Here is a 57,192-nt window from a genome sequence, read left to right as displayed (position 1 = left end):
GGGCAGGCGCTGTCCTTTGACGTCTGGGGGCTGTTCGTCCTGGGGGTCGCTACCGGGGTACTGGCGGTGGCCGGTATCCAGCTCGGGCTGCAGGGTTTTGCCCGCGACAGGCAGCGACTGAGGGCGCAGCGCGAGCAGGCCAGGGATCTCGCCGCCATGACCCGCCCCGTTCCTGGGCCGCACCCGTCGCCGTCGCAGCCCCGTGCCGCCGCGACGGCCACAGCCACCGCTTTCGCGCCTCGTAGGTCGGTTCCTGGCGGGCCGGTTCCTGGTGGCGTGGTGACGACGGCCGGTGGTTCGGCGCCGGCGCCAGCACCCGCCGCGCCGGCGCCTGCCGCGGCACCGTCGAGCCAGGCCCTGGCACCGTCGAGCCAGGCCCTGGCACCGTCGAGCCAGCACCCGTCGAGCCAGCGCTCTTCGAACCAGCGCCCGTCAGGCCAGGTGCCGATCGGCCGGCCGGCTGGGACCGCGACCGCTCCCACAACACCGCTGGTCGTGCGTGGCCATGGCGCGGGTGGGCGTGGCTCGACGGCGCGGACCGGTGACGCGAGGACCACAGGCGCGGGTCCGCGGTCCGCCCCGCCGGTCGCCGCGGCCGACGCGCCTGTGCCGGCCGGCCGCACGGTCGCTCCCGCCGAACGGCCGTCGACGCCCTCGGTACGCCATGGCAGGCCCTCGGTTGTGCCCCGAACTGATCGGGTGGTTGCGAGAGTGGCTGACCTACGGCGCCGGAACAGCGATGGAGCCCAGGACCCGACCGGGAACGGCACTCCCCACGCCCAGGACGCCCCTGTCGGGAAATCCCAGCACCCTGGGGACCCCAGCGCGCCCACGGGTGCCCGCCCGAGCTGAATTCCCACAGGCCCACCGGTACCGGCCATCGCCGCGGCGACAGCCTGATACGCGCCGGGTGCGCCTTCCCAGGGCCCGGCGCGTGCGCGCGCCCGAGCCGGGCCGAACAGCCGTAGCGGAGTCGGTAGGTCGGCCTCGACCGTGACGCTCACGCCATCGCCCTCCACCTGACAGATCGCCAGCCGCGCGGAGTTGGCCCTGGCCGACTCCGCGGCGCGCTGGCAGGCGAGAGCAGGCTGGGCGGAGTGCTCCGCGGCGGCGGCGAGCGCCGCGAGGTCGGCGGCCGTGGCAGCCCGCTGCCGACTCGCGTCGACCTGCGTGAGGCTCAGCGCCGTCGATCCGGTGGCAACGATGACCATCATGGCGCCGAGCAGCCAGACGGTGGCGGAGCCGCGTTCGCCCGTATTCGACGAACCATGCGGCCGGGTTGTTCTCATGGCCCGGTACCCGCCGGCCCGGCACCCGCAGCCGTGTCCTCGACGGCGGCGACCGCGACGGCCGAGACGGTGACTGTGGGCACGAGGCGACCAGCACCTCCCGCGCCGACAACCGCGGCGACACGGACACGTACCGTCCCCGCGCTACCGCCGATCTCGATTTCGGCGCCCGGCGGCGCTGCCCGCAGTGCCCAGGCCCGGGCAGCCGCCGCCGACTCACCACGAGCAGCGGCGCGAGCCCCGAGGCGGGCGGCTTCGGCACATCGCGTCTGTGCGGAGACCGCGCTGAGCATCCAGAGAATCATGAACATCACCGCCAGAAGACTGGGCAGACCCATCGCGAGCTCGGCGGTGACCTGGCCACGATCCCTGCCGCCGCGCGCGCGTCTCGGCCTGGTCGCAGTTCTCAAGGCGCGCTCAGAAGTCGATCTTCAGTGCGCGCTCGACCACCGAGGAGATCAGCGAGCGGGTGGCTGAGCTGGACACCACTGCGTAGAGCACGCTGGCGAACGCGACGGCGGCCAGGGTGCCGACGGCGTACTCGGCGGTGGACATCCCTGCGTCCACCGCAGTGGCTGGCGCCGCGCGGCGGCGCCGGGGCAGCGATCTCACCAGCGTCGACGCCAGATGGATGAACAGGACGAGAAGCCACATCATTGCCTCCGGGTCAGGTGGGGCACGGTCTGGTCAGAGCTGGTCAGGACGGGGCTCGGCAGGCCGGATCTGGTCGGGGTCGGTACCTCGTGGCGCCGGCTGTCTCGATGATCGGGCGGTGTCGGCCGGTGAGGGACGGGCCCGCACTCCCTGTGGATGACGAGATCTCATCCACAACCCGGCACCCGATCTGCCCGCGTCGGGCGCGGTCGCGGGCCGCCGTTCAGGGCTGTGGCAGGAGGCCCGAGCCGAGATCCGGGGCGGTGCCGATGATGATGGGCACCACGCCGAGCAGCAGGAAGGCCGGCAGGAAGCACAGTCCGAGTGGGGCGACGGCCAGGACGCCGGCTCGCCGGGCGGCGCCGATGGCCGCGGCGTGGGTCTCCTGCCGTGCACGGGTGCTGATTCGGGTGAGCGTCGTGGCGAGTCTCGCCCCGGAGGATTCGGTCCTGCCGATGGCGGCCACTGCGGCGAGCACCGTCTGTGCCTCCCGCTGCCGGGCTGACCCGGCTCGCCCGGGCAGCGCGCCGATCCCCAGCGCGCGAGAGCCGGGCCGTACCACCGCGCCGTCGGGACCGCCGGCTGCCGGCGCGCCGCCCACGGTGGGGTGCGGAGTCCGCGCTGAGCACACCGACCGCGCCCAGAAGCCGGCGGCACGCCTCGTCGGCGGGTGCTCCGTGGCGCATCGAACGCCCGGTGGCCCGCAGCTCGACACCGGCCGGGCCTCCGGTCGCGGACCCGACGACCTCCAGCGCGTGCTGCGTGGTGGCACCCGCTCTCAGGCAGGCCGATACGAGGTCGAGCGCGAGGGGAAGATCGGCAAGCATTCGGCGGCGGTACTCCCCGGAGGCCGCGGCGTCGCCTGGCCGTCCGGGTGGGATCGGCCCCGCGCAGACGGGTGGCACCCGGGCCTGGACCCCGTCCGAGATCCGCCGCAGCCAGCGCAGCCCGGCCAGGTCGAGCAACACCCCCGCGGCCAGACAGAGCGTCCCGACCGGGGATGTCGTCAGGACGTCCACCGGGGACGCGCCGAGCAGGATTCCCATTGCGACGCCGAGCAGCGGCAGGCCGGCCACGAGGCGACCTGACGACCGCGGCCCGGCGAGGGCGGCGGCCAGCTCGTCGGCACGTGCCGCATCCGATCGGGCCGCGTCGGCGAGCATGACCGCGACCGGTGCCAGCCGGACCCCGGTCAACCGACACACCCGGAACGCGGTGGCGAGCTGGCGCAGCGCGCCGGCATCGCATCGGGACAGCAGCCTCGGTGCGTCGTCGGCGTCGGCGTCGGCGAGCAGCTCGCGCAGACGTGGCAGGTCGAGAGAACCCGCCGCCCGCCCCGAGCGGCCGCCACCCCGACGGCTGTCACTCCGACGGCTGTCACTCCGACGGCTCTGACGGCCGCCACCCAGACGGTCGGCGCCACTGTGGGCTTCGCCGCTGTGCGGGTGGGCCGGCAGGCTGGTGACCGAGGCCAGCGCGGTTCGCAGCGCGCCGTCGGGAGACGCGCCGGCGTCCAGTTCGGTCGCCACCGCGGCCAGCACGTCCTCAGCCGCCCCACGCAGCTCGGCCTCGTAGCGGTGGACGACCCAGCGACGCAGTGCCCCGTGCCCGCAGCAGAGCACGACGACCGCGATCCCGGCGGCCGGGCCACCCAGCACCGTCGCGGCGACGCTCCCGCCTGCCCAGGCCGCACCGCGCGCCAGCCGGGCCGTCATCGCGCACCTGGCCGGGGCGCCGAAGGCCCTGGTTGCCGGGGATGCGGCGGTCGCATCCGAAGCACTGGTTGTGCTGGTGGTGCCGATCGTGGCGGTGGTGCTGGTTCTGCGGGGGGTGCTGCCTGCTTCGCCCCGGGCGCTGCGGTTCTGGGTGCTGCGGTTCTGGGCATCGCGGTTCTGGGCGCCGTGGCCGGCCAGAGGCGCACCCCACGTTCCCGCAGGAGCGCGGCCAGTAGGGCGAGTCCCTCCGGATCCGGTCGGGCGACGCCTCGCGCGGGTCGTTCGCCCGCGCGCCGGGGCAGCTCCCGGGCGTCGTCGCCAACAAGCGCCGGGACGATCTGGACCAGGCCGTCGTCGCCCCGGCGCAGTACCCCGATGCCGGCGATCCGACGGGCACCCGCCGCATTCCGCCGGAGATGGATGGTCACCTGCACGGCCGCCGCCAGGTGGCTGTGCAGGGCGTCGCGCGGCAGTCCCGCGAGAGCGCCCAGGGCCTCCATCCGGGCGGGCAGGCTCTCGGCAGCGTTGGCGTGCACTGTTCCAAGGCCGCCCTCGTGGCCCGTGTTCATCGCCATCAGGAGATCGAGGACTTCCGCTCCGCGGACCTCGCCCACGACGAGGCGGTCCGGCCGCATGCGCAGTGCCTGGCGGACCAGTTCTCGCTGGGTGATCTCGCCGGCGCCCTCGACGTTCGCCGCCCGAGCCTCCAGCCGGACCAGGTTGATTCGGGAGAGGACGAGCTCCGCGGTGTCCTCGACCAGCACGATCCGTTCTGCCGCGGGTGCGGCGTCCAGCAGGGCGGCGAGCAGGGTGCTCTTCCCCGTCCCGGTTCCGCCGCTGATGAGCGCGGTGAGCCGGGCGGCGAGGACGGCACGCAGGGCGGCCGCGGTGTCGGGCCCCAGGGTGCCGGCGGCGGCGAGGTCGTCCAGGGTGAACGGCACGGGGCGCGGCCTGCGCAGTGACAGGCAGGTTCCGCCCAGGGCGGGTGGGGAGAGCATGGCGTGCAGGCGGATTCCGTCTGGCAGCCGGATGTCGGCGAACGGCATCGCGGTGTCGAGCCGTCGGCCGCCGCTGGCGGCGAGCCGGACGGCGAGCGCCCGGACGGCTCCGTCGTCGGCGAAGCGCACGCCGGTGAGACGAAGCCGGCCGGCTCGTTCGATCCAGACCTTGTCCGGGCCGTTGACCAGGATGTCGGTGATCTCCGGGTCGCGCAGCAGGACCGCGAGCGGCCCCAGTCGCTGGGCATGCCCCTGGGATGGCGTCGAGCTCGCCCCGCTCGAAGCGAAGGCGGCCGCCTCGTCCAGGCCGGCCTTGGACGGGCCTGCGTCGGACGGGCCTGCGTCGGACGGACCTGCGTCGGACGGACCTGGCTCGGAAGGGCTCGTCTCGAACGGAGCCGGCGGCAGCACCACCCTGGGTGGGGCCGCCCCGGAAAGCGGGGGCCCGGGCACCGGTGCGGCGGACGGCGCCGCGGTGACGGCCTCGGCTGAGGCCGACCAGGCGCGGGACCGGCCGGCTCTCACAGGTGCGCTCCGCCGGTGAGGCCGACTTCCGCGAGAAACCGATCGCTGAACCGGATGAGCGACGCTCCGGCAATCGAGCCTTCCGTAGCGGCGGTCGAGCCTTCCGCCGCCGCTTCGGCTTCGACGGGCGGTCGCTTTGTGATCCTCACTGTGGATTCCGAGCGCGGCGCGCCCGAAGTTCTGGCCGTAGCCGGACGGTTTCCCTCGGGGCCGGGCGTCCCCCCGTGGTCATGGCCGGCCATGACCACGGGGTTCGCGGCCGGTTCGTGGTGGATCACGCCGGCCAGCGGAAGTCCCACGGTGGCGACGATGCGGGCCACCGCCGGGTGCAGGGACTCGTCCGGCTCGTTCCGCTCGGCGGGTGAGCCGCTGCCGGGCGAACCGCCGCGACCCGGGCCGGGTGGCTGCGCGCCTGGCGGTGGCAGCATGCCCGGCGGTGGGAGGCGGACGACCAGCCGTACGTCCGAGCAGGTACGCGCCACGTACCTGGCGACCCGAGCCGCCGCCGCGGCTGTCGCGGGCTCGGCTGTCACGACGAGCAGCACCATCTCGCAGAGGAAGAGCCCGACGTCCGCCCCGGCATCGGCGGAGCGAGGCAGGTCGGCGACGATCAGGTCAGCTCCACCGCGAGCGGTGGCGAACATGGCGCTGATGGCCGGCGGCGACAGTACGGGGATCTCGTCGCGGTCCCAGGAGAGCACCGGCAGATCGCCGCCCCACATGGGCGGCCCGGCAAGGAAGTGTTCGAGGTAGTCCTCGTCGTCCTCGTCGTCGGCTGGCCGCGGGCGCGGTGGCTCCGCACGCGCGGCGTCCCCGATGACAGCCCCTGCCGATGTGAGGGGACGGCGCCGGGCCCCTGGGCGTGCCCAGGGGTGGGGGCCCCGGGCCTGCGGCGGGCGTGCCTGCGCCGCGGACAGATCGTCGCCGGCAGCGTGGCGCACCGCTGAGCCGGCGCCCGCCGGATGGAACCGAGGGATGCCGGCCGAGGGCCCGTCGCCCTGGCTGGCCTCCGATCCGAGACCGGAGCCCCAGGATGTGTCCGGGCCCACCGTGAGTCCGCCGAACGGGTCGATCTCCAGCAGCGCCGAGCGGACCTGGCGCCGTAGTCCGGCGCGGGCCAGCGTCACGGCCAGGGTGGTGGAGCCGGCCCCGCCGTGCCCGCCGAGCACACCGAGGGTCAGTGACCGGCGGCTGGCGGTGTCCGCCGCACGGGAGAGGACGTTCACGAGCCAGGTCTCGGCCGCGGGAAGGAAGATCACGTGCTCGGCATTGATCAGAAGCGCCAGACTCCAGGTCCGGCGGTCGTCGACGTCGGTTCCAACGAGCACGATGTCCGAGCGTGGCGGCAGATTCGCGGCGACACAGGCCGCGGCGCGGTCGGCGCCGACCACGACCAGCGGTGCGTTCGCCCAGTACCGGCTGGCGGCCCTGGCCGTCGGCGCGACCGTCACGGTCGTGCCCGCCGCGGCCGCCAGCCGCAGCAGGTCGTCGAGAAGCTCGTGCGAATCGGTGACGACCAGCGGACGTCCGCGGGGAGTGTCGTCGGCTGGCGTGATCGGCTTCGCGGGGGTCATGGCGGGCCGTCCCTTCGGCGCGGGTGGCTGTGTGCGGCCACCATGCGCCGGCCGGGCCGGGCAATGTGGATCTTCGGTGGGGGCCGTGCCGTGCTATAAGGGCCGGCCCGCGTCTGTACCGGAGTGGGACCAGACGGCGACGGAGATCATCGGCGTTCGAGCCGCGGCTCCGGGTCGCCCGCCGAGGGTCTCGTACCGCCATCCAGTACTAGTAATTCACCGCAAAAGGGATAAAAAGGGCGTGGAGTCGACTGCCGACCCGCAAGAAAGAAGGATTTTGGTCGTCGGGACGACCAAAATCGTTCACTCTTGCGGCTCGCCAAACAGGGCTACCGGGTGCTCGGAGGTCCGGCCGTGTTCATGGAGTGTGGCCCTCCCCGCCCGCCGACCAGCGATCTTGATCGGCGTCAATCCGCGACCGCGGAAGCTCGAAACCTCGGCCCAGACGATCCGAGGATCTTCGTTGCCGTGGCGACCTCGTCCTGGCGACCACAGTCCTCAGGTCCTGCCCTGCAGCGGCTGTTCGAGGGGCTGAGGTTCTCAGGCGCGGGAGAGCGCCTCGCACACCGCGAGCGATTCCCGGGCCGCGAGCCCGACCGCGCGGGCACAGTGCCGCACCCAGGAACCCACCCCGTCCGCCCCGCCCGCGACGTACGCGGCAAGCGCGGCGCTGTAGGTCTCCTCGGGATCAACGGTGCCGACACCGGTGCCGGTGCTGGTGCCGACACCAGTGTCGGTGCCCGCGCTGGCAGCGGACGGCGCGGACGGGGCTCCGGCTCCGCCCAGGGCCGCGGCCGCGCTGCCGTGGGCCAGCTCGAGGTGGCCGACGTCCGTCGCGACCAGGGCCTTCGGGTCGAGGCCTCGGCTGATCAGGACGAGCCGGGCGGCGGCGCGGGCGATGATGCCGTCGAGCACGCCGAACGGCCGGATCGCCAGCAGCTCCCCGTGGATGATCGCGGCGACCACGATCGCGGGAGCGCGGGTCGGGGCGGTCAGCACGGCGGTGAGCCCGTCGAGCCGCACCGACATCTCCATGGCGGACACCCTCGGCTCACCCCAGGGGCCAGCCAGCTCCGCGGTGCCGACAGCGGCTCCYGGCCCCCGAACGTCGACCCGTGGCCGGCCCAGCACCTCGTCCGGGAGCAGGCCTCGACCGGCGAGAACGTGCATGCGTGCCAGGGCCTGGCGCGGTGCGCGCTCCCACGCGGATGACAGCGTGCCCAGCTCCGCGTAGAGCCGGACGGCCCCCAGCGTCACGGCCAGCGACCGGCTGTCGGTGCCGTCGGCCGGTCCGCTGACGCGCCCGTCGGCGAGCCCGACCGGAGCGGCGGCACCGGCACCGGCATCGAGGGCGAGCTCATGGTCGCCGAGGTGGGCTCTGAGCACGTCGAGTGGGACGTCGTGCCCTTCCAGCGCGGCGGACGCCCGGGCGGCGCGCAGCGAGGCCTCGGCGGTCACCTCGGCGCTGCGGCGGCGCAGGATGCGGTGCCGCAGCAGGGCGTCCACGCCCGCGCGCGCGGCCGTGGCGGCCTCGTCGACACCGGGGATCGCCGCAACACTGGCGAGCGGGTCGCTACCGACGACTGATGCCGACGAAGGTGCTGTCACCCGGCAGACGCTACCTCGCCCGGGTGTGCCGAGGACGGCTCCCGACTTCGTCATGACCGCTGAAAGGGCGAATCGTCCCTCGGATCACACCGTCCGATCGGGCCCGTCGCCCCACGTGTTCCGCCGCCGCGGGCCACACTGCTCACAGGGGATCCGGACGGGGCGGCCACGCAGCGCCGCCGCGTGCCCCCGCAAGCGCGCCGGCACCGGACCCGATCGGCGGTGTCACGGGCCGGCTTTGAGAGGGAGGAGCCGGCGTGCCGACAAGGACCGACAGCTCACGAGCGGGGCGGGAGCCGACGCTGGGGGAGCTGGTCGCACTCGCGACCCGGGACATGTCGCTGCTGATCCGCCAGGAGATCGAGCTCGCGAAGGCCGAGCTCGCCAGGCAGGCGGTGTCCGCGGGTCTGGGTGCCGGGTTCCTGGTGGTGGCGGCCGGCCTGGGGTTCGGCGCACTGATCGCCGGGACGATCTTCCTCGGTGAGCTGTTCACCTGGGCGGGGATGGAGCGGTTCTGGGCCTACCTGCTGACGGCCGTGCTTTATCTGGCCCTGGCCGGGCTGCTGGTGGTCTTCGCGCTCACCCGCTTCAAGAAGCTTTCACCCCCCGAACGGACCATCCAGACGGTGCGCGATGACATCGCCTGGCTGCGCCGGCCAACCGGCGGGTCGGGGGCCGCCCGAACGGGCCATGGCACGGCCGAGGTGGGAAGCGCCCCGGCCGGGCCAGGCAGCGCGGTGGCGGGACCGGCCGTGACGGGACCGGCTGTGGCGGGACCGGCGGCAGCGGAGTAGCCGGGCGCGGCGATTGTCGGGCCTGGCTTCAGCCGAACAGGCTGGGCGCGGCGGCGGCGGAAGCCGGGCGGGCGCGGCGCACCGACCACCCGTCGGCAGAAGCAGCGGGTCTGCCATCCTTGGAGATGATGGAGGATGCCATCTCTGAGCCGGCGGCCGTGCTCGTTGACGGGCCGTGGCGCCACCGGGACGTCTCGACCAACGGAACCCGGCTGCATGTGGCCGAGGCGGGCGAGGGTCCACTGGTCCTCCTTCTCCACGGTTTCCCGCAGTTCTGGTGGACGTGGCGTAGTCAGCTGCGGGATCTGCCCGGCGCCGGCTACCGGGTGGTCGCCGCCGATCTTCGCGGGTACGGAGCGAGTGACAAACCGCCGCGGGGCTATGACGCGTTCACGCTGGCCGATGATGTCGCCGGGCTGGTGCGGGCACTCGGTGAGCGAAACGCGGTGATCGTCGGCCACGACTGGGGCGGCCTGCTCGGCTGGGTGACGGCGGTTCGTCGGCCACGGGTGGTACGGGGGCTGGCGGTGATCGGCATGCCGCATCCGCTGCGGGTCCGGCGCCGGATCGTCGCCGACGTGCGGGGCCAGGGGCTGGCCAGCCGGTACCTGGCCGCCTTCCAGCTGCCGTGGGTGCCGGAACGCCGCCTGGTCGCGGAGGGAGCGGCCTACGTCGCCGAGCTCCTACGTGGCTGGGGAGGTCCGGGCTACCCGACGCCGGAGGCCGAGGCACGCTATCGCGGCGCCATGCGGATCCCCGGCGTGGCCCACAGTTCGCTGGAGTACCACCGGTGGGTGGTGCGGTCCCAGCTGCGACCGGACGGAGCGCGCTTCGTCGAGCTGCTGCGGACGCCGGTGCGAGTGCCCACCCTGCAGCTGCACGGCAGCCTCGACCGGTGCTTCCTGCCGTCGACCGCGGCCGGGTCGGAACGGCACGTGGCCGCGCCGTACACCTGGCGCCTGTATGACGGCCTCGGGCACTTCCCGCACGAGGAGGACCCGGACACCATCACCCGTGACCTGGTCGCCTGGCTCGCGGAGACCCACAGCGGGACCGGCGGGATCAGTCGCAGCCCTGAGTGCTGACCGGGGCGGTGGCCTGGGCGCCGCGCTGGGCCGGGACGCTCACCTCCTGCGCGGTGAGCACGTAACCGGTGTCGTCGTCGTCCGTCGCGGCGGCGAAGACCACGCCGAGGACAGCGCCGTTGTCGGAGAGCAGCGGCCCGCCGGAGTTGCCCGGCAGCACCTGGCCGCGGATCGCGAAGATCTCGCGTCGGACCGTGCCACGTGAGTAGATGTCCGGCGCGCTGGCCGTCTGCTCGTTGCGGATGCGCGCGGGCTCGGTGGTGTACGGACCGTCCTGGGGATAACCGGCGACGACCACCGGGTCGCCGGCCTCACCTGGTGGCGAGGTCTGGAACCGCAGGGGCGCACGACGCAGGTTCGGCACGTACAGCACGGCGACGTCCCGATCGGGGTCGAACTCCACCACCTCGGCCGGCAGCGCCTGGGCGCCGACCTCGACGACGACCTCGCTCACACCCGCCACGACGTGTGCGTTCGTCATGACGTGCTGGGGCGTGAAGACGAATCCGGTGCCTTCGACCTGCTTCCCGCAGGACGGCGCCTGGCCGCGGACCTTCAGGATGCTCGACGCCGCGTTCTGGACCTCGGTGGCGTTCACGACCGCCGCGTCCGGCGGGTCGGTCGCGACGATGCGTTCTCCGTTCAGACCGGCGAAGACCTCGGGGAAGCCCTGGTCGTCCATGAGCTGGCGCAGGTCGGAGAAGGTGTGGCGGACGTCGTCGGGCATCTGGTCGTCGACGGCGCCGAGGATCTCCGAGCCGCGCGCGGCCCGGGCGAGGGTCTGGAACGGCGAGCGGTCCACCGTGGTCGCGAGCAGCCAGCCGACGAGCAGGACGGACACGCCGGACAGGGCGGCACCGGCGACGGCGTCGACCCGCTGACCGGCCCGCCAGGTCAGCCGGCCGCGCACGACCGTCCCGAGCGCCGTCCCGATGATCTGCCCGGTGAGGGCCAGCCCCACCACCACGATGAGACCGACCAGCGCGCCGTCGTCCGCACGGCCGATGAGCTCGGCGAACGGGCTGGCGATCTTGGCGCCGAGAAAGCCGCCGCCGAGGAAGCCGATGAACGACAGCGCGCCGACCGCGAATCCCTGGCGATATCCGGAGATCGCGAACATCACGGTCAGCGCGATCAGAACGAGGTCGAGAAGGTTCACCAGGGGCCCGCGTCGAGGTTCAGAAGATCACCATCGCGTTCGGAGGATCGCAGTTCAGAGGATCACAAGAGTGGCCGTCATTCCCTTATGCAGGGTACAGACCACCGGATATCGACCGGACTTGGACGCGGTGAAGGTGATCGACTGGGATTGGCCGGCCGCGACGATCCTGGTGGTCGCGCCGGGGAGCGTGTCGATGACGAAGTTGTGCGGAGCCGAACCCTTCGGCACCGAGAAGTTGACCCGGATCGTTCCCGGATGGGCGATGAGCTCACCGGCGGAGAAGGTCTGGTTCACCTGGCCGACGACATCGAAGACCTGAACGCCGTCGCTGACCGTGGCCGTCAGGGTCGCGGTGGCGGACGGCCCGCCGTGCGCCATGTCGTCGCCTCCACCGCCGCCGCAGCCGGTCAGGGCAGTGAACAGCGTCACGGCCGCAACCAGTGCGACCAGCCCGTTCCGGGCGGATCTTGAGGTCATCCTCCGACCGTACCGCCCGCTTCGTCAGGGGAGATGCGGGGCTCTACCACCGCTCGGGGGAGTGCCATCGCCTTCGAGATCGCCGCGGTGATCTCCGGTACGTCGATGGGGGTCGCGGTGTCCCAGGGGCGTTCCCACCCGCCGGCCCGCAGCAGTGCGTCGAGAATGCCGGCGGTGAATCCCCAGACCGTCATGCCGCGGACCCGGAACGCCGGACTGCCGAAACCGGCCGGATGGCGCAGCAGGATCCGGTTGCCCGGGTCGGCGAGCTCGGCGACGGGGACGCGGGCGACTGAAGAGGTCTCCCCCGGGTCCACGGCGACCACCGCGCTCGGGGTGTGCCACCAGGCCAGCACGGGCGTCACATGGAAGTGGCTCGCGGCCAGGTAGAGCGGGCTGACCGTGGCGAGGATCTCGACACCGGACGGGTCGAGCCCGACCTCCTCCTCCGCCTCGCGCAGCGCCGTCGCGGCCCGCGACGCATCCGTCTCGTCGGCGCTGCCGCCGGGGAAGGCGGGCTGCCCGGCATGGTTGCGCAGGTCGGCGGCCCGCTTCAGCAGCAGGACGTCCGGCCCGTCCGGGCCCTCTCCGAACAGGATCAGGACGGCGGCCTGCCGCCCGCCCGGCCGGTTCGCACCAGGCTGGCGCACCTGCACCGGGATGCCCTCGCCGACCGCGCCGACCAGCCCCGCCAGCCACCCGGGGACCGGCGTGCCACCGCCGGCGGACACGTCCGCCGGCGCGCGGCGCGGCGCGGGGCCCGGCGTGAGGCCGGTCTGATCCGGGGTGCTCACCGGGCGGCCTCCGCGTCGCCGCGCACCAGCCGCGCGGCCTGCAGGGGCTCGGTCGGGCCGGTGCCGAAGGACGGGCACATCCGGGCGATCGCGCAGGCCCCGCACGCGGGCCGCCGGGCATGGCAGATCCGCCGGCCGTGAAAGATCATCCGATCCGAGGCGATCGTCCAGTCCCGCCGCTCGATCAGTGCCGCGAGGTCGGACTCGACCCGGACCGGGTCCGTCTCGGAGGTGAGCGCGAAACGCCGGGACAGCCGGCCGACGTGGGTGTCGACCGTGATCCCGGGGACGCCGAAAGCGTGCCCGAGGACGACGTTCGCGGTCTTGCGGCCCACGCCTGGCAGCGTCACCAGATCCTCCAGCCGGCCCGGCACCTCGCCGGCGAACCGCTCGGTGAGAGCGGCGCCGATGCCGATCAGCGAGTTGGCCTTCGCCCGGAAGAAGCCGGTGGGGCGCAGCAGGCCCTCAAGCTCGTCGCGGTCCGCCGCGGCGTAGGCGGCGGCGCCGCGGTAACGGGCGAAGACGGTGGGAGTGACCTCGTTGACCTTCTTGTCCGTGCACTGGGCCGACAGAACCGTCGCCACCAGCAGCTCCAGCGGACTGCCGAAGTGCAGCGCGATGCGCGCGTCCGGGTGGAGCTCACCGAGGGCGCGCACGATGCGTCGCGCTCGTCGGGTGCGGGCCAGGGCCGTCTCTGCAGTCGCGTCGACGGTGATACCCATGCCTCGCAGAGTATCTGCCGGGCCGCCCGCGCCGGTCGGTGTCTGATCGTGGCCCATGCGGGCGCGTCGACCCCCCGCACGCGTGGCGGGCGGCGTCATCGGGGACCATGGGATGGCCATGATTGCATTTGCCGCGGTTACGGTCCCCCTGTTGCTGCTCGGGCTGCTGCTCGCGATGGAGCGGGTCGAGCGTCCCCTCAACGCCGCCGACGTCGGCAAGGGCATCGAGGGCTTCTTCGACAGCGCCCGCCCGGACGAGGTCGAGACCTTCGTCCAGCAGGGCATGCCCGCGGCTCTGGAGCGTTACCGGCGCCGGCTGCGCCGCACGCCGCCTGGCAAGCACCGGGCCGCCTGAACCCGCCACCCCGGCGAACCCGCCACTCTGCCGAGCCCTCGGCCTGCCCGGCCCCTCGGTCCGCCCGGCCCCTCGGTCCGCCCGGCCCCTCGGTCCGCCCGAACCCTCGGTCCGCCCGAACCCACCGTTGGTGGGGCTGGTGTCGGTTGCCGGCGGAGTCAAGGGGGTTCAGGCCGCTCTCGGACCTGTCGATCATGGATGTCCAGCAGTTGTTCCGGACTATGCCGATGTGACCTGTGCCGCGTCTGGCCTGATCGCGCCGCCTGGCGCGGGTGCGGGGTCCCGAAATCGACCGTGCTAGGCGGATTGTGACTCTCGCCACTTTGGTGGTGCGTCCACGGTCACTTTGCGTATCAGAAACGGAGTATTCGGGTACATCTGCGTGACCTGACCAGGCCGATGGGGGTCCCTGGCCGTGCCCAACGCCCCGCACCCTGGCATGCTCAGCTCGTGGACGATCTGCTAGCCCGCGTTCCGCTGTTCGCCGGGTTGTCCGAGCCCGACCGCCAGGCGCTTTCCGATCACCTGGACCGGCAGGACGTGACCCGTGGCGATGTGCTGTTTCGCGAAGGGGATGTCGGTGACCGCGTTTTCGTGGTTCTTTCCGGCAAGGTCAAGATAGGACGCCAGTCCGCCGACGGGCGGGAGAACCTGCTGTACGTGATGGGGCCGGGAGACCTCTTCGGTGAGCTCTCCCTGTTCGATCCCGGACCGCGCACCGCTACAGCGACCGCCGTGACCGACGCGTCGCTCGTCGCGCTGGATCACACCGCGCTGCGGCCGTGGCTGCGCTCCCGGCCCGAAGCCGGGGCGCTGCTGCTGCGTGTGCTGGCCCGTCGCCTGCGGCGGACCAACGACACGATGGCGGACATGGTCTTCACCGATGTGCCAGGTCGCGTTGCGAAGGCGCTGCTCGATCTGGCCGATCGTTTCGGTGAGCCGGCCCAGCCTGGCAACGAGGCCGCTGGGGTCCGCGTCGAACACGGCCTCACGCAGGAGGAACTGGCACAGCTGGTCGGTGCCTCGCGGGAGACGGTGAACAAAGCTCTGGCCGATTTCGCCACTCGTGGGTGGCTTCGGCTGGACTCACGCGCCGTCGTGCTGCTCGACCGTGAGCGGCTCGCCCGCCGAGCCCGCTGAACTCACCGCCGGTAGTGGAGCCGGCATGTTCGTCGCTCGCCCGTCTCCCGGATCCGCCGAGGTCGTCGGATCCGGGAGCGGCGCACTCCCAGCCGTGACGGCGACGACGTCGGACTCGTCGTCGCCGGGCTTGTCGTCGCCAGGTCCGCCATCGCCAGGTCCGCGATCAGGTCCGTCATCGCTGTGCCCGGTTTCGCCGGGTCCGACGCCGCCCGATTCGACGCCGCCCGATTCGACGTCGCCGGATGCCGGTGGTGGCAGCGTGGCGAGCAGCCGCCGGGTCTGCGGGGCCTCACTGACCGCGCCGGTGGCGGTCGCCGCGGCGAGCGCCTGCTGGTAGGCCTCACGGCTGCCCTCGACGTCGCCATGCGCGGCGAGCACGGTGCCGAGCGCCCGATAGGCCAGCACCTGCGCGCGGACGTCCTCCGCGTCCACGCTGACCGCGCGCCGGGCCACCCGCAGGGCCTCGTCCGGCTCGCCCGCGTCCAGCAGTGTGCCCGCGAGGTGGGCGTAGGCCTGCCGGCGCGGGAACATCAGGGTCGCCGGCTCGCTGACGGCGAGCGCGTCACGCAGCCCGGTGATCGCCTCGTCCAGCCGCCCGCGTGCGCGGGCGATCTGGGCCACCAGCACCTTCGCTCCGAGGTGGGCGTGCGGGCGCAGCTCCAGCCGGTCCAGGTCGGCCAGCGCGCTCTTGGCGGCCTCCTCCGCCGCGTCCACCTCGCCGGCGTCCAGCCTGGTCAGACCCAGCAGGACCTGGGCGAACGCGCCGATGAGCACATGGCCGGTGGCGGCTGCGTCCGCGCAGACCTCGGTCAGCAGCTCCGCCCCGCGCTGCGGCTCGCCGGCACCGCGGGCGGCCAGGCCGCGGGCGATGAGGGTGAGCGTGTGCCCCCACGTGTCGCCCGTCTCGGCGAACAGCTCCGCGGCGCGGGCCGCCTCGCTCTCCGCCGTCTCGATGTCGCCGAGCTCGGCCGCGGCGACCGCGTCGATCGTCAGGCAGATGGCCTGGCCCCAGCGCTCCCGCATCGACTCCGCGAGGTTGATGAGGACCCGGGAGACCTTGCGGGTGCGCGTGAGCTGGCCGGACAGCAGCAGGACGAGCGCTTCGGTGCCCGAGCACCAGCCGAGGCCCCCGGCGTCCTCCAGCCGCTCGAAGAGCGCGGAGGCCTCGCGAAGGGTGCGTTCGGCCCGGCTGTAGTCCCCTCGGGTGGTGGCGCTCCAGGCGAGGTGCTGCAGGGCCCAGCCGACTCCGCGCGGATCGTCGACCCGGYGGGCGAGGGTCAGCGCCTCGCGATAGCGGTCCTCGGCGGCCAGGATGCGGCCGGCGGAGTACTCCAGCAGCCCCAGCCGGCGCAGCGACGCGGCCACGGCCCGGTCGTCGCCGGCCCGGTGCGCCGCGTCCAGCGCCGTGATGAGGGACTGCCGTGCCTCCTCGCCGCGCCCCTGCTTCTGCCGCAGCTCACCGAGCACGGCGTAGGCCGACGCCCGCAGGCTGGGGGTGTTGAGACGCAGTGCCGGACGCAGCGCGCGCTCCGCCTCGTCAAGGCGACGCAGCCAGACGAGCGCCTCGGCGTGCAGGATCCGCACCTTGATGTCTTCATCGCCGTCGATGACGCCGCGCCCGAGGCGGCGCGCGTTGGCGAGCAGATCGGCGGCGGCACGGTGGTCGTCGCGGGCGAGCGCCGAACGCGCGAGCCGGACATGGGCGTGGAAGCCGGCCTCGCGTGCCGACCACGCCGGGTCGTCCGCCGGCAGCGCCATCGACGCGGCGAGGTCGTAGGCCCGCAGCGCGTGCGCGGCGACGAAGGTCGACACCTCGCGGGAGGGGCCGATCATCGATGTGACACCCCACCGGGCGGCGGTGGCATGGCGGCGGGCACGTTCGACCTTCGGCAGCCCCGAGTACGCCGCGTCCCTGGCCATCGGATGGACGAATCGCCACAGCGTCTCGCCCTGGCGCGGCGGCCGGACGAGCTGGCGTTCGGTGAGGACCGACAGCGCCCGTTCCATCTCGGCCGCGGGCCGTTCACCGACCGCCGGCAGTGCCTCGGCGGGGAAACGGGGGCCGAGCACGGCCGCCGCCCGCAGCGCGGCCTTGGCGGAGGGGTCGAGGTCGTCGATCCGCGCGGCGAGCACCGACTGGACTCCGGCCGGCAGCACGGTTTCGACCAGCGAGCCCTCGAGCACCCACCGCAGACCGTCCCCGTCCGGGTCGGGCACCTGGTGCAGCAGACCGCGGTCGACCAGCAGGTTGAGCAGCTCGGTGAGGAAGAACGGGTTGCCGTGCACCCGGGCCAGCAGACCGGCCTGGTTCGCCCGGGACAGGCCCGGCTCGCCCAGGTATTCCTTGAGCAGCGTGCGGGCGGCGTCCTCCGGCAGTGGGCTCAGCGCGAGCCGGTGGGCGGTCGCCAGGTCGGCGAACCGGGGATTCTCCCGGTCGAGCAGCAGGAGCATGACTGGGCCGGTGAGCGCGCTGGTGAGCCGGCGCAGCGCGGTCGTCAGCCGGCTGGTCGCCCATTCCAGGTCATCGATGATCACCACGACCGGCCCCTGGACCGCCACCGCGCTCAGGAGCAGGCCAACCGTCTCCACCGCGTCGTCGACGGACCGCTGCAGCACCTCGCCCTGCGACGCCCGCCCGGCCGGATCGCCTGGCGGCGTCACCCCGCCGGTGCCGGGCCGGCGGTCCGGTGGCACACCGAGCATGCCGAGCAGCCGGTCACCGATGCCGGACGGAAGCTTCGTCCCGAAGATCGGATGGGTGAGGCTGGCGACCTTGCGGCGGACCCGGTCGGCCACCCGGTCCAGGCTGTCGCCGTCGGTGATGCCGCAGAGGCCGCGGATGAGATCGATCAGCGGAGCGAGGTCACGGACATCGCCGTGACGGACGGTGCGGCCCCACAGCACCGCCGCGCCGTGGCTCGTGGCGGCGCCGTCGGCGAGCTCGCGAGCGAGCCGGGTCTTGCCGATCCCGGCCTCACCCGTGATCACGACGATATCCGGGCGGCCGCTGTCGACCACTCCGGTGAAGTACCCGCGCAGCTCCGCGAGCTCCCGCTCGCGCCCGATGAAGGTCGCGTCGTCGGCGAGCCCCGGCCGGGCGATGTTGGACGGACGCAGGCTGACGAGCTCGTAGGCGGGCACCGGCTCGCGCTTGCCCTTGAGGACCAGCGGCGGCAGGTCGCGCCAGGTCGCCACCAGCCGGGTGGCGGCGACCGTGTCCCGACCCGCGTAGACGGTGCCCACGGCCGCGGCGCCGGAAAGCCGCGCGGCGGTGTTCACCGTGTCCCCGATGACCGTGTACGACAGGGCGGCCTGGACACCGGCGAGCACCTCGCCGGTGTTGATGCCGACCCGCAGCGCGAGCGAGCCGCTGTCGCCGCTCTCGTCCATGATCAGGCGACGGACGGTCTCCTGCATCGCGGCGGCTGCCCGCACCGCGCGCTCGGGATCGTCCTCGTGCGCGGTCGGGGCCCCGAAGACGGCCATGATCCCGTCTCCGCTGAGGTTGTCGACCCGCCCGCCGACCTCGTCCACGTCTCGGGCGAGTGCGGCGAGCACACGGTCGGTCACCTCGCCGACCCGTTCGGGATCGCGGTCCTCGGCCCAGGCGGTGAAGTCGGAGAGGTCACCGAACAGCACCGTGACCACCCGCCGCTCCGCCGACTCGGCGCGCGGCGTGTCCGCCGGAGTGAACTGCAGGCCGCAGTTGAAGCAGAACCGCCCGCCGGGAACTGTCGGTGTGCCGCATCTGGGGCAGACCAGGGGGCCGGGCATGGGGGAGCTGATCACCATTCTGGGCCGGTTCCTCTCCGCCGGGTGAAGGCCGGGCCGCTGGAGCCGCTGGAGCCGCACGGGCCGCTGGAGCGGGAAGCAGGGCAGCGACGGTAGCCGGAACGTGTGCGAAGAGTGACGGGTCGCGAGTACGCGGATMCGTCGGCGTTACCAGTGGGCCAGATGGTTACAAAGCGCACGAGCGGTCTCCTCCGCCGGAAAGTTTAGTGGCCTTCGTCTCCCTTTCTGGATCAAGCTGTGTCGGATGGCTGACCTGGGCGGTTTTGCCAGAGTCGGGACAGTGCCGCCGCCGACCCCCATTGTGGCGCAGGTCACTCCGTTGCCCCCGATCCGGGGGTTCCCGGAATCCGTTCACGGGTCGCCGACGGCACCGAGCACCCGGCCAGGCTGCCGCGGCGAGGCACGCGGACCGTTGCGGCCGTGGTGGACGTCACGCCCGGCCGGGCGGCCGGATGAACGGGCGGCCGGATGAACGGGTGACCTGGTGGTGCGCCTACCGCGAGCGCAGGTACTCGAGCTGCGCGCGGACGGACAGCTCGGCCGCGGGCCAGAGCGCCCGGTCGACGTCGGCGTAGACGAGACGCACGACGTCCGACGGCGTGACCTCGCCGGCCGGCCGGCCCAGCTCGGACAGCGCCGCGCTGACCTGGTCGAGGCGGGCGGCCCGGTGATCGAGGTAGGCCTGCGCGGCCCGGCCGGCGGCCGGCAGCTCCGGACCATGGCCAGGCAGCACCGTCATGTCACCGAGCTCGCGCAGCGACCGCAGGCTTTCGAGGTAGTCGCCGAGGCGGCCGTCGGGATGTGCCACCACCGTGCTGCCACGCCCGAGGATGGTGTCCCCGGTGAGCACCGCGGGGTGCTGGTCGTCCCCGGTGAGGACGAACGACAGCGAGTCGGCCGTGTGCCCGGGTGTTGCCAGCACCCGCAGCTCCACCCCGGCAGCGGCGACGACGTCCCCGGCACCCAGACCTTCCGAGCCGAGGCGGTGCGCCGGGTCGAGGGCCCGGACCCACGCGCCGGTCAGGGCGTGCAGCGCCGCCGCTCCCGCACTGTGGTCGTGGTGGCCGTGCGTCAGCAGGATGGCGTGCACCGGGCCGGCGGCGGCGACCCGCGCGAGGTGCTCGTCGTGGTCGGGGCCCGGGTCGACCACGACGCAGCCCGGTTCGCCGGGAGCGCGCAGGATCCAGGTGTTCGTGCCCTCCAGCGTCATCGGCCCCGGGTTCGGCGCGAGCTGGACGGATGCCAGCCGGGTGACCTCGCGGGGAGCGCTCATCGCTCGACGGCTTCGCGGTCGAGGTGAGGGAACAGCAGGCGCCAGAGCCCGTCGGCGACGGAGATCCGCGGCATGACCGGGGCGAGGTCCCGGGCCGCCGCGGCCGCGAGAACGCCCGCGACGTCGTCGAACTCGGCGAGCTCGGCCAGGGTGAAGACGGTCGGCGGCAGCATCGCCAGGGCACCTTCGTAGAACTGGTCGAGTGCCTGCGCGGGGCGGATCCAGAGCGCTCCGTCCGCCTCGGAGGAGGCGACGCCGGGCTGCTGCCCGGGCGGCAGCGCCGCGACGAAGAAACGGGTGTCGTAGCGGCGCGGCTCGAGCTCCGGGGCGACCCAGCGGGTCCAGGCGCCCAGCAGATCCGCGCGCAGTGCCAGCGATCGGCGGGTGAGCAGGTCGGCGAGGGTGAGCCGGCGGTCCTCCATCGCCTGCCGATCGGCGGCGAACGTCGTCCCGGTCTCGATCTCGGTCCCGACCCCGGCCGGTGAGGCGGGGGCCGCCTCGTCGGGCGCCGGCCCGTCGGACGCCGCCTGCGGTGGGGCGGCGAGCAGCACCCCGCACTCCTCGAAGGTCTCTCGGACCGCGGCGCACACCACCGCCCGGGCACGGGCGGGATCCCGGTCGAGGCCCGGCATGACCACATCGACCGGTGGCCCGACCCAGGCGAGCATCTCGTCGCTGTCGGCGGGGTCGACGCGACCGCCGGGGAACGCGTACATCCCGCCGGCGAACGACATCGCGACGGTACGGCGGATCATGTAGGCCTCGACTCCGCCGCCGGCCGGCGCGTCACGCAGCAGGATGACCGTCGCGGCGTCCCGCGGGACCGTGGGTGCGGCGGCGAGCCGCGCCAACGAGGCGGCCTCCTCGGAGCTCACCCGGCGAGGGGTGCCGAACCGGGCGATCAGGGCCGACCGATGATCAACCATTCCCTGATGGTAGACACGCCGGGCGTGTTGATGTCGGGCTCAGCCGCTGACGCGGGCGACCAGCTCGATCTCGACCGGGGCCCACAGCGGGAGTGCCGCGACACCGACGGCCGACCGGGCGTGCCGCCCGGCGTCGCCGAAGACCGCCCCCAGCAGCTCGCTGGCGCCGTTCACAACGGTCGGCTGGTCGGCGAAACCCGGCGCGCTCGCCACGAACCCGACCACCTTCACGATCCGGACCAGTGAGTCCAGGCCGCCCGCCACGGCCGCCGCGGCGGCCAGCGCGTTCAGCGCGCACACCCGGGCCAGCTCGGCGGCCCGCTCGGTGCTGATCTCGTCACCCACCAGGCCGGTCGCCGCAAGCTTGCCGCCCACCAGGGGGAGCTGGCCGGCGGTCCAGACCAGGTCACCGTCGCGGACGGCCGGGACGTACGCCCCGGCCGGGCTGGGCACGGCCGGCAGGAGCAGCCCGAGCTCCGCGAGCCGCTCGGACGGCTTCACGGCGCCAGCGGCGTCAGTGGCATCTGCCGGGTCTGGGGGGAGAGCCGAGGAACTCACTGCCGGGTGCCCTACTGGGCCTTGGGCCGCTTGAAGTACGCGACCAGGCTCTCGGGGTTGGGCCCGGGCACGACCTGGACGAGCTCCCAGCCGTCCGTGCCGAAGTTGTCGAGGATCTGCTTGGTGGCGTGGATCAGGAGCGGGGCGGTCATGTACTCCCACTTGGTCTGCATGACCATGGACCCTAGAGCATCACCGGGCCGGCACCCGGGTGGGTGCACCGGATCAGCTGGGCATGCCGTCCGGGAGCATGCGCGGCCGGTGCGGCGGTCAGGATCTGTCGGCCCCGGGTACGGTCGAGCACGTGACCGGTGACGACAAGCCGCGGGAGACGGCCGTTGCTCTCTGGGACCGCCGGCTGCACATAGTCACCGGCAAGGGTGGCACCGGCAAGACCACGATCGCGGGCGCGCTCGCGGTGGCACTGGCCACCGGCGGCCGGCGGGTGCTGCTCACCGAGGTCGAAGGCCGCCAGCAGATCGCGCAGCTGTTCGATACCCCGCCGCTGCCGTACCGGGAGCGGAAGGTGGCGAGCGCGCCCGGCGGCGGCGAGGTGTTCGCCCTCGCCATCGACGCGGACGAGGCACTCCTCGAATATCTGGAGATGTTCTACAACCTGCGCAGGGCCGGCCGGGCGCTCGGCCGGGTCGGCGCGGTGGACTTCGCCACGACGATCGCCCCCGGGGTCCGCGACGTGCTGCTCACGGGCAAGGTGAAGGAGGCCGTGAACCGGCCGGACGGAACCCGCCCCAGCGGGCTCGCCTACGACGCGGTCGTGCTCGACGCACCCCCGACCGGCCGGATCGCGCGGTTCCTCAACGTGTCCGCCGAGGTCGTCGGGCTTGCCAAGATGGGTCCGATCCGGGCCCAGGCGGAGGCCGTGATGAAGGTGCTGGCACCGGAGCGGGCGGCGGTCCACCTGGTCACGCTGCTGGAGGAGATGCCCGTCCAGGAGACGGTCGACGGGATCCACGAGCTGGGTGAGGTGGGTCTCCCGGTCGGGGCCGTCGTGGTGAACATGGTGCGTACCCCGCTGCTCGCGCCCGCCGAGCTGGAGCTGGCCAGGCGTGGCCAGCTCGACTACGAGGCGCTCGCGACCGGGGTCAAGGAGGCCGGCATCGATCCGACCGAGGAACTGCTCGCGAACCTGGCCTGGGAGGCCGCCCAGCATGCCGAGCGGGTCGCTCTGGAGTCGGCCCAGCGGGCCCAGATCGCGCAGCTGCGTCGGCCGGTGTGCGAGGTGCCGCTGGTCGCGGACGGTGTGGATGTCGGCACGGTCCACCGCATCGCCGAGATCCTGCGGGCGCACCGGATGAGCCCGTGAGCCCCACCCACGACGAACCCGCAGGCGCGRCCAAGCCAGCCGGTGGTGCGAAGCCCACTGGAGCGGCGAAGCCGTCAGGTGCCGCGAAACCAGCAGGTACCGCGAAATCGGCTGGTGCAGCGGAGCCTGCCGGTGCAGCGAAGCCGGCGGGTAGGGCGAAGCCCGCTGCTGGCACTGCGAAGCCTGCTGGTGCGGCGAGGTCGGCTGGCACTGCGAAGCCTGCTGGTGCGGCGAGGTCGGCTGGCACTGCGAAGCCTGCTGGTGCGGCGAGGTCGGCTGGCACTGCGAAGCCCGCTGGTGCGGCGAGGTCGGCTGGTACCGCGAAGTCGGCGGCCGCGCGGCGGTCGCGCCGGGCGGCTGCGGGCCGGCCACGCCCGCGGCCGCATCCCGTGGGTGTGCCACGCCTGGATGTCGACGCGATGCTCGACTCCGAGCGGATTATCGTGTGCTGCGGGTCAGGTGGCGTGGGCAAGACGACGACAGCCGCGGCACTCGCGCTGCGCGCCGCCGAGCGTGGCCGGCAGGTGGTGGTGCTGACCATCGATCCGGCGCGGCGCCTGGCCCAGTCGCTCGGCCTCACGGCGCTGGACAACACCCCGCGCGAGGTCGCCGGAGTGGACGGTACGGCGGGCGGCCGGCTGGACGCGATGATGCTCGACATGAAGAGGACGTTCGACGAGATCGTCCTCGCCCACAGCACACCCGAGCGCGCCGAGGCGCTGTTGGCGAACCCCTTCTACCAGTCGCTGTCGTCCTCCTTCGCCGGCACCCAGGAATACATGGCGATGGAGAAGCTGGGCCAGCTCGACGCCAGCGGAACCTGGGATCTGATCGTCGTCGACACCCCGCCGACGCGTTCCGCGCTGGATTTCCTCGACGCACCGGGGCACCTGGGCGATTTCCTCGACGGCCGGCTGCTGCGGGTGCTGCTGGCGCCCGCGAAGGCGGGTGGCCGGGCGTAYGCGAAGGTCATCGGTGCTGGCCTGGGCATGTTCACCAAGGTCATCACCAAGGTGATCGGTGCCCAGCTCCTCGCGGACGTGAGCCAGTTCGTGGCCGCGCTGGAAACGATGTTCGGGGGCTTCCGCGCCCGTGCGGACGAGACGTTCCGCCTGCTGGCCGCGCCCGGGACCTCGTTCGTGGTGGTGGCCGCACCGGAGGCGGCGGCGCTGCGGGAGGCGTCCTACTTCGTGGATCGGCTCGACGCGGACGGGATGCCACTCGCCGGCTGCATCGTCAACCGGATGCACTTCTGTGACACGGCCGGTCTGACGGTGGAGCGGGGGCTGGCCGGCGCCGAGACGTTGACGGACCACGGCGAGCATCCGTTGGCGGCGGCGGTGCTGCGCATCCATGCCGATCGGGCCCGGCTCTCGGAGCGGGAGATCCGGTTGCGCGAACGCTTCACCAACGTGCATCCCGACACCGCGCTCGTCGAGGTCGAGGCACTCTCCGAGGACATCCACGATCTTGCCGGGCTGCGGGAGATAGGTCGTGCGCTGGCAGGTGATGGTCGCGACGCCGCGGGCACCTGAGCGGACTCACGGCATCCCTGAGTGCGGACCGTGAGATAGGAAAAGATCATTGGATCTGATTACGGCCCCGGGAATCGCGCCGGTGCGATGTGAACCCGGGTCCAAAAGGGCCCTCCGCCCATTCGGGCTACTCACGGAAGCGTGAGGTCCGAGATCCTGGAGGGGACCAGCGCCACTGGTGGAGATTTCACCGCCCATCCGGGCTATACACGACTCGGATGGAAACAACTGTGAGTTACCGTCGTTGCTCAGTGTGGTGGTGTCCGTTCGACCCCGCTGTCGTCGGACACCCCCGGGTGGGGCCCTGAACTAGCCCGCGGACGCGGACCGGTGGTCCGCCTGGGCATCCGCGAGGAGCTTCCGCCAGGAGGTGACGTCCGGGCGGCGGCGCAGCAGAGCGCGGCGCTCCCGTTCGGTCATCCCGCCCCAGACGCCGAACTCGACCTGGTTGTCGAGAGCGTCCGCGAGGCACTCGGTGCGAACCACGCACCCGAAGCACCTGGTCTTCACCCGGTTCTGGGCTGCCCCCTGGACGAACAGCTCGTCCGGATCGAGGTCGCGACAGGCGGCGTGAGCCGTCCAGTCGCCGTCGGCGGTGGAGCCGACGAGCCGGGTCGTACTGGTAAGGCGTGACAGGCTGACGGTCGGGGTCAGGCTTCTGGTCATGCCACCTGCCTTTCTTCTCGAGTCCGGGTCAGGGGCCCGTGCGGGTGGTGACGTGGCGTTGAACCGAAACCGTACGGAGTGGCGTGGCCACGGCACAGACCCCACAYGGGTGGTTGTCCAAATGACTAGTCCGGGCCATTGATCCCGATCGCCGCGGTAGTGCGGTCTGTGACAGCTGTGTGTCACTTCTGTGACGCCGCCGTGACTCTGCTGTGGCGTCGTAGTCTTAGTTCGATGAGGTGGCGCTTGAGCCGGCTCAGGTATTGGATCAACGCAGTGCTGGCGCAGCGCAGTACTGGATCAGCGCCTCGGTCGCGGCCGGCGCGAAAACCTGCCGAAAGCAGGCATCGTCAACGGCAGCGGCGGGACTCGAGCGGAGGATTCCGGCTCAGTGTTCATACCAGGCCGAACAGCCCGTGAGGGGCAGTTGCCGGGTGTTTTGGCAACAGTCGAGCCCGCGCTGATGTCGGAGTGGGCTGCGCCGTCACGTCCCACTCGGGTCGATCGGGCGACCCGCGCCGTTCACGGGGCCTGCCCGTGAAGCGCCCAGGTGCGGCGAGCACGCTGCGAAGGCGCGTCGCGGGCGGCCGGAGCCAGGGAATCGCCCCTATGCCCGGGCGTATCGGGCCACCTTCGGCGAGTCGGCGCCGGGTGACGCCGACCCGGCTTCTCGGGCTGGTCGCCGCCAGTGCCTGCGCCGGTGTTGTGGTCGGCCTGTTGGCATTGCCTGTCGTCGGCCTGGCCGGGGTGACCGCCAAGAGCGGAGCCGACCATTTCCTCTCGCTGCCGGCGAATCTCACGGTGCCCCCGCTGGCCCAGCCGTCGCGGATCCTGGACGCCGCCGGAAACGAGATCGCGGTGCTCCGAGGAGAACAGGACCGTGAGCTGGTCAATCTCGACCAGGTGCCGCAGTTCATGCGCCAGTCGATCATCGACATCGAGGACGCGCGCTTCTACGAGCACTCGGGCGTCGACTACCGAGGAATGATCCGCGCCTATCTGAAGAACCAGGAGTCGGGTGAGGTCACCCAGGGCGGCTCGACCTTGACCCAGCAGTACGTCAAGAACGTCCTGCTGGCGTCCGCCACCACCGCGGAGGAAAAGGAGCAGGCCACCGAGCAGACGGTGGACCGGAAGCTCCGCGAGGCCCGCTACGCGCTCTACCTGGAAGACCACCTGACCAAGGACGAGATCCTCGAGCGGTATCTCAACATCGCCTACTTCGGTGATGGCGCGTACGGAGTCCAGGCGGCCGCACACCATTACTTCAACGTCGACGTCAGCAAGCTCACGCTCACCCAGTCGGCGATGCTCGCGGGGCTGGTCAAGAACCCCACGGCCTACAATCCGGTGCTGCATCCGCAGGCGGCGAAGGAGCGCCGGAACACGGTCCTCGCCCGAATGCACGAGCTCGGCCACATCGACACCGCGGTCTGGCAGTCGGCCCGTGGGGAGGATGTCGTGCTGAACCGGCCCGCCCGCTCGGTCGACGCCTGCCAGGACTCGTCCGCGCCGTTCTTCTGCGCCTACGTGCGCGAGGTACTGCTTGCCGACCGGAAGTTCGCCGCGACCCCCGAGGACGCCAGGCGCCTGCTGTTCGAGGGTGGGCTCACCATCCGGACCACCCTCGACCCGGTCGCGCAGGGCGCCGCGCAGACGTCTGCGGCAGAGGTGATCCCGGCCGGGAACAGGGTCGCCGCCAGCGTCGTCATGATGCAGCCCGGCACCGGGAACGTGCTCGCGTTCGCCGTGAACCGGCAGTACGGGGAGCCGGCCGACAACCTCCCGCCGGCGCGCACCAGCGACTTCGTGCACACCAAGGAGATCTACCCGGTCGACGAGGACCTCTTCTCGCCCGGCTCGACCTTCAAGGTGTTCACGCTGGCCGCCGCGCTGGAGAACCACTTCCCGCTGTCGACGACCTTCCACTCACCCGTGTGCTACCGGTCGGACAAGCTGCCGAACCCGGACCCGGAGGGGAAGAACTGCTACAGCAACGCCGACCCGAGTGAGGACGGTTACTACTCGCTCAGCACGGCGACCTGGAACTCGGTCAACACCTACTACATCCAGCTGGCGGAGCAGCTCGGCGTGCTGAAAACGGCCGAGATGGCACGCCGGCTGGGGGTCTCCTCGTGCCGCATCCGGCCGGTGACCGAGAACGCCCCCGAATGCAAGAACGTGAACGGCATCAGCTCCGCGGACGGGTCGTCGATTCTCGGCTCCAACGAGATCAGCACACTTGACCTGGCCACCGCCTATGCGACGCTGGCCGCTCGCGGAAACCGCTGCGATCCCCATGTGGTGCTGTCGGTCTCGCAGCGGGTCGGCAGCGCGGACCGGCCGTTGGCGTTCGACACCGGAAGGCCGTGCGAGCAGGTGCTCGACCCCGGTGTCGCGGACACCGTGGCCTCGGTTCTGCAAGGCGTCATCAATCATGGAACGGCTTCGGGCAATGCGAGGCTCGGTCGCCCGGCTGCCGGCAAGACCGGTACCGCGGAAGGCTTCAGCACCGCGTCGTTCGCGGGCTTCATCCCGCAGCTCGCCGTCGCTGTCAACCTGGCCGACCCGCGAAGCCCCACAAACAATCCGCTGGTAGACGTGCTGGGCAGCCGGCACGTTTTCGGCGGCGGCTTTCCCGCCCAGATCTGGGCACGCACGATGAACCGGACGATCGACGGCCTGGGCCTGCCCGTCGTCGCGCTTCCGCCGCCGGACAACACCCAGCCGGCGGTACCGAAGAAGCCCCTGCCGGACGTGCGCGGGCAGGCCCAGCAGGTCGCCGAGGCCGCGTTGCGCGCGCAGGGATTCCGGGTCCGGTCCCAGACCGTGCCGAACCTGGCCGCTCCCGGAATCGTCGTCGGTATGTCGCCGGCGCCCGGCGGAGAGGTCTCGATTGACACCGAGATCGTGCTTGAGGTGTCAGGTGGTCTCACCGGGGCGACGCAGCTGCCGAACGGGATAAACCCACGCCCCGGCGAGGTCAGGCCGCCGACGGTGACCCTTCCGGACATGCGCGACCGGCTGACCGGCTGACCGGCTGACCGTCCCCCGGTGGTCGGGTGACCGGCCGCAAGCCCGACCGGCCGCGCGGCCGGTCACGGACCGGTCGCGCGGCCGGTGATTCAGTTGCCTGGATTCTGCGTCTACTGACTAGTCGGCGCCTGGCCCGGGTGGGTCAGGAAGCGCTCAGTCGGGCTCGGACGAGCTCGGAAACCCGCTTTCCGTCGGCTCGACCAGCCACTCGGGCCTGTGTGGCCTTCATCACCTGGCCCATGGCCTTCAGGTCGGTGACCCCGAGTTCCGCCAGCACACTGTCGACGATGTCGCGCAGCTCCTCGTCACCCAGCTGGCTTGGCAGGTAGGCGGCGAGCACCTCACCCTCGGCCTGCTCGCGGCTGGACTGCTCGGCCCGCCCCGCCGCGGCGAACGCCTCGGCGGCCTCCCGGCGCTTGCGAACCTCCCGGGCCAGGATCTTCTCGACCTCGGCGTCCCCGAGCTCCCGGGCGGCGTCCCCGGCCACCTCCGCGTCCTTCACCGCGGCAAGGGCAAGGCGCAGCGTCGAAAGCCGCAGCTCGTCCCGAGCGCGCATCGCGCCGGTGAGATCGTCGCGCAGCCGCTCCTTGAGTGTGCTCATGGTCATGAAGCCTATGGCCCGCCCGGGTCGGCAGCCACGCGGTTTTCCGGCGCGGGTCGTGGACGTCGCGAGGCAGTGCGCCGGGACGTCCCGTCACTGGGCGAGACTGGAGCGATGCGAGCGAGACGTGAGGGGAGCGCGGTGCGCCAGGCGTCCGCGGGGCGTCAGGTGCCAGGGCGAGCCCGCGCGGCACGCGGGCCGGGCCGGGCACTGCGGAGGGCCGCCGCCGTCGGCGCCGGAGCCGCGCTGTACGCCGGGGTATACGAGCGCACCGCGTACACGCTGCGCCGACGGGAGGTGCCCGTGCTGGCACCGGGGCGCCCGGACCTGCGTGTGCTGCACCTGTCGGATCTGCATGTGACCCCGAACCAGCGGGGCAAGTTCGCCTGGTTGTCGGATCTGGCCCGGCTGGTACCGGATCTGGTGGTGCTGACCGGTGACGTGCTCTCGTACCCGCAGGCGCAGGCGCCGCTGATCGCCGCGCTCGAACCGCTGTTCGCCTTCCCCGGGCTGTTCGTCCCGGGGAACAACGACTACTACACGCCGACGCTCAGGAGCCCGCACCATTACCTCAGGCGCGACAGCGCGCCGACGCGCCGGGGCGTGTCGCTCGACTGGGACGGTTTCGCGCTTGCTCTCACCACGGCCAGCGGCTGGCAGGAGCTGACGAACCGCCGGGCCTCGATGAAGATCGCGGGCCGGGTGCTGGACCTGCGCGGGGTCGACGACGCCAGGCTGCGCCGCGACCGGACCGCCCTGGTCGCGGGCCCGCCGGAACCCGGTGCCGAGGTGGCCCTCGGGCTCACCCACACCCCGGAGCCACATGTGCTGGACGCCTTCACCGCCGACGGGGTGGGCCTGATCCTCTCCGGGCACACGCACGGCGGGCAGATCCGGCTGCCGTACTACGGCGCGATCGTCACGAACTGCGGCATCGACCGGGCCCGCGCCTGGGGCCTGTCCCGGCACGAGACGGGGGGACGGAGCTCCTGGCTGCACGTCTCCGCCGGGCTCGGGACGTCCCCGTTCGCCCCGTTGCGGTTCAACTGCCGGCCGGAGGCGACGCTGCTGACCCTCACCGGCCGGCGCTGACTCTCCGCACCTGCTGGACGACAGAAGATTGCGCCCCCCGCCGCCACACCTACTTCGCCAGGTCTAGTACACTGAGCCACGGTCACGGGGTGTGGCGCAGCTTGGTAGCGCGCTTCGTTCGGGACGAAGAGGTCGTGGGTTCGAATCCCGCCACCCCGACCAGGTCAGGCCCGGTACTGAGAGATCAGTACCGGGCCTGATGTGCGTTTGGGAGCCAAATCGGCGAGATGGTTCCCAGCCCAGGTGCAGCCAGACCTCAGATACCCGTGCCTCGAAGTGGTCGTATGGGCCGAGCCCCGACGGAGAATGCAGTACGTTCGCGCCCACACGGGCAAGTAGAGGTGAGGAGGGTTCATGTCGTACGAGCCGAAGCTCGCAGCAGCGCTGTCCGGCGCGACGATGGCCCAGCTCTCTCGCTGGCGTCACGCCTCCGGCGCGGGAGGCGCCGTCCTCGTGCCGGAAATCTCCGCCACCCGCCCCATCCTGTATTCATTCAGGGATGTCGTCGCGCTCCGCACCTGCGTGCGCCTGCGTCAGGAGACCTCACTGCAACGGATCCGCCGCGCAGTGGACTCCCTCAGGGACGATCTCGGTGAGCGAGAGCACCTCTCGACCTACCAGCTCGTCACCGACGGTGGCACCGTATATCTGGCCGATCCAGACCATGCCGTCGATCTGATCGGCCGCAGGGGTGGCAAGGGCAACCTCGTCATCCATCAACTCGTCGATGTCCTGGCCCCGTTCTATCGGGACGGCCGGCACATTCCCGATCTGCTCTCCCCCCGCCCCGACGTCGCGGTGGATCCAGCCGTACGTGGCGGTGAGCCGGTGATCCGTGGCACCCGCGTCCCCGCCTCCGAGGTCGCAGCCCTGATCCGTGATGGAGTCGCACCAGCGCAGATCGCCGACTTCTTCCCAGGGGTGAGCGCCGAAGCTGCCCTCGAGGCAACCGATTTCACCGACTACGTCGACAGCTACATCGGAACGCCAGCCGGTGCGGGCCGAGGCGCCGCTTGAAGCTGCTGCTCGACGAGAACGTGCCGCGCCCCATGGCTGACATCGTCCGCATCCTGCTCCGGACTCACCAGGTCATACATGTCCACGACCTGCCCGGATGGGCTGGCACCAAAGACATCGAGCTGTACGAGAAAGCGCGCGTCGAAGGCTTTGAGGCAGTACTCACCAACGACACCAAAGCGTCTGGTCTCAGCGCTGCTTCTCGGCGTCGGAGAAGAGGAGCGTCGGCTCGGTGCGGATGTCGCGGCCGGTCTCGCTCTGGTAGATCCCGTTGACGCTGCCGAACCGGGCTTCGGCGTAGTCGAGGGTGAGGAGCTTGGCGGCCTGGCGGACCGACGCCTCGTCGGGGCCCTCGATCTCGAGGAAGGTCGGGAGGCCGGGCCAGGTGTCGAAGTCGAAGACGACCTCGCCGAGGCGCCACTCCTCGCGGTAGTTCTCCTGGTAGCCGACCTCTCGCACGCCGAGGCGGCGGAGGATCTCGGCGGTGGCCGCCAGGTCGGTCACCTCGGTCTCGATCTCGGTGGTGCCGTCGATCGTCGTGGCGTCGGTGACCTGCTTGAGGGTCAGGGTGATGCGGCTGCCCTCGTCGCGCAGGCGGATCCACGCGCTGTCGTCGAGGGTGCCGCCCTCGAAGATCTTCCGGGTCAGGAGGGTGCGCCCGAACGCCTGGACGGCGCCCAGGCCTGCCAGCTTCGCCTGGAGGTCCGCGACGTCGACGTCCAGGAACTTGGCTTCGTACTCGTGTTTCATGATTCCCATTCTCGGCCGTGGCCCGAGCGCGAGGGCCCTCGGCAGGTGTGGTGGTGGTCGGCCGGGGACCGCGTTGACATCGATGACCGCCCGCCCGCGGAGCGGCAGAGCGCGCGGTCCCTGTCTGGAGAAGATGCTTCTGGGGTGGCAGAATCAGGTTCCCGAAGGTGCGGGGCGAGGGTTCGCGCCCTCGTGCGTGAGATAGCGCGTCAATCGCGAGGGAGTCCTCATGAAAGCTGTCCGGGCCCGGGACGGTGCCGTGGCGGTCGTCGACCTGGATGAGCCGCCGGGGTCGGGTGAGTTGTTGACCATCGCATCCGCGAGCATCTGCAGTTCGGATCTCATGTACATCCGCTTTGGATTACAGCAGGTGATCGGTCATGAGCTGGCCGGTGTGCGCGAGGATGGCACCGGCGTGATCGTAGAGGCGATCATGAGCTGCATGGAGTGCGAGCTGTGCCGGACCGGGCGGTACAACCTCTGTGACACGCACCGCCAGCGGGCACTCGGAGCCACCGCCGACGGCGGGATGGCCGAGCAGTTCCGGGCACCGGCCGAGCGGCTCGTCCCGATCCCGGCCGGGCTCGACCTGCGCGACGCCTCCCTGGTCGAGCCGGCCTCGGTCGCCTGGCACGCGGTGCGGCTCGCCGGAACCGGGCCGGCCACCAGGGTCGCCGTCGTCGGCGCGGGCGCGCTGGGCCTGATGGCTGTCGCGGGAGCACGGGCGCAGGGTGCGCCGGAGGTGGCAGTGGAGGCCCGGCACCCGCACCAGGCGGAGGCCGCCGAGCGTCTCGGCGCGACCCTCGGCCCCGTCGGGCTGTACGAGGTGGTCGTGGAGGCGGCCGGGACACCGAGCGGCCTGGCACGCGCGATCGAGCTGGTGGCGCCGGGTGGCATCGTGGTGTGCATCGGCGTCCAGCTGGGCAAGGTCGAGGTCGACTGGGGAACTCTGTTCCACCGGGAGGCGAGGCTCCTGCCCTCGATGGGCTACTGCGCGCATGAGACCGGCCGGGAGATGGCCGACGCCGCCGCGATGCTCGCCGCCGACCCCGAGATCGCCCGGACCCTCATCACCCATCGCTTCCCGCTCGAAGACGCCGCGGAGGCGTTCCGCGTCGCGGCCGACCGCGAGGCCGGGGCACTGCGGGTGGTGGTGCAGCCGTGACGACGGTCGGCATCGCGACGGGGGCGGGGCGTGGCATGGGCCTCGCCTGCGCCCGGCGGCTCGCCTCGGCGGTCGACATCCTGCTGCTCGTGGATCGGGACCCGTCGATCGCCGCGGTGGCGGCGGAACTGGCCGCGACGAGCCCCGCCGCCGTGGAGGGATTCGTCCTGGACGTCACCGACACCGCGGGACTGGCCCGGCTGGCCGCGCGGGTCGGTGAGCTGGGCACGTTGCGCGCGGTCGCGCACGCCGCCGGGATCTCCCCGACGATGGCCGACTGGCGCCGGATCTTCACCGTGGACCTGGTTGCCACCGCGGCGCTGGCGCGTGCTCTGCGCCCGCTCACCACCGCCGGCACGGCCTCGGTCTACTTCGCCTCGATGGCGCCGCTGCTGGGGATCGCAGCCGGGCACCATGCCGCCGACGACGTCCTGGACGACCCGCTGGCCGAGGACTTCCTCGACCGGATCCACGCCGTGCTCGGCGAGCAGGTCGAGGACCCGGGCTGGGCCTACTCCTGGGCGAAGCGGGGCGTGCATCGTTTCGCCCAGCAGGAGGCGGTGCGGGTCGGCCCGCTCGGCGGCCGAGTCTGCTCGGTCTCCCCGGGCGTCATCGACACCCCGCAGGGCCGCCAGGAAGCCGAGCAGCACGGCAGCATGCAGCTGCTGGTCGACCGGACGCCGCTGGGCCGGCGCGGGCAGTCCGAGGACGTCGCCGACGTGGTCGCCTTCCTTCTCTCCTCGCAGGCCCGGTTCGTCAGTGGTATCGACGTACTGGTCGACGGCGGCGTCGTCGCGGCGGTTCGCGGGCCGGCCGTGGCGCAGGCCGGGTCACCAACCTGATCTGATCGGGGAGAGTTCAGATGCCAGCTGCAAACGAGCCCGTCGTGCGGGTCGAGACCCAGAACCGGGTCACGACGGTGACGCTCAACCGGCCGGCGGCGCGCAACGCGCTGAGCCGGGAGCTGTTACACCTGCTGTGGGACGCCGWCCTCGCGGCCGGGGCGGATCCCGAGGTGGACGCGGTGGTCCTCACCGGAGCGGACCCGGCCTTCTCGGCGGGGGTCGACCTCAAGGAGCTGTCGGGCGAGGCTCCGTCCACCACGCCGCCCAGGGAACCCGGCCAGGGGCAGGGGCGCTACGACAACGGGCTCTACCGGTTCCTGCCCGTCATCGACAAGCCGATCATCGGGGCGATCAACGGGGTCGCCGCGACCGGCGGCCTGGAGCTGGCCCTGCAGTGCACCTTCCTGGTCGCCTCCGAGCGGGCCCGGTTCGCCGACACCCACGCCCGCGTCGGCATCATGCCCGGGGGCGGCATCACCGTTCTGCTCGCGCAGTCGATCGGGCTTCGGCGAGCCATCGAGATGTCGCTGACCGGCAACTACGTGGCGGCACCGGAGGCGCTGCGCCTCGGCCTGGTGAACCACGTCGTGCCGCACGAGGAGCTGCTGCCGTTCGCGCAGCGGCTCGCCGGCGACATCGTCAGCAACGACGCGCGGGGTGTGCGCCGCCTGGTGGCGCACTACCGGCAGGTGGCGAACGCGGCGACGCTCGACGACGCGCACCGCGCGGAGGGGCTGCTGGCGGAGACCTGGCGCCCGGACACCAGCGACGTCGCCGCCCGCCGCGCGGCTGTCACCGAACGCGGCCGCAGCCAGACCCAGCCCGGAACATCACCGGCCTGACAGCGCCTCCCGGCCATCGCGGGAAGTGCCGTGGCGGCCGAAAGGCTGTGGCGGCTGGCGGTGCTCCGCGGAGCACCGCCAGCCGCCACCAGGCCCGACTCAGGCGGGAAGGGCGATCGTCTTGATCTCCAGGAACTCCTCGAGCCCGGCGATGCCGCTCTCACGGCCGATGCCGGACTGCTTGTAGCCGCCGAACGGCGCGTCCGGAGCGAAGTACATGCCGCCGTTCACGCTCAGCGTGCCGGTGCGGATCCTGCGCGCGACGGCCAGCGCCCGGTCGTCGCTCGCGCTGATGACCGCACCCGAGAGGCCGAAGATCGAGTTGTTGGCGATCTTCACCGCGTCGTCGTCGCCGTCGTGGGGGATCACGACGAGCACCGGGCCGAAGATCTCCTCCTGCGCGATCTCGCTGTCCTGGTCGACGTTCGCGAGCAGGGTGGGCTCGTAGAAGAAGCCCGGGTCGATCTTCTTGCCGCCGGCGACCAGCGTGGCACCGTCCGCGATCGCGCGCTGGACGATCGCGTCCACCTTGTCGCGCTGCTTCTCGCTGATCAGCGGACCCATGTAGGTCTCCGGATCGGACGGGTCGCCGACCTTCACGGCGGCCAGCATGCCGGTGACCTTCTCGACGACGGCGTCGTGCAGCTCGCGCGGGACGACGAGGCGAGAGGTGATCGCGCAGCCCTGACCGGAGTGGGAGCAGATCGTGAAGGCGGCCATCATCGCGGCCAGGTCGAGGTCCGCGTCGTCCAGGACGACCAGCGCGGACTTGCCGCCCAGCTCCAGGAAGGTCTTCTTCAGCGTGCGGCTCGCGACTTCCATGATCCGCCGGCCGACCGCGGTCGAGCCGGTGAAGGTGATCATGTCGACGTCCGGGTGCGTGGTCAGCACCTCGGAGGCCTCGACGTCCACGGCGGTGATGACGTTCACGACGCCGGCCGGGATGTCGGTCTCGTTGAGGATCAGCTCACCGAGCGCGAGCGCGAGCAGGGGAGTGTCCGGCGCGCCCTTGAGGATCACGGTGCAGCCCGCGGYCAGCGCCGGGGCCAGCTTCGCGAGGGCGAGCTGGGTGGGGTAGTTGTAGGCGACGATCGCGGAGACGACGCCGGCCGGCTCCCGCTCGATCCAGCGCTTGTTCGGCCGGCCGAACGCCTCGGCGACGCCCAGGTCCTGGGTGAAGGAGTACTCCCCGAGGAGATCCGCGTAGTACTTGACCAGGCCGATCGGTGAGCCCAGCGCCGGGCCGTCGGTGATCTGCCGCGGGTGGCCCACCTCGGCGATCGTCAGCTCACGGAACTCTTCCATGTGCTTGACGAGGGCCTCGTGGAGCTGGTTCAGACAACGGACGCGGAACTCGACGTTGGTCGACCAGTCCGTCTCGTCGAACGCGCGCCGGGCGGCCTTGACCGCCGCCGTGACCTGCTCAGGTGTCGCGTCCGCGGCCGTGCCGACGACCGCACCGGTGGCCGGGTTGATCGAGTCGACCGTCCGCTCGGTCTCGACCAGCTGCCCGTCGATCAGTAACCGCTTCACAGCCGCGCTCCTCGTTGATGTCAGTGATCACTACTGGCTCGCCCGGAGCCAGGGTGAGGTTCGTGATGTTCCGCGAGGTGCGCGTGGCGACCTCGGCGAACACCCGCGGTGTTCGCCGCATCGCGCCTGAAGATCCGCACCCCGACCTCTTTTCGTGAACGCGGGCCCAGAGGTGGACTGATCGGGATCACGGCACGGGAAAGCCGCGCTTGACCCGTTTGCGTCCCGACCGCTCTCGTCGCATTCGTGTCTTAATCCTACTTGCGCCGAATTCGGAGTCAACTGATTGGCCCGGCGGGGCCGGGACGGGCTGCCGGGCCGGAATTGATCAGTCGGCGGATCTTCTGCGGGGCGTCGTCAGGTCCCGCCTGGAGAGCGCCTGGAGAGCGGTGAGCTGCGCTCCACAGCCTGCGCTCCATGAGCGTTCCGCCAGGTCCGGTGGCCCGGCGGTCACCGCCAGGCCCGCTGGCCCGGCGGTGAGCGCGGCGGCGCCGGGGGACCGCCGCTGGGAAATCACCCTGATGTCCGCGGGAATCTCGCTGGCGGGTCCCGGTGTTAGGCGGATCCGGTGGAATACGCCGGCGGCACCCGGGCGGCTGAGCCGTGCGTCAACTTTTCGCGAAAATATTCCCGTATCGCATGTGGGGGCGTGCCGCAAGCGATCAGGCCGCGCGGAAGATATCGCGCCGATTGTCATGACCGGCGCACATCGCCGCGGCTGCCGCGGCCGGAGTTGCTTCTGGCAAGGCTTGCGGATTTTGGTCGCCGGAACGACCAAACTCCTCAACACTTCGAGCGGCGGCTTCGAGCGGCGGCGGACGGGGTCCGGCCGGGACCGCCACGTGAGCGGTCCCGGCCGGCGCGGTCGCCGGCGCCGGTCAGTAGGCGCGGGCGACGATGCAGACGAGATCGGCGTCGTCCGTGTCCGCGGACGGCAGCTCGCCGTCGGGGGTCTGCAGACACCGGACGGTCACGGACTCCTCGGCAAGCCGTGCCTCACCGTCCTCACCGACCAGCCGCCAGGGCAGCCGCGCGAAGCCGGTCCCGGCCGCCTCGACCGCCTCGGCGAGCGAGGTGACGTCCGCGGTGCGGGCCTCCCGAAGCTCCAGCGCCTGCGCGTAGATGGCTGCCTGCACGTCGTCGAGCAGTGCCGGCACCCGGCTGGCGACCTCGGTGAGCGGCACGGGGTGCTTCTCCCCGGTGTCGCGGCGGGCCAGCGTCACGTTGCCGGCGGCGAGGTCGCGCGGGCCGATCTCGACCCGGACGGGGATGCCCTTGAGCTCGGCGTCGGTGACCCGGCGGCCGAACGACAGCCCCGGCCGGGCATCCAGGCTGACCCGCACGCCGGCCGCGGTGAGCGCTTCGGTGATCTCACGGGCCTTCGCGACCACGGCCTCGTCGTCACGAACCGGCAGCACGATGACCTGGGTCGGCGCCAGTGCGGGCGGGATCCGCAGCCCGTTGTCGTCGCCGTGAGCCATGATCAGCCCACCGATCATCCGGGTCGAACTGCCCCAGGACGTCGTCCAGGCCAGGTGGCGGCCGCCGTCGGCGCCGAGGAAGTCGATGTCGAAGGCGCGGGCGAAGTTCTGGCCGAGCTCGTGGCTTGTGGCCATCTGCAGCGCCTTGCCGTCGCCCATCATCCCTTCGCAGGTCATCGTGTTCGTGGCGCCCGCGAAGCGCTCCTTGCGGGTCTTGGCGCCGACGAACACCGGCAGCGCGAGCTTCGAGACCATGAAGTCGCGGTACACCTCGAGGGCGATCCGGCGGGCGTAGGCGGCCGCGTCGGCCTCGTCCACGTGCGCGGTGTGGCCCTCCTGCCAGAGGAACTCGCTGGTGCGCAGGAACAGCCGCGGGCGCAGCTCCCACCGGACGACGTTCGCCCACTGGTTCAGCAGCAGCGGGAGATCGCGGTAGCTCTGCGTCCACTTGGCCATGTACTCGCCGATGACCGTCTCGCTCGTCGGGCGGACGACGACCGGCTCTGCCAGTTCCTTGCCTCCGCCGTGGGTGACGACGGCAAGCTCCGGGCTGAACCCCTCGACGTGCTCGGCCTCCCGGCGCAGGTAGCTCTCCGGGATGAACAGGGGGAAGTAGGCGTTCACCGCGCCGGCGGCCTTGATCCGGGCGTCGATGTCGGCCTGCATCCGTTCCCACAGCGCGTAGCCGTACGGCCGGATGACCATGGTGCCGCGGACCGGACCGTTGTCGGCGAGCTCGGCCTTGTCGAGCACGTCCTGGTACCAGCGTGGGAAGTCGGTGGAACGGGGGGTGATAACAGCCACGTCGTCCACGATATTGCGTCGTCCCGGCGGAACGACGGACGCGGCCCGCCCCCCGTGGACGGGCCGGTCCGGGCGGATCAGCGGATCAGCAGATCAGTGGATCAGGGGCTCGGCAGGCCGAGGGATCAGTGGATCGACGGTCAGCGTGCGGCGGCGGTCTCCCCGTGGCCCGGGTGCCGCGGCTCCCGGAAGACGAGCGAGAGATCCACGTCGCCGTGGTGGCTGACGAGTGACGCGGTCGGCGGGACCAGGATCATCGCGCTGGTCAGGTCGGCCGCCGTCGCGCCGGGGGCGAGGATCAGTTCGTGCTCGACGTTTAATCCGGACCGCACCGTGACGACCTCCGCCAGCGACGGCGGCGGGCCACCGGATACGGGTCTGGGTTCCGGCATGAGCTCGCCGGTGTCGACGGTGTTCATCGTGCGGGCTGCCTTCCTGTGGCTGGCGGTCACCGATTTCGGCGGGGCGGCACGCGTGGGGCTCACCAGCGGGGCTGGGGGTTCCGCGGGGGATGCCCTGTGTCGCGGCCGTGCTGCGCTGCTGTGCTGCGCCGTGCAGCGTCGGGTCGCGCTGGGTCGTTGACCACTTGGCGTGTTTCCGGGCGTACCTGAAAACACCTCCCCGACTCAGTGGACGCGACCCGATGACTCTTCGGGCGCGACCCAATGCTGTCAGCTACCGATCTCTTGCTTTGTAGCAAACGATCGCTCGACGAGGAAGGCAAGGGTCTATCTGTGGTCAGAGCTGGACGTCCGGTGACGCAGGACGAAAGTCCCGTTCGGCTGTGTGATCAGACGTCCGATTGATCCGTTCACTACGGGTTGTGGGCGGTGTGCAGCAGATCGTGTCTGGCCGTGGTCTCGTGAACGGGAGGTGGCCGCGGCCCACGAGCTCGGCGTCCCCCGTAGTGAATTCGGTGTCCGCCTGGATGACCTGCCCTCGTCCACGGGGTCGCATCGAAAGTGATTTACATCACAGGATGGGGTGTCCGGTGTGTGCTGGCGGCGAGTTCCGGTGTCGGGTTGGCGCTGTTGCACGGTGTTGCTGGTGCGCGATGTGAGTGTCGGGAAGTCCGGCCGGACGGGTCGCCAAAACACTGAGGGGCCGACGATCGTGGCACCGAGTCATCACCCAACTACCTTTGGTGTCCGCGGTGTGGGTGGCGGCACACCTGGCGGGACGGGCAGTTCGGTACACCGAATGTGTTCCGGTTGGAGTGCGGTTCATGTTCGCCGACGTTCACCGTTCGTTCATCCGGCCTCGCTTCGATTCTCGCCGGCACCCCGAACGGGGGGCGGGACCAGATCGGCGCCGCGAGGCGCGAAGACGAAGGATTGCTCGTGAACCTAGGCAAGCGTCAGGTAGTCGCGGGCCTTGCCGCCGCGGCACTGCTCTCACTCGCCGCGTGTGGCTCGGACGACAACAGCGAGCCGGATACGACGGGCGCTGCTCCGTCCTCGGCGGCCACCACCAGCCCGATCGACTGCGCCACCGGGTCGATCACGGGCGGCGGCTCGTCCGCGCAGAAGAACGCGATGGACGAGTGGGTCAAGGCGTACCAGGACGAGTGCAGCGGCGCCACCATCAACTACCAGTCCTCCAGCTCGGGGACGGGGCGTCAGCAGTTCATCGACAAGCAGGTTGCCTTCGCCGGCTCGGACTCCGCGCTGAAGGACGACCAGAAGACCAAGGCGGACGCGCGCTGCACCGGCGGTGCCGCGGTTGACATCCCGATGGTCGTCGGCCCCATCGCCGTCATCTACAACCTTGACGGTGTCAAGGACCTGCAGCTGAAGCCGGCCACGGTCGCCAAGATCTTCTCGGGTGCGATCACCAAGTGGAACGACCCGGCGATCGCCGCCGACAACAGCGGCGCGAGCCTGCCGGACGCCCCGATCCAGTCGGTGCACCGTTCCGACAGCTCGGGCACCACGGACAACTTCAYGAAGTTCCTGAAGGGCGCTGCGTCCGCCGACTGGACCTTCGAGGGTGGCTCCGACTGGAAGGCCCCCGGCGGCCAGGGTGCCAAGGGCAGCGACGGCGTGACCTCCACGGTCAAGTCCACCGCCAACGCGATCGGCTACGTGGAGCTCTCCTACGCGGAGAACGCGGGTCTGTCCACCGCCAAGATCGGTAACGCCGCCGACGAGTTCGTCGCGGTGAGCACCGACGGTGCCTCGCTGGGCATCAGCACCGCCAAGGTTGCCGACGGTGACGACCTCAAGCTCACCTTCGACTACGCCACCGCCACCAAGGGTGCCTACCCGATCTACCTCGCCAGCTACGAGATCGTGTGCACCACTGGCAACGACGCCGCCGCCGCGCCGCTGCTGAAGAGCTTCCTGACCTACACCGCCTCCGAGGACGGTCAGGCCGCCATCGCCGACCTCGGCTACGCGCCGCTGCCGGACAGCATCGCCACGAAGGTGCGCGCCGTCATCGAGAAGATCGCCTGATCAACATCCCGGCGTGACGCTCTAACAGCACATCACTTCCGCGGCCGGGGCCCTGACGCCCCGGCCGCGGAAGCCGTGGTTCTCCGGGCCGTCGTGGGTCCACGGTCGCTGGTCATCGGTTGTCGATCACCGTTTCCAGGCCGTGATTCGTGCGTCGACCCCTGAGGGAGGAAGAGTCGAGGTAGGTAGGGATGACGACGGAGCCGGACAGCCCGGCAGACGCCGGGACGCGGGGGACCGGTTCTCAGACCACCCCGGCCGCGACGGAGCCGAGTGTTCCCGCGCAGCCGACCGCTGAGAAGCCCGACGAGGTGTCCACCGACGTGACACCCGGCGAGGCGGTCAGCGAGACGCCCAGCGAGGCGGTCAGTGAGAGCGAGGCGGTCAGCGAGACCGCCGCGGCCAGCGACAGTACGGCAGCCAGCGTGAGCGCGGCGATCAGCGCGAGCGCGCCGGTCAGCGAGAGCGCGCCGGTCGGCGAGACAAAGGGGGACCTCACCCCCCGCGAGATCTCGCCGGAGTCGGGCGCCAAGCCGAAGATCGGCCTTGCCGACACCCTTTTCAAGAACCTGACCAGGACGGCGGGCATCGGCCTGCTGGTCCTCATCGGGCTGATCGCGCTGTTCCTGGTGCTGAAGGCCTGGGACGCGCTGAGCGCCAACGAGGGCAACTTCTTCACCACCGAGGAATGGTCGGCGAACGACACGCCGCCCGTGTTCGGTGTGGCGGCGCTTCTGTTCGGCACGTTGCTCTCCGCGGTCATCGCGCTCGCCATCGCGATTCCGGTGGCGGTCGGCATCGCTCTGTTCATCACCATCTACGCGCCCCGCAGGATGGCCTCCGCACTCGGCTACGTCGTGGATCTGCTCGCGGCGGTGCCCAGCGTCATCTACGGCCTCTGGGGCCTGCTCGTGCTCGCCCCGCACTTCAACGGGACGCAGATGTGGCTGAACGACTACTTCGGCTGGATCCCGCTGTTCGATGTCGGCGAGGGCTCGGTCGGCCGGTCGGTCTTCCTGGCGAGCGTGGTTCTCGCGATCATGGTTCTTCCCATCATCGCGGCGCTTTCCCGTGAGGTCTTCCTGCAGGTTCCCCTCACCCACCGGGAGGCCGCGCTCGCACTCGGCGCGACCCGCTGGGAGATGATCCGGACTGCGGTCATCCCCTACGGCAAGCCCGGTGTCATCAGCGCCTCCATGCTCGGCCTGGGCCGCGCGATGGGTGAGACGATCGCAGTCGCCCTGGTCCTTCCCTCCACCTTCAACATCTCCTGGAACATCCTGAAGCCGGCGGGCAACACGATCGCGGCGAACGTCGCGAACGGCTTCGGCGAGGCCAACGACATCGGCCGCGGCGCGCTCATCGCGTCCGGTCTCGTGCTGTTTGTCGTCACAATGGTGGTCAACATGATTGCTAGGGCCGTCATCGCGCGGCGTCGCGAGTTCTCGGGCCGAGCGGCATGACGGCCACGACCATGCCGGCCGCCCCGGCCGAGCACCACTCGCTGAACCTGCGTGGGCAGACGCTGCGGACGCCCGTCCTGGGCGCCATCGCGGTCGGCGCGGTGGCCCTCACGGCGCTGCTGTATCTGGTGACATCCATCCACAGCCGGATCCAGTTCGTCCTGATCGTGCTGCTGCTTTTCTCGATCGGCCAGACCATCGCCTCCGTGCTGGTGGAGGGCAGCCGACACGCCCGGGACCGCCTGGTCACGACGCTGGTCTACGGGTCCTTCCTGCTCGCTCTCATCCCGCTGGTCGCGGTGCTGGTGTCGGTCATCGAGCGCGGTGCCAAGCGCCTCGACCTGGATTTCCTGACGCACTCGATGCGCGGCATCGGTGCGCGGGACGCCGGTGGCGGTATCTACCACGCAATCATCGGGACGCTGGAGCAGGTCGCGCTGGCCAGCCTCATGGCGGTGCCCTTCGGCCTGCTCGTCGCCGTCTACCTCGTCGAGTACGGAACGGGTCGGGTCAGCCGGGCGATCAGCTTCTTCGTCGACGTGCTGACGGGTCTCCCGTCGATCATCGCCGGTCTGTTCGTTCTCGGTTTCTGGATTCTGGCGCTCGGCCAGCCGTTCACCGGTTTCGCCGGCTCGCTCGCCCTCACGATCCTGATGGTTCCGGTGGTCGTGCGCTCGGCCGAGGAAATGCTGAAACTCGTGCCGGACGAACTGCGGGAGGCCAGCTACGCGCTCGGTGTGGCCCGCTGGCGGACGATTCTCAAGATCGTGGTTCCGACCGCGCTGCCCGGAATCGTGACCGGTGTGATGCTGGCGGTCGCTCGTGTCGCCGGTGAGACGGCTCCGCTGCTCCTCACGGTGTTCGGTGACAACTCGATCAACATGAACCCGTTCGACGGTGAGCAGTCGGCTCTGCCGCTGTACATCTACTCGCAGGCAGGGCAGCCCCAGCAGGTCGCCATCGACCGGGCCTGGGCCGCGGCACTCACTCTGATCATCATCATCATGCTGCTCAATCTGATCGCTCGGTTCGTGGCGAGCCGCGCGAAGGTCAAGTAGCCCCTGATGGCCGTCGTCACCCGCCCGGGGAACCCGGTGCCCGCCGCACTGCCGAAGAACCCGTCGAGAGCAACGAACCGACCGACCGCACAACCAGCTGAGTCGAGGTAGCAATGGCCACCCGTATCGAGATCTCGGGCCTGACCGCCTACTACGGGAAGTTCAAGGCCGTAGCGGATGTGAACCTGACGATCGAACCGAAGAGCGTCACGGCCTTCATCGGGCCGTCCGGGTGCGGGAAGTCGACCGTTCTGCGGACGCTGAACCGTATGCACGAGGTCCTTCCCGGTGCCCGGGTGGAGGGCCAGGTGCTCCTGGACGGCGAGGACCTCTACGGTCCCGGCGTCGACCCGGTCAACGTGCGCCGCAACGTCGGAATGGTCTTCCAGCGTCCCAACCCGTTCCCGACGATGTCGATCTACGAGAACGTCATCGCGGGCCTGAAGCTCAACGGCGTGCGCAAGAAGTCGCTGCTCGACGAGCGGGTCGAGGAGTCGCTGAAGGGCGCGAACCTGTGGGACGAGGTCAAGGACCGCCTCAACCGGCCCGGCGCGGGCCTCTCCGGCGGCCAGCAGCAGCGGCTGTGCATCGCCCGTGCCATCGCGGTCGAACCGCAGGTGCTGCTGATGGACGAGCCCTGCTCGGCGCTTGACCCGATCTCCACGCTGGCGATCGAGGACCTCATCCAGAAGCTCCGGTCCAGCTACACCATCGTCATCGTCACCCACAACATGCAGCAGGCATCCCGGGTGAGCGAGACGACCGCGTTCTTCTCCCTGGAGAAGACGGGGGACCCGGGTCGGCTCGTGGAGTACTCGACCACGTCGCAGATCTTCAGCAACCCGAAGGAGAAGCGGACCGAGGACTACATCTCCGGGCGGTTCGGCTGAGGCCCTCCGGGGTTCCCGGATCTGCGGAAGCACAGGCGGCGGCCGGCTCCCTGGGGGCCGGCGCGCCGATCCTGGCGGAGCCCGATCCCGGCCGCCGTCCGCTGCTGCTCATCGCGGACAACGAGGCGGACGACGAACTGCTGCCCGCGCTGCGGGACCAGGGGATCGAGGTCGCCGTCGTCGCGGACGGGGCGCTGGCGCTGGTGGAGATCGGGCGCCTCGCACCGTCCGCGGTGCTTCTCACCGCGAACCTTCCGGTTGTCGATGGGGTGACCGTGGTCCGGACGGTCCGCTCCGCGCAGGCCCGCACCACCACGCCGATCCTGTTCGCGGTCGGCCCGGATGAGCGTGAGCAGGCGGCGGCCGCCCTCGAGGCCGGGGCGACGGTCTGCCTGGGCAAGCCCTTCCGGATCCACGAGGTTCTCGCCATGGTCGGCGCCGTGGGCGGGCCGGCCGGCCTGGGCGCGGCAACGACCATGGCCGCCGGCACCGGCGGCGGGGCTGGGACTGGGGCGGGGGCGGCCGTACCGGCCCAGACCGGGCCCGTAACCGGACCCGTCCCGTCCGCCGTCGAGCGTTCCGAGGTGCTGCGCTCCGGCCCGGTCGTGCTGGACGTCGACGCACACGAGGTGACCGTCGACGGCCGCACCGTGCACATGCCGCCGCGGGAGTTCCGGCTGCTGCGGCTGCTGCTCGGGCACGCCGGCCGGGTGGTCACCCGGGAGATGCTGCTCACCGAGGTCTGGGGATCGCCCGACACCGACCCCAACACGCTGGCCGTGCATGTCCGCAGACTGCGCCGCAGGCTGGGAGATCAGAGCGCCCCCGAGCCGCCGGCAGGGCCGTCCGCCGGCCGGTCGACCGGACGAGTGCTCGGCGAGACCCGGCCGCCGTTGATCGAGAGCATCCGCGGCATCGGCTACCGCTTCCGCGCCCACCCCAGCTGAGAGCTCCGGAGCCGGAGAATTCCGGAGCGGTGGATTTTCGGAGCCGGAGAATTTCGGGGCGCGCAGCGCCGGCTCAGGTCGGAAGTGCGTAGACGCCTGGCCCGCACCGCACGACGAGACCGTCGGCGAGCAGGCCGGCGAGGGCCCGGCCACGCTGGACGGGCTCGTCCCACACCTGGTCGAGCAGCTCCTGCTCGACGGGTCCGGTGGCGTCGCGGAGCACTGCCAGCAGCCGTCCGCGGACCTGCCGATCTGTGCCGGCGTACCCCTGCGGACGCCGTGCCGGGGCGTCGGAGGGCGGGCTGCCGGCGGCCAGCCACCCGCAGCGCTCCTGCACGGGGCACGCCGGGCAGCGGGGCGCCCGCGCGACGCAGACCAGCGCACCCAGCTCCATGAACGCCGCGCTGGCCCGGGCCGCGGTCTCCGGATCCGCCGGCAGCAGGTCGGCGACCAGCTCCAGGTCCCGCCGGGACACCGCCGTCGGGCCGGCGGCGGTGCCCTCCACCGCCCGGGCGACGAACCGCCGGACGTTGACGTCGATCACCGCGTGGCGCTGCCGGAAGGCGAACGCGGCGACGGCCCGCGCGGTGTAGGTGCCGACGCCGGGCAGGGCCAGCAGGTCATCCAGCTGGTCGGGAACCGCACCGCCGTGCCGCTCGACGATGGCACCCGCCGCCTGATGCAGCCGCAGCGCGCGGCGCGGGTAGCCGAGGCGCCCCCATTCCCGCACGGCCTCGCCGGATGGTTCGGCGGCGAGCCCGGCGGGGGTGGGCCACCGCCGCAGCCAGGTCTCCCAGACCGGCAGGACCCGGTGCACAGGGGTCTGCTGCAGCATGATCTCGCTGACGAGCACCCCCCACGGACCCGCCTCCGGGTGGCGCCACGGCAGGTCCCGGGCGTGGGCGCCGAACCAGTCCACGACGAGGTCCGCGAGCGCGGGGTTCGCGGGCGACTGGCCGGTGCCCGGTGGGGCCGCACCCGCGGTCATTGGCGTCGTTGTCGTCATCGACGCCATCGTGCCATTCCCGCCGCCGGGGCCTGGCCGCGGCCGGGGGCCTGATCAGGCGCCGGCGCGGGCCACCAGGTCGAGGGCCACGTCGACGATCATGTCCTCCTGGCCGCCGACCATCCCGCGCCGGCCGACCTCGGCGAGGATCGTGCGGGTGTCCAGGCCGTAGCGGGTGGCTGCGGCCTCGGCGTGGCGCAGGAACGAGGAGTACACCCCGGCGTAGCCGAGGGTGAGGGTCTCCCGGTCGACCCGCACCGGGCGGTCCTGCAACGGGCGGACCACGTCGTCCGCGGCGTCCATCAGACCGAACAGCTCGCAGCCGTGCTTCCAGCCCATCAGGTCGGCGACCGCGATGAACGCCTCCAGCGGGCAGTTGCCGGCACCGGCGCCCTGGCCGGCGAGCGAGGCGTCCACCCGGGTGGCGCCGTTCTCGACGGCGACGACGGTGTTCGCCACGCCCAGCCCCAGGTTGTGGTGGGCGTGGATGCCGGTCTCGGTCGCCGGGTCGAGCACGTCGGCGTAGGCGCGGAAGCGGTCCCGTACGTCGTCCATGGTGAGCCGGCCGCCGGAGTCGGTGACGTAGACGCAGTGCGCCCCGTAGGACTCCATCAGCTTCGCCTGCCGCGCCAGTTCGGCGGGGGCGGCCAGATGGCTCATCATCAGGAAGCCGGCGACGTCCATGCCCAGGTCACGGGCGGCGCTGATGTGCTGGGCGGAGATGTCGGCCTCGGTGCAGTGGGTGGCCACCCGCACCGACCGGATGCCCAGTGCGTGCGCCTGGCGCAGGTCGCGCACGGTGCCGATCCCGGGCAGCAGCAGGGTGGTCGGGATCGCGTCGGTGACGCTGGCCGCGACCGCCTCGATCCACTCCCAGTCGGTGTGCGCGCCGATGCCGTAGTTGATGCTCGATCCGGCGAGCCCGTCGCCGTGCGCCACCTCGATCGCGCGGACACCGGAGGCGTCCAGCGCGGCGGCGATCGTCCGCGCGGTCTGAACGCTGTAGCGATGGCGAACGGCGTGCATGCCATCACGTAGGGTGACGTCCTGAACGTACAGTTCGGGGACGAACGGCGCGGCGGGGTGTTCCGGCGACGTGTCCGGGGCGGTGGACGTCCCCGCGGACGTCCCCGCGGAAAGGGTGGTCATCGGGCGGTCGCTCCTTCCCGCCGGGCGAGGGTCCGCGCCAGGCGCTCCCCGGCGCGCAGCGCGGCCGAGGTCATGATGTCGAGGTTGCCGGCATAGGCGGGCAGGTAGTGCGCGGCCCCGGTGACCTCCAGGAACACCGTGACCTTGGCGGGTTCGGACCCGTCCGGCGCGAGCTGGCGCAGCGGGTCGTCCGCCGACACCTGCTCGATCTGCACCTGCTGCTTGAGCCGGTAGCCCGGGACGTACTCCCGCACCCGGTCGACCATCCGGGTCACCGAGGCGACGACGGCGTCCTGGGTGGCCTGGTCACCGGTGCCGATCAGGCAGTACACGGTGTCGCGCATGACCAGCGGCGGCTCGGCCGGGTTCAGCACGATGATGGCCTTGCCGCGGGCGGCACCGCCGACCTTCTCGATGGCGCTGGCCGTGGTCTCGGTGAACTCGTCGATGTTCGCCCGGGTGCCCGGCCCGGCCGACTTCGACGCGATGGACGCGACGATCTCGGCGTAGGCCACCGGGGTGACGGCGCCCACGGCCGCGACGATCGGGATCGTCGCCTGCCCGCCGCAGGTCACCATGTTGATGTTGGGGGCGTCCAGGTGGGCGTCCAGGTTGACCGGGGGCACCACGTACGGCCCGATCGCTGCCGGGGTCAGGTCGATGACCCGGCGGCCGCGGGCACGCAGCAGCTCGTCGTTGCGGGCGTGCGCGCCGGCGGACGTGGCGTCGAAGACGATCTCGATGTCGTCGAACTCCGGCATCCGCAGCAGCCCGTCGATGCCCTCGTGGGTGGTCGCGACCCTGAGCCGGCGGGCGCGGGCCAGCCCGTCGGATTCGGCGTCGATGCCGACCATCGCGGCGATCTCCAGAACCTCGGAGGTGCGGAGGATCTTGATCATCAGGTCGGTGCCGATGTTCCCCGAGCCGATGACGGCGACCTTCGTCTTTCCGGTTCCGCTGGTGGCGGTGGCCAAGGCAGTCCTTCCGGTGGGAAGAGGCGCGGGAGCGCGGACGCGGCCCACACCCGGGTTGATCGGTGAGATGGCGCGGGCACCGGGCACGGACATCAGACACGGGCATCAGGCACGGGCATCAGGCGCCGGCAGCGGGCATCAGGCTCCGGATGCCGCGGTCAGGCCGCGAAGGCGACCCGGACCGAGCCGAGGCCGCTGATCGTGGTCTCGAAGGCGGACCCGGGGGTGACGGGAACCATCGGGCCGAGGGCGCCGGTGAGCACGATGTCGCCGGCCCGCAGCGGGATGCCCATCGTGTGCAGGGCGTCCGCGAGCCAGACCGCGGCGTTCAGCGGACCGCCGAGGCAGTCGGCCCCGCAGCCCCGGGACGCCTCCTCGTCCCCTGCGCGCAGCGTCATCGTGACCTCACGCAGGTCGACGTCGGCGAGCCGGACCGGCCGGCCGCCCAGGACGAACAGCGCGCTGGACGCGTTGTCCGCGACGGTGTCGACGATGGTGATGTCCCAGCCGGTGATCCTGCTGTCGACGATCTCCAGCGCGGGCAGCGCGTAGTCGCAGGCACCGATGAGGTCGGCGACGGTGTACGGCCCGGCGGGCAGATCTCGGCCCAGGACGAGTGCGACCTCGGCCTCGACCTTCGGCTGCAGCAGCCGCCCGGCCGGCACCTCGCCACCGTCGGGCACCGCCATGTCCGCCAGCAGCGCACCGAAGTCGGGCTGGTTCACGCCGAGCTGGCGCTGCACCGCGGGCGACGTGAGGCCGATCTTGCGGCCGACCAGGCGACGGCCGGCGGCCAGCGCGGCGTCGACGTTGTGCTGCGCGACGGCGTAGGCGGTGGCGATGTCGCCGGCGGGCAGCAGCGAGCGCACCGGAGGACACGGCTGCCTGCTGCGCTCGGCCTCGGCGAGGAGCGCGGCGACGCGTGTCACCGCGCTGTCGGCCGCGTCCGCGGTGTCGGCGGTGTCGGCGCGCTTCGGGGCGGTGTCGCCCCAGGTGGCGGCGGTGGCAGCCGCGGCGGCGATGGTGCCGTTCGAGCCGGTCATTGGTTCTCCTCACGCGTCGGTGCGGTGCCTCCGGTATAGACGTCCGTTGTGATCGTCAGCAACACTGGATTCCGTGACACGGAACAGCGCTGACGGTGGCATGCTGCAGAAGGCCATGTGGATCCTGGAGGCCTTCCGCCCGAGCGGAGGACCGTTCCGTCTGGCGGAACTCGTTGAGCGCTCGGGGCTGACGAAGACAACGGTGCACCGGCTCAGTGCGGAGCTGGTCGAGATCGGTCTGCTCGAACGGGTCGCCGCGGGCTATCGGCTCGGCCCCAAGCTCTTCGAGCTCGGCGCGATCGTCCCGCCGCGCCGGGATCTGCGGGACGCCGCCCGCCCCTTCATGCAGGATCTCTTCGAAGCCACCCGGGAGACCGTGCACCTCGCGGCGCGGGACGGCCTCGACGCGGTCTACGTGGAGAAGATCCACGGCCGGGATCGCCGTGAGATGCCCTCACAGGTCGGCGGTGCGCTGCCGCTGACCTGCACCGGAGTCGGCAAGGCCCTGCTGGCGTTCGGCGGCGAGGAGCTGCTGGCCGAGGTGCTCTCCCGGCCGCTGCGGGTGCTGACCCCCAGCTCCCTGCGCGACCCGGACCGGCTGCGGATCGAGATCGAGCAGGTGCAGATCGCCGGGATCGCCTACGAGCAGCAGGAGTCCATGCCGGGCCTGAGCTGCGTCGCCGTCCCGGTGCTGGTCGACGGTGCGGCGGTCGCGGCACTCTCGGTCTCGGTTCCCGTCGCGAGGTTCCGCCCGTCCCGGCTGGCACCCGCGCTGCGCGCCGCCAGCTTCGGCGTCGCCCGGGCACTGGCGTCCTGAAATCATCGACACGCTGCTCGGCCTGGCCGCATGCCTGCCTGATCGGCCTGTACCCGAGGTCATGAGAGTGGGAGGAGGATGCGTTGATGCGCACGGTGACCGTTGAGGCGGCGACCGGTGGCCGGCCCGACGGGCCGAATCGGCTGGCCGGAACGACCGGGGCCGGTGGGCCGGAGCTGCGGGCCGCGCTGCGCCGCGCCGGCGTCGGCGATCTCGACGACAGCTCGCTGACCAGGTCGCTGTACTCGTCCGACGCGTCCCTCTACCGGGTCGAGCCGCGGGTCGTCGTCCACCCGCGCGACGCCGGCGAGGTACTGGCCGTTCTCGACGTCGCCCGCGGCCTGTCCGTCCCGGTGACCTCCCGCGGGGCGGGCACGTCGCTGGCCGGCAACGCCGTGGGCAGCGGCATCATCCTCGACTTCTACCGGCATATGAACCGGCTGCTCGACGTCGACCCGGAGGCTGGCATCGCGACCGTCGAGCCGGGCATCGTGCAGGCGGCGCTGCAGCGGGCGGTGATCCCGGCCGGTTGGCGGTTCGGCCCGGACCCGTCGACGCACAACCGGTGCACGATCGGCGGGATGATCGGCAACAACGCCTGCGGCTCCCGGGCGCTGGGCTACGGCCGGACCGCGGACAACGTGCTGGGCCTCGACTTCCTCACCGGTGCTGGGGAGCGCTTCACCTGCGGCGGCCTCGCGACCCCGGGCATGACCGCGACCTTGGGTGCGCCGGGTGCGCCGGGTGCGCCGGGTGCGTCGGCCTTGCCGGGTGCGCCTGGTTCATCCGGTGTGTCGGGCGAGCCGCGGCTCGTCGGCGAACTGCGCGAGCTCATCGGCGAGTCGCTCGCCGTGGTGCGCACCGAGCTGGGCCGGTTCGGCCGGCAGGTGTCCGGCTACTCGCTGGAGCACCTGCTGCCGGAACGGCACTTCGACCTCGCCCGTGCCCTGGTGGGCAGCGAGGGCACGCTCGGGATCGTGCTCGCGGCGCAGCTGCGGCTGGTCCGCGACCCGGCGCACCGCATCCTGGTGGCGCTGGGCTACCCGGACATGCCGACCGCCGCCGACGCCGTGCCGGCCATCCTCCCGTTCGGGCCGGTGGCCTGCGAGGGGCTGGACGTCAGCATCGTCGACGTGGTCCGCCGCGGCCGCGGGGCGTCGAGCGTCCCGCCGCTGCCGCGCGGTGACGGCTGGCTGTTCGTCGAGCTGGCGGGCGACGATCCCGGCGCGCTGGGGGAGACGGCTCGTGCGCTGGCCGCCGAGGCCGGCGCGCTGGAACATCGGATGATCACCGACGCCGCGCAGATGGCCCGGCTCTGGCGTATCCGGGAGGACGGGTCCGGCCTGGTGGCCCGGACCGCCGACGGAACGCCCGCGCACGCCGGGTGGGAGGACGCCGCGGTCCCGCCGGAGCGCCTCGGCGGCTACCTGCGCGAGTTCCGCGCGCTGCTCACCGACCACGGGCTGACCGGGGTGCCCTACGGCCACTTCGGTGACGGCTGCGTGCACATCCGCATCGACTTCCCGTTCGACCGGTCCGACGGCCGGGCCCGGTTCCGCGAGTTCCTCTTCGCCGCGGCCCGGCTGGCCGCGACGCACGGCGGCTCGATGTCCGGCGAGCACGGCGACGGCCGGGCCCGCGGCGAGCTGCTGCCGCTCATGTACTCGCCGGCGGCGATCGAGCTGTTCGGCCGGGTCAAGGCGCTGTTCGACCCGGACAACCTGCTCAACCCCGGGGTCATCGTCGATCCGGCACCGGTCGACGCCGACATCCGCGTCGCCGCCGCCAAACCGCGCCGTCACGGGCTCGCGCTCACCTACCACGACGACCGCGGCGACCTGTCCATGGCCGTGCACCGCTGCACCGGGGTGGGCCGCTGCATCGCCGGGCCCGCCGGAGCCGGCAACGTCATGTGCCCGTCCTACCTCGCCACCCGGGAGGAGAAGGACTCCACCCGGGGGCGCGCCCGTGTGCTGCAGGACGCGGTGGCCGGGAACCTCGGGCCGGCGGGGCTGGCCGCGCCGGAGGTGCACGAGGCACTCGACCTCTGCCTGTCCTGCAAGGGCTGCGCCTCCGACTGCCCGACCGGCGTCGACATGGCCTCCTACAAGGCGGAGGCGCTGTACCAGAAGTACCGCCACCGGCTTCGGCCCCGCGCGCACTACCTGCTCGGCTGGCTGCCGCGCTGGCTGCGGCTGGCGGCTGCGGTGCCGGGCGCGGCAGGCGTGCTGAACACGGTGGCGGGCTGGGGCTGGGCACGCCCGCTGGTTGCCTGGCTGGTCGGCGTCGACCGGCGCCGCGAGCTGCCGCGGCTGGCGACACGCACCTTCCGGTCGTCCGTCCGGTCGTCCGTCCGGCGAACCCCGCCGGCTCCGCCAGCCCGAACGGATGCCGGCGAAGCCGGCCGGCTGGGCGAGGTCGTGCTCTTCGTGGACACGTTCTCCAACCACTTCAGCCCACCAGCCGCGCACGCCGCCGTCGAGGTGCTGGAACGCGCCGGCTGGGCGGTGCGGCTGCCGGAGCGGCAGGTCTGCTGCGGTCTCACCTGGTTCTCAACCGGGCAGCTGCCCGGTGCGCGCCGGCAGATGGCGCGCACCGTCGCCGAGCTGCTGCCGCATGTCCGCGCCGGCCGGCTGGTCGTCGGCGTCGAGCCGAGCTGCACGGCGGCGCTGCGGACGGACGCCGTCGAGCTGCTGGCCACGCCCGAGGCACGGGAGGTGGCGGACGCCGTCCGCACCCTGGCCGAGCTGCTGGAGTCGACGCCGGACTACCGGCCACCGTCGCTCGCGTCGATGGGACCGCTGATCGCGCAGCCACACTGCCACCACCACGCGGTCCTGGGCTGGTCGCCCGACGCACGGCTGCTGGCCGACGCCGGGGCCGACGTCCAGCAGCTGGGCGGCTGCTGCGGCCTGGCGGGCAACTTCGGGGTCGAGCGTGGGCACCACGACATCTCGGTGCAGGTGGCCGAGCAGCAGCTGCTGCCGGCTGTCCGCGCGAAACCCGAGGCCACGGTCCTGGCGGACGGCTTCTCCTGCCGGACCCAGCTGGATTCGCTGACCGGGCGTCATGGTGTGCACCTGGCCGAGCTGCTGGTCGCTGCGCTGCGGGCCGACGACGGGACCGGGCCGGCCTGACCTCCTGATGTATCCGCCGGCACGAGACGCCCTTGATGCTGTTGACCAGCTTCGACAGGCGACCTTCGACAGGCGACCTTCGGCGGGCGGGGCACCACCGGCAGGCGGACGTGGTCACGTTCGCCGTTGAACCCAACCAGCTCCACATCGAAGTCGACACGGAGCGCCCGCATGATTTCTTTCAGGCAGGTCAGGCGCTGGTCGTCGAGCACCCGTTGCCGGTACCTGGTGACGAAGGCCAGGTGGGTGTGGCGCTAGACGCGGTGTGCCAGTGCGAATATCAGGATCAGAGGCTGGGGATCACGGGTGGGTCGTGCTCGTGCGGCTCGGGTACAGCTTCCGTCTGTACCCGAGTGCCGGTCAGTGGGCCGCGTTGGCGAAGGTGCTCGGGTGCGCGCGGGTGCCGTGCCCTTCAGAGCGGAGAGGATGTCGATACCGCCCGATCAAGGCCGGTTCATCATCGCTGGCTTTGCCGTGACGATCGCGCTGCCGACCACACAGCGGATCACATCGAAATTCAGGGCAATGGATTCCCGCGTCGCGAGAACAATGTTTCCGGAGAAGAATGATTCCGGAAACATTGCGACGACAATTATCCGGCCTGCGGGCTGCTGTGTGGCCCGGCCGGCCGGAGAAGAAGCCGGCCGGCCGGGCTACACGTAGCGTTCGAGGATGCTCGACTCGGCAAGCCTGGACAGGCCCTCGCGGACGGCCCGGGCCCTCGCCTCGCCGACGCCCTCCACCGCCTGCAGGTCGTCCACCCCGGCGGCCAGCAGCTTCTGCAGGGTTCCGAAGTGGTCGACGAGCCGGTCGACCACCATCCGGGGCAGCCGCGGCACCTTGGCCAGCATCCGGTAGCCACGGGGGCTGATCTGGCGGTCGAGGATGTCCGCTCCGCCGGAGAAGCCGATCACCCGGGCGATGACGGTGAGGTCCAGCAGGTCGGTCGGGGACATGGCCGACAGCTCCGCCAGGACCTGCGCCGCCGTGCCCGCACGTGAGCCGACCGGCAGGTAGTCGCGGACGGTCAGCTCACGTTCCGTCTCGACGCCGGCCATCAGCTCCTCGAGCTGCAACGACAGCAGCCGGCCGTCGGTACCGAGCTCGACGACGTAGCTTTCGATCTCGTCGGCGATCCGGCGCACCATCTCCAGCCGCTGGCTCACCGAGATGGCGTCGCGGACGGTGACGAGATCCTCGATCTCCAGTGCCGAGAGGGTGCCTGCCACCTCATCGAGTCGCAGTTTGTAACGCTCAAGTGTGGCCAGCGCCTGGTTGGCGCGGGAGAGGATCGCCGCCGCCCCGTCGAGCACATAGCGGCGGCCCACCACATAGAGGGCGATGATGTGCATCGACTGGCTGACGGAGATCACCGGGAGGCCGGTCTGCTTGGCGACCCGCTCCGCGGTGCGGTGCCGGGTGCCGGACTCCTCGGTGGGGACCGTCGGATCGGGAACCAGGTGCACCGCGGCCCGCACGATGYGGGTGAGATCGGACGAGAGCACGATCGCGCCGTCCATCTTCGCCAGCTCGCGCAGGCGGGTGGCGGAGAACACCACGTCCAACTCGAACCCGCCGGTGCACAGGCCCTCCACGACCTTGTCGTGGCCGAGCACGATCAGTGCTCCGGTATGACCACGCAGGATGCGCTCAAGACCATCACGGAACGGAGTTCCGGGCGCGACCGCAGCGAGTGTCGCCCGGAAGATGTCATCCCCGGGTGCTCCTGCCATCAGGCTCCCTCGTTGTTCTTCGACGTCCTGACCGTCGAACGCCCCCGTCGTGTCGTGCTCGTCACCAGCGATGGTATCGGTAGGCCTCGTGTGGATGAGCGCAGCCACGGCGCCATCTCACCATATCCGGCAATTGCAAATCATGTTCATTCGTCGTACATGTGAGCAATGGCCGCGATAAGGTCCGGCACTTCCTGCACGGACAACCCGTCCGGCGGATCACCGCAACCGGCCGGGACGAGCGCGCGCCGGAAGCCCAGCCTGGCCGCCGCGGCCAGGCGCTGACGGACCGCGCCCACCGCCCGGACCTCGCCCGCCAGCCCCACCTCGCCGATCGCGACCAGATCGCCCGGCAACGGACGGTCCCGCGCCGCGCTCACGGTGGCCAGCGCGACCGCCAGGTCCGCGGCGGGCTCCGCGAGCCGGACACCTCCGACAGTCGCGGTGTAGACGTCCGCACGCCCGAACCGGACCCGCGCCCGCCGCTCCACCACGGCGAGGATCATCGCCACCCGCGCCGCGTCCAGCCCGGAGACCGCGCGCCGCGGGACCTGTGCCGACGCCTCGGCGACCAGCGCCTGCACCTCGGCGACCAGCGGCCGGCGGCCCTCCACGGTCACGGTGACGCAGGTGCCGGGCACGGAGGTCGGCCCCGCACCGCCCGAGCGGGACAGGAACAGCCCGCTGGGATCGGCGACCTCACGGATGCCGGAGTCATGCATTTCGAAGCAGCCGACCTCGTCCGCGGGGCCGTACCGGTTCTTGCCCGCGCGCACGAGACGGAGCGTGGAGTGCCGCTCGCCCTCGAAGTGCAGGACGACATCCACCAGGTGCTCCAGCAGCCGCGGACCGGCGACAGCGCCCTCCTTGGTGACATGGCCGACGAGCACGGTCGCCAGCCCCAGGGCCTTCGCGGTGCGGATCAGGGCCCCGGTGACCTCACGCACCTGGGTCACCCCGCCGGCGGAGCCGTCGAAGCTCGCCGACGAGATCGTCTGGACCGAGTCGACGACGAGCAGGGCGGGCTGGACCTCCTCGACGTGCGTCAGCACCGCACCGAGATCGGTCTCCGCGGCCAGCCAAAGATCCGAATGCAGCGCGCCGGTGCGGCCGGCCCGCAGCCGGACCTGGGCGGCGGACTCCTCACCGGTGATGACCAGTGCACGGGACCCCGCCGCGGCACTGCGCGCGGCGACCTCCAGCAGCAGGGTGGACTTGCCCACGCCAGGCTCGCCGGCGAGCAGGATCACCGCGCCGGGGACGAGCCCGCCACCCAGCACCCGGTCGAGCTCGCCGATGCCGGTGGGGCGCCTGCGGGCAGCCGTCACGTCGACGGCCGTGACGGGCGTGGCCGGGGCTGTCACCGGCGCGGCCGCGCCCAGCCGGGTCGAACCGCCCAGCCCGCCCATCGGCGCACCGGGCTTTCGCGGGGCGGGCGCCTGTGCCTCCAGCGTGCCCCAGGCCTGGCAACGCGGGCAGCGGCCGGMCCACCGGACCGCCTCGGCCTCRCACGCGGAACAGCGGAAGCCCCCGGCGGGATTGCGGGAGCTCGTGCCGTTCCGGGACGATGCCCGCCCGAGACCACCAGCCGGGCGCCCCGTGGGACCAACAGAGGACATGACGGTCACGGTAGCCGCCAGGTCCGACAGCCCGAGTCGGACGGCCGTCGGACAGCCCCTGCGCTGCCCTTTCGCTCCGCCGCCCTACCGCCCTACCTCAGCACCTGAAGGGCCAAGGGCGAAGATCGGAGGATCTCCGTCGTTCCGGCGACCACAATCCTCAGGTCTTGCCCATCAGCAACGCCGGCGACGGCGCCAACTCGAAGCCGTGGTCCGAAGAGTGGAGGATTCTGGTCGTACCAGCGACCGAAATCCTCCACTCTTGCGCGGAAGCAACGCAGGGCACCGTTCCGACAGCCCGGTTCGAACTGACCCCGGGCCGGGTTGGACGGATCAGTAGATCAGGGGGTCGGAGTCGCCTCGGTGCTCGCCGGTGCGGAGGCCGCGGCGGACGTGGCCCCGGTGGCGGGCAGCTCGGTCGAGGTCGCCCCGGCGGACGCCGTCGCCGCGGTGGTCTGCCCGGCGGTGGCCTGCGTGGCAGGCGCGGTCGCCGCGGCCGAGGCGCCGGGGGCCGGCTTCTCGACCGGAACATCGAGCGTGACGCTGCCCGACTTGGCGAACGTGAACGTCACCGGGATCTCGTCGCCGACCACCAGATCCTCGGTGAGGCCGGTCAGCGTCGGCGCGGACCCGTTGGCGATGTAGATGTTGCCGCCGCCGGGTCGAATGATCGACGGGGACGGTGCGGTACCGCCACTCGCGGACGGAGAGGACACATTGATGAGGCTGTCGTCCTCGGCGCCTCCGTTGAACACCGCGGAGATG

Annotated in this window: 50 protein-coding genes, 1 tRNA gene and 1 pseudogene (1 of these 52 cut by a window edge); 22 read left to right on the top strand and 30 right to left on the bottom strand. The window is 71.8% G+C overall.

All coding sequences use genetic code 11. The features are described 5' to 3' along the window. Nucleotides 1–935: 935 nt before the first annotated feature. The 7 genes and pseudogenes from CcI49_RS44505 to CcI49_RS21085 form a co-directional block, all read right to left on the bottom strand. A pseudogene (locus tag CcI49_RS44505) lies at nucleotides 936–1,289 on the bottom strand (Rv3654c family TadE-like protein); the annotation flags it as partial. After that, the gene (locus CcI49_RS21110; protein ID WP_076828807.1) at nucleotides 1,286–1,699 is read right to left on the bottom strand and encodes a TadE family type IV pilus minor pilin; all 414 of its coding nucleotides are present in this window, start codon (nucleotides 1,697–1,699) and stop codon (nucleotides 1,286–1,288) included. The pseudogene CcI49_RS44505 and the gene CcI49_RS21110, both read right to left, overlap by 4 nt. Before the next feature lie 7 nt (nucleotides 1,700–1,706). After that, nucleotides 1,707–1,943, bottom strand: a complete 237-nt coding sequence (locus tag CcI49_RS21105) for a DUF4244 domain-containing protein (protein WP_054569022.1) — start codon at nucleotides 1,941–1,943, stop codon at nucleotides 1,707–1,709. A gap of 167 nt (nucleotides 1,944–2,110) precedes the next feature. After that, nucleotides 2,111–3,658: a secretion system protein gene (locus tag CcI49_RS21100; RefSeq protein ID WP_241840174.1), complete on the bottom strand. Its 1,548-nt coding sequence runs from the start codon at nucleotides 3,656–3,658 to the stop codon at nucleotides 2,111–2,113. Next, nucleotides 3,655–4,893: a TadA family conjugal transfer-associated ATPase gene (locus CcI49_RS21095; RefSeq protein WP_241840176.1), complete on the bottom strand. Its 1,239-nt coding sequence runs from the start codon at nucleotides 4,891–4,893 to the stop codon at nucleotides 3,655–3,657. The genes CcI49_RS21100 and CcI49_RS21095 overlap by 4 nt, the downstream gene beginning before the upstream one ends. A 284-nt stretch (nucleotides 4,894–5,177) precedes the next feature. After that, nucleotides 5,178–6,755, bottom strand: a complete 1,578-nt coding sequence (gene ssd / locus CcI49_RS21090; RefSeq protein ID WP_076828804.1) for a septum site-determining protein Ssd — start codon at nucleotides 6,753–6,755, stop codon at nucleotides 5,178–5,180. 540 nt (nucleotides 6,756–7,295) lie between these two features. Beyond that, on the bottom strand, nucleotides 7,296–8,363 hold the full coding sequence (locus tag CcI49_RS21085; protein WP_241840173.1) for a hypothetical protein: 1,068 nt from the start codon (nucleotides 8,361–8,363) through the stop codon (nucleotides 7,296–7,298). A gap of 257 nt (nucleotides 8,364–8,620) precedes the next feature. Between CcI49_RS21085 and CcI49_RS21080 the strand changes: the two genes are divergently transcribed. Beyond that, nucleotides 8,621–9,157, top strand: a complete 537-nt coding sequence (locus tag CcI49_RS21080; protein WP_054569026.1) for a phage holin family protein — start codon at nucleotides 8,621–8,623, stop codon at nucleotides 9,155–9,157. 128 nt (nucleotides 9,158–9,285) lie between these two features. After that, nucleotides 9,286–10,242 (top strand): alpha/beta hydrolase, encoded by a 957-nt coding sequence (locus CcI49_RS21075; protein ID WP_076828852.1) that lies wholly within the window; start codon nucleotides 9,286–9,288, stop codon nucleotides 10,240–10,242. Here CcI49_RS21075 and CcI49_RS21070 read toward each other — a convergent pair. The 4 genes from CcI49_RS21070 to nth are packed head-to-tail and all read right to left on the bottom strand — an operon-like array spanning nucleotide 10,220 to nucleotide 13,397. Next, nucleotides 10,220–11,401 carry a MarP family serine protease gene (locus tag CcI49_RS21070; protein ID WP_054569027.1) on the bottom strand — a complete coding sequence of 394 codons (1,182 nt, stop codon included), beginning with the start codon at nucleotides 11,399–11,401 and terminating at the stop codon, nucleotides 10,220–10,222. The genes CcI49_RS21075 and CcI49_RS21070 overlap by 23 nt on opposite strands. A gap of 54 nt (nucleotides 11,402–11,455) precedes the next feature. Beyond that, nucleotides 11,456–11,881 carry a cupredoxin domain-containing protein gene (locus CcI49_RS21065; RefSeq protein ID WP_054569028.1) on the bottom strand — a complete coding sequence of 142 codons (426 nt, stop codon included), beginning with the start codon at nucleotides 11,879–11,881 and terminating at the stop codon, nucleotides 11,456–11,458. Further along, nucleotides 11,878–12,675: a CoA pyrophosphatase gene (locus CcI49_RS21060; protein WP_054569029.1), complete on the bottom strand. Its 798-nt coding sequence runs from the start codon at nucleotides 12,673–12,675 to the stop codon at nucleotides 11,878–11,880. Before CcI49_RS21060 ends, CcI49_RS21065 begins: the two co-directional genes overlap by 4 nt. Then, nucleotides 12,672–13,397 (bottom strand): endonuclease III, encoded by a 726-nt coding sequence (nth, locus tag CcI49_RS21055; protein WP_054569030.1) that lies wholly within the window; start codon nucleotides 13,395–13,397, stop codon nucleotides 12,672–12,674. The genes CcI49_RS21060 and nth overlap by 4 nt, the downstream gene beginning before the upstream one ends. Nucleotides 13,398–13,515: 118 nt before the next feature. Here nth and CcI49_RS21050 point away from each other — a divergent pair, with 118 nt between their 5' ends. Then, nucleotides 13,516–13,752 carry a hypothetical protein gene (locus CcI49_RS21050; protein WP_035951342.1) on the top strand — a complete coding sequence of 79 codons (237 nt, stop codon included), beginning with the start codon at nucleotides 13,516–13,518 and terminating at the stop codon, nucleotides 13,750–13,752. Between the two features lie 450 nt (nucleotides 13,753–14,202). Continuing rightward, entirely contained in the window at nucleotides 14,203–14,892 is a 690-nt protein-coding gene (locus tag CcI49_RS21045; RefSeq protein ID WP_018637435.1) for a Crp/Fnr family transcriptional regulator, read from the top strand. Here CcI49_RS21045 and CcI49_RS21040 read toward each other — a convergent pair. From CcI49_RS21040 to CcI49_RS42615, 5 genes are all read right to left on the bottom strand, one after another. Beyond that, the gene (locus CcI49_RS21040) at nucleotides 14,839–18,687 is read right to left on the bottom strand and encodes an AAA family ATPase (protein WP_076828799.1); all 3,849 of its coding nucleotides are present in this window, start codon (nucleotides 18,685–18,687) and stop codon (nucleotides 14,839–14,841) included. The genes CcI49_RS21045 and CcI49_RS21040 overlap by 54 nt on opposite strands. 493 nt (nucleotides 18,688–19,180) lie before the next feature. Then, nucleotides 19,181–19,960, bottom strand: a complete 780-nt coding sequence (locus CcI49_RS21035) for an MBL fold metallo-hydrolase (protein ID WP_054569032.1) — start codon at nucleotides 19,958–19,960, stop codon at nucleotides 19,181–19,183. Continuing rightward, a complete protein-coding gene (locus CcI49_RS21030) occupies nucleotides 19,957–20,886 on the bottom strand; it encodes an NUDIX hydrolase (RefSeq protein WP_083749646.1) in 930 nt (309 codons plus the stop codon). The genes CcI49_RS21035 and CcI49_RS21030 overlap by 4 nt, the downstream gene beginning before the upstream one ends. A gap of 39 nt (nucleotides 20,887–20,925) precedes the next feature. Further along, nucleotides 20,926–21,387 carry a RidA family protein gene (locus CcI49_RS21025; protein ID WP_116437460.1) on the bottom strand — a complete coding sequence of 154 codons (462 nt, stop codon included), beginning with the start codon at nucleotides 21,385–21,387 and terminating at the stop codon, nucleotides 20,926–20,928. A gap of 68 nt (nucleotides 21,388–21,455) precedes the next feature. Further along, nucleotides 21,456–21,617: a DUF4177 domain-containing protein gene (locus tag CcI49_RS42615; protein WP_116437465.1), complete on the bottom strand. Its 162-nt coding sequence runs from the start codon at nucleotides 21,615–21,617 to the stop codon at nucleotides 21,456–21,458. Between the two features lie 131 nt (nucleotides 21,618–21,748). Here CcI49_RS42615 and CcI49_RS21020 point away from each other — a divergent pair, with 131 nt between their 5' ends. Continuing rightward, complete coding sequence (locus tag CcI49_RS21020; RefSeq protein ID WP_116437464.1) at nucleotides 21,749–22,768, top strand: ArsA-related P-loop ATPase; 1,020 nt, start codon at nucleotides 21,749–21,751, stop codon at nucleotides 22,766–22,768. A gap of 389 nt (nucleotides 22,769–23,157) precedes the next feature. Next, nucleotides 23,158–24,303 carry an ArsA-related P-loop ATPase gene (locus tag CcI49_RS21015; RefSeq protein WP_241840172.1) on the top strand — a complete coding sequence of 382 codons (1,146 nt, stop codon included), beginning with the start codon at nucleotides 23,158–23,160 and terminating at the stop codon, nucleotides 24,301–24,303. Nucleotides 24,304–24,612: 309 nt separating this feature from the next. Here the strand turns inward: CcI49_RS21015 and CcI49_RS21010 are convergent, their stop codons facing one another. After that, nucleotides 24,613–24,969, bottom strand: coding sequence for a WhiB family transcriptional regulator (locus tag CcI49_RS21010; RefSeq protein ID WP_054569035.1), 357 nt, complete (start codon nucleotides 24,967–24,969; stop codon nucleotides 24,613–24,615). Nucleotides 24,970–25,578: 609 nt separating this feature from the next. Here CcI49_RS21010 and CcI49_RS21005 point away from each other — a divergent pair. Beyond that, complete coding sequence (locus tag CcI49_RS21005; RefSeq protein ID WP_235498199.1) at nucleotides 25,579–28,005, top strand: penicillin-binding protein; 2,427 nt, start codon at nucleotides 25,579–25,581, stop codon at nucleotides 28,003–28,005. Nucleotides 28,006–28,147: 142 nt separating this feature from the next. On the opposite strand, the gene CcI49_RS21000 is transcribed toward CcI49_RS21005, so the two are convergent. Next, nucleotides 28,148–28,606, bottom strand: coding sequence for a GatB/YqeY domain-containing protein (locus CcI49_RS21000; RefSeq protein ID WP_054569036.1), 459 nt, complete (start codon nucleotides 28,604–28,606; stop codon nucleotides 28,148–28,150). Nucleotides 28,607–28,720: 114 nt separating this feature from the next. Between CcI49_RS21000 and CcI49_RS20995 the strand changes: the two genes are divergently transcribed. From CcI49_RS20995 to CcI49_RS43480, 4 genes are all read left to right on the top strand, one after another. Then, nucleotides 28,721–29,698: a metallophosphoesterase gene (locus tag CcI49_RS20995; RefSeq protein ID WP_241840171.1), complete on the top strand. Its 978-nt coding sequence runs from the start codon at nucleotides 28,721–28,723 to the stop codon at nucleotides 29,696–29,698. Nucleotides 29,699–29,783: 85 nt separating this feature from the next. Then, a tRNA-Pro gene (locus tag CcI49_RS20990) sits at nucleotides 29,784–29,860 on the top strand. Nucleotides 29,861–30,052: 192 nt separating this feature from the next. Beyond that, nucleotides 30,053–30,715 carry a DUF433 domain-containing protein gene (locus CcI49_RS20985; RefSeq protein WP_054569038.1) on the top strand — a complete coding sequence of 221 codons (663 nt, stop codon included), beginning with the start codon at nucleotides 30,053–30,055 and terminating at the stop codon, nucleotides 30,713–30,715. Beyond that, nucleotides 30,712–30,990, top strand: coding sequence for a DUF5615 family PIN-like protein (locus tag CcI49_RS43480; RefSeq protein WP_277872745.1), 279 nt, complete (start codon nucleotides 30,712–30,714; stop codon nucleotides 30,988–30,990). Before CcI49_RS20985 ends, CcI49_RS43480 begins: the two co-directional genes overlap by 4 nt. Here the strand turns inward: CcI49_RS43480 and CcI49_RS20975 are convergent. Next, nucleotides 30,905–31,465 (bottom strand): class IV adenylate cyclase, encoded by a 561-nt coding sequence (locus CcI49_RS20975; RefSeq protein WP_054569040.1) that lies wholly within the window; start codon nucleotides 31,463–31,465, stop codon nucleotides 30,905–30,907. The two genes, CcI49_RS43480 and CcI49_RS20975, sit on opposite strands and share 86 nt — an antisense overlap. A 229-nt stretch (nucleotides 31,466–31,694) precedes the next feature. On the opposite strand from CcI49_RS20975, the gene CcI49_RS20970 reads away from it, so the two are divergent. Genes CcI49_RS20970 through CcI49_RS20960 form a run of 3 tightly spaced genes read left to right on the top strand, consistent with a single transcriptional unit; the run spans nucleotide 31,695 to nucleotide 34,317 of the window. After that, nucleotides 31,695–32,630: an alcohol dehydrogenase catalytic domain-containing protein gene (locus tag CcI49_RS20970; protein ID WP_054569041.1), complete on the top strand. Its 936-nt coding sequence runs from the start codon at nucleotides 31,695–31,697 to the stop codon at nucleotides 32,628–32,630. Next, nucleotides 32,627–33,472 carry an SDR family oxidoreductase gene (locus CcI49_RS20965; protein ID WP_054569042.1) on the top strand — a complete coding sequence of 282 codons (846 nt, stop codon included), beginning with the start codon at nucleotides 32,627–32,629 and terminating at the stop codon, nucleotides 33,470–33,472. Before CcI49_RS20970 ends, CcI49_RS20965 begins: the two co-directional genes overlap by 4 nt. Before the next feature lie 20 nt (nucleotides 33,473–33,492). Further along, nucleotides 33,493–34,317: an enoyl-CoA hydratase gene (locus CcI49_RS20960; RefSeq protein ID WP_076828796.1), complete on the top strand. Its 825-nt coding sequence runs from the start codon at nucleotides 33,493–33,495 to the stop codon at nucleotides 34,315–34,317. Nucleotides 34,318–34,416: 99 nt separating this feature from the next. On the opposite strand, the gene CcI49_RS20955 is transcribed toward CcI49_RS20960, so the two are convergent. From CcI49_RS20955 to CcI49_RS20945, 3 genes are all read right to left on the bottom strand, one after another. Next, on the bottom strand, nucleotides 34,417–35,850 hold the full coding sequence (locus CcI49_RS20955) for an aldehyde dehydrogenase family protein (RefSeq protein WP_076828794.1): 1,434 nt from the start codon (nucleotides 35,848–35,850) through the stop codon (nucleotides 34,417–34,419). Nucleotides 35,851–36,728: 878 nt separating this feature from the next. Then, on the bottom strand, nucleotides 36,729–38,135 hold the full coding sequence (proS, locus tag CcI49_RS20950; protein ID WP_076828846.1) for a proline--tRNA ligase: 1,407 nt from the start codon (nucleotides 38,133–38,135) through the stop codon (nucleotides 36,729–36,731). 140 nt (nucleotides 38,136–38,275) lie between these two features. After that, entirely contained in the window at nucleotides 38,276–38,554 is a 279-nt protein-coding gene (locus tag CcI49_RS20945; protein ID WP_006540221.1) for a hypothetical protein, read from the bottom strand. Nucleotides 38,555–39,475: 921 nt separating this feature from the next. Here CcI49_RS20945 and pstS point away from each other — a divergent pair. The 5 genes from pstS to CcI49_RS20920 all read left to right on the top strand — a co-directional run bounded on the left by pstS (nucleotide 39,476) and on the right by CcI49_RS20920 (nucleotide 44,949). Continuing rightward, a complete protein-coding gene (gene pstS, locus CcI49_RS20940) occupies nucleotides 39,476–40,591 on the top strand; it encodes a phosphate ABC transporter substrate-binding protein PstS (RefSeq protein WP_076828792.1) in 1,116 nt (371 codons plus the stop codon). A gap of 191 nt (nucleotides 40,592–40,782) precedes the next feature. Beyond that, nucleotides 40,783–42,054, top strand: a complete 1,272-nt coding sequence (pstC, locus tag CcI49_RS20935) for a phosphate ABC transporter permease subunit PstC (protein WP_054569046.1) — start codon at nucleotides 40,783–40,785, stop codon at nucleotides 42,052–42,054. Continuing rightward, nucleotides 42,051–43,112, top strand: coding sequence for a phosphate ABC transporter permease PstA (gene pstA / locus CcI49_RS20930; protein WP_076828789.1), 1,062 nt, complete (start codon nucleotides 42,051–42,053; stop codon nucleotides 43,110–43,112). The genes pstC and pstA overlap by 4 nt, the downstream gene beginning before the upstream one ends. A 113-nt stretch (nucleotides 43,113–43,225) precedes the next feature. Next, nucleotides 43,226–44,002, top strand: a complete 777-nt coding sequence (gene pstB / locus CcI49_RS20925) for a phosphate ABC transporter ATP-binding protein PstB (protein WP_054569048.1) — start codon at nucleotides 43,226–43,228, stop codon at nucleotides 44,000–44,002. After that, a complete protein-coding gene (locus CcI49_RS20920; protein ID WP_083473584.1) occupies nucleotides 43,999–44,949 on the top strand; it encodes a response regulator transcription factor in 951 nt (316 codons plus the stop codon). Before pstB ends, CcI49_RS20920 begins: the two co-directional genes overlap by 4 nt. A gap of 73 nt (nucleotides 44,950–45,022) precedes the next feature. Here the strand turns inward: CcI49_RS20920 and CcI49_RS20915 are convergent, their stop codons facing one another. The 4 genes from CcI49_RS20915 to CcI49_RS20900 all read right to left on the bottom strand — a co-directional run bounded on the left by CcI49_RS20915 (nucleotide 45,023) and on the right by CcI49_RS20900 (nucleotide 49,121). Next, nucleotides 45,023–45,964, bottom strand: a complete 942-nt coding sequence (locus tag CcI49_RS20915) for an A/G-specific adenine glycosylase (protein ID WP_054569050.1) — start codon at nucleotides 45,962–45,964, stop codon at nucleotides 45,023–45,025. A 45-nt stretch (nucleotides 45,965–46,009) separates the two neighbouring features. Continuing rightward, a complete protein-coding gene (gene dmpG / locus CcI49_RS20910) occupies nucleotides 46,010–47,104 on the bottom strand; it encodes a 4-hydroxy-2-oxovalerate aldolase (protein ID WP_076828785.1) in 1,095 nt (364 codons plus the stop codon). Beyond that, nucleotides 47,101–48,078, bottom strand: a complete 978-nt coding sequence (locus CcI49_RS20905) for an acetaldehyde dehydrogenase (acetylating) (RefSeq protein ID WP_054569052.1) — start codon at nucleotides 48,076–48,078, stop codon at nucleotides 47,101–47,103. Before CcI49_RS20905 ends, dmpG begins: the two co-directional genes overlap by 4 nt. A gap of 158 nt (nucleotides 48,079–48,236) precedes the next feature. After that, a complete protein-coding gene (locus CcI49_RS20900; protein ID WP_241840170.1) occupies nucleotides 48,237–49,121 on the bottom strand; it encodes a fumarylacetoacetate hydrolase family protein in 885 nt (294 codons plus the stop codon). Between the two features lie 100 nt (nucleotides 49,122–49,221). On the opposite strand from CcI49_RS20900, the gene CcI49_RS20895 reads away from it, so the two are divergent. Continuing rightward, nucleotides 49,222–49,938, top strand: a complete 717-nt coding sequence (locus CcI49_RS20895) for an IclR family transcriptional regulator (RefSeq protein WP_054569053.1) — start codon at nucleotides 49,222–49,224, stop codon at nucleotides 49,936–49,938. 86 nt (nucleotides 49,939–50,024) lie between these two features. Further along, a complete protein-coding gene (locus CcI49_RS20890) occupies nucleotides 50,025–53,075 on the top strand; it encodes an FAD-binding and (Fe-S)-binding domain-containing protein (RefSeq protein ID WP_083749644.1) in 3,051 nt (1,016 codons plus the stop codon). Here CcI49_RS20890 and CcI49_RS44500 read toward each other — a convergent pair. Next, the gene (locus CcI49_RS44500) at nucleotides 53,006–53,287 is read right to left on the bottom strand and encodes a hypothetical protein (RefSeq protein WP_076828783.1); all 282 of its coding nucleotides are present in this window, start codon (nucleotides 53,285–53,287) and stop codon (nucleotides 53,006–53,008) included. The genes CcI49_RS20890 and CcI49_RS44500 overlap by 70 nt on opposite strands. Before the next feature lie 178 nt (nucleotides 53,288–53,465). Here CcI49_RS44500 and CcI49_RS42610 point away from each other — a divergent pair, with 178 nt between their 5' ends. Next, nucleotides 53,466–53,738, top strand: coding sequence for a hypothetical protein (locus CcI49_RS42610; RefSeq protein WP_162604159.1), 273 nt, complete (start codon nucleotides 53,466–53,468; stop codon nucleotides 53,736–53,738). On the opposite strand, the gene disA is transcribed toward CcI49_RS42610, so the two are convergent. From disA to CcI49_RS20865, 3 genes are all read right to left on the bottom strand, one after another. Beyond that, the gene (gene disA, locus CcI49_RS20875; protein WP_076828840.1) at nucleotides 53,729–54,808 is read right to left on the bottom strand and encodes a DNA integrity scanning diadenylate cyclase DisA; all 1,080 of its coding nucleotides are present in this window, start codon (nucleotides 54,806–54,808) and stop codon (nucleotides 53,729–53,731) included. The genes CcI49_RS42610 and disA overlap by 10 nt on opposite strands. Nucleotides 54,809–54,954: 146 nt before the next feature. Further along, on the bottom strand, nucleotides 54,955–56,436 hold the full coding sequence (gene radA, locus CcI49_RS20870) for a DNA repair protein RadA (RefSeq protein WP_116437459.1): 1,482 nt from the start codon (nucleotides 56,434–56,436) through the stop codon (nucleotides 54,955–54,957). Between the two features lie 332 nt (nucleotides 56,437–56,768). Next, on the bottom strand, nucleotides 56,769–57,192 hold the 3' portion of the coding sequence (locus CcI49_RS20865) for a hypothetical protein (protein ID WP_054569054.1). It continues 335 nt past the right edge of the window; the window shows 424 of its 759 coding nt (coding positions 336–759); its start codon lies off the right edge, out of view — the gene reads right to left on this strand; its stop codon occupies nucleotides 56,769–56,771.

The organism is Frankia sp. CcI49 (genome assembly GCF_001983215.1).
Lineage (GTDB): Bacteria > Actinomycetota > Actinomycetes > Frankiales > Frankiaceae > Parafrankia > Parafrankia irregularis.
Note: the sequence above shows the minus strand (reverse complement) of the source record. Positions and strands in the feature narration are given on the sequence as shown.

Bases quoted from the DNA above. Each gene is read 5' to 3' on its own strand.
- CcI49_RS21105 (WP_054569022.1), bottom strand. From the start codon at position 1,943: ATGTGGCTTCTCGTCCTGTTCATCCATCTGGCGTCGACGCTGGTGAGA.
- CcI49_RS21100 (WP_241840174.1), bottom strand. From the start codon at position 3,658: ATGACGGCCCGGCTGGCGCGCGGTGCGGCCTGGGCAGGCGGGAGCGTC.
- ssd (WP_076828804.1), bottom strand. From the start codon at position 6,755: ATGACCCCCGCGAAGCCGATCACGCCAGCCGACGACACTCCCCGCGGA.
- CcI49_RS21075 (WP_076828852.1), top strand. From the start codon at position 9,286: ATGGAGGATGCCATCTCTGAGCCGGCGGCCGTGCTCGTTGACGGGCCG.
- CcI49_RS21065 (WP_054569028.1), bottom strand. From the start codon at position 11,881: ATGACCTCAAGATCCGCCCGGAACGGGCTGGTCGCACTGGTTGCGGCC.
- nth (WP_054569030.1), bottom strand. From the start codon at position 13,397: ATGGGTATCACCGTCGACGCGACTGCAGAGACGGCCCTGGCCCGCACC.
- CcI49_RS21050 (WP_035951342.1), top strand. From the start codon at position 13,516: ATGATTGCATTTGCCGCGGTTACGGTCCCCCTGTTGCTGCTCGGGCTG.
- CcI49_RS21035 (WP_054569032.1), bottom strand. From the start codon at position 19,960: ATGAGCGCTCCCCGCGAGGTCACCCGGCTGGCATCCGTCCAGCTCGCG.
- CcI49_RS21030 (WP_083749646.1), bottom strand. From the start codon at position 20,886: ATGGTTGATCATCGGTCGGCCCTGATCGCCCGGTTCGGCACCCCTCGC.
- CcI49_RS42615 (WP_116437465.1), bottom strand. From the start codon at position 21,617: ATGCAGACCAAGTGGGAGTACATGACCGCCCCGCTCCTGATCCACGCC.
- CcI49_RS21010 (WP_054569035.1), bottom strand. From the start codon at position 24,969: ATGACCAGAAGCCTGACCCCGACCGTCAGCCTGTCACGCCTTACCAGT.
- CcI49_RS21005 (WP_235498199.1), top strand. From the start codon at position 25,579: ATGCCCGGGCGTATCGGGCCACCTTCGGCGAGTCGGCGCCGGGTGACG.
- CcI49_RS21000 (WP_054569036.1), bottom strand. From the start codon at position 28,606: ATGAGCACACTCAAGGAGCGGCTGCGCGACGATCTCACCGGCGCGATG.
- CcI49_RS20995 (WP_241840171.1), top strand. From the start codon at position 28,721: ATGCGAGCGAGACGTGAGGGGAGCGCGGTGCGCCAGGCGTCCGCGGGG.
- CcI49_RS20985 (WP_054569038.1), top strand. From the start codon at position 30,053: ATGTCGTACGAGCCGAAGCTCGCAGCAGCGCTGTCCGGCGCGACGATG.
- CcI49_RS20975 (WP_054569040.1), bottom strand. From the start codon at position 31,465: ATGAAACACGAGTACGAAGCCAAGTTCCTGGACGTCGACGTCGCGGAC.
- CcI49_RS20970 (WP_054569041.1), top strand. From the start codon at position 31,695: ATGAAAGCTGTCCGGGCCCGGGACGGTGCCGTGGCGGTCGTCGACCTG.
- CcI49_RS20945 (WP_006540221.1), bottom strand. From the start codon at position 38,554: ATGAACACCGTCGACACCGGCGAGCTCATGCCGGAACCCAGACCCGTA.
- pstC (WP_054569046.1), top strand. From the start codon at position 40,783: ATGACGACGGAGCCGGACAGCCCGGCAGACGCCGGGACGCGGGGGACC.
- pstA (WP_076828789.1), top strand. From the start codon at position 42,051: ATGACGGCCACGACCATGCCGGCCGCCCCGGCCGAGCACCACTCGCTG.
- pstB (WP_054569048.1), top strand. From the start codon at position 43,226: ATGGCCACCCGTATCGAGATCTCGGGCCTGACCGCCTACTACGGGAAG.
- CcI49_RS20915 (WP_054569050.1), bottom strand. From the start codon at position 45,964: ATGGCGTCGATGACGACAACGACGCCAATGACCGCGGGTGCGGCCCCA.
- dmpG (WP_076828785.1), bottom strand. From the start codon at position 47,104: ATGACCACCCTTTCCGCGGGGACGTCCGCGGGGACGTCCACCGCCCCG.
- CcI49_RS20900 (WP_241840170.1), bottom strand. From the start codon at position 49,121: ATGACCGGCTCGAACGGCACCATCGCCGCCGCGGCTGCCACCGCCGCC.
- CcI49_RS20895 (WP_054569053.1), top strand. From the start codon at position 49,222: ATGCTGCAGAAGGCCATGTGGATCCTGGAGGCCTTCCGCCCGAGCGGA.
- CcI49_RS20890 (WP_083749644.1), top strand. From the start codon at position 50,025: ATGCGCACGGTGACCGTTGAGGCGGCGACCGGTGGCCGGCCCGACGGG.